At 41.3% G+C, this 50,347-nt stretch carries 47 protein-coding genes, 7 tRNA genes and 1 riboswitch; of the genes, 16 read left to right on the top strand and 38 right to left on the bottom strand.

What is annotated here, in order from left to right; translation table 11 throughout:
- Nucleotides 1-148 precede the first annotated feature (148 nt).
- The 4 genes from cmk to AB5Z52_RS03970 form a co-directional block, all read right to left on the bottom strand.
- Entirely contained in the window at nucleotides 149-820 is a 672-nt protein-coding gene (cmk, locus tag AB5Z52_RS03985; RefSeq protein WP_003126814.1) for a (d)CMP kinase, read from the bottom strand.
- Between the two features lie 74 nt (nucleotides 821-894).
- Nucleotides 895-1,530 carry an SAG1386/EF1546 family surface-associated protein gene (locus tag AB5Z52_RS03980; protein ID WP_003126813.1) on the bottom strand — a complete coding sequence of 212 codons (636 nt, stop codon included), beginning with the start codon at nucleotides 1,528-1,530 and terminating at the stop codon, nucleotides 895-897.
- Between the two features lie 72 nt (nucleotides 1,531-1,602).
- Nucleotides 1,603-2,979: an ATP-dependent DNA helicase RecQ gene (locus AB5Z52_RS03975; protein ID WP_288551466.1), complete on the bottom strand. Its 1,377-nt coding sequence runs from the start codon at nucleotides 2,977-2,979 to the stop codon at nucleotides 1,603-1,605.
- Nucleotides 2,973-3,956, bottom strand: coding sequence for a helix-turn-helix domain-containing protein (locus AB5Z52_RS03970; RefSeq protein WP_003126811.1), 984 nt, complete (start codon nucleotides 3,954-3,956; stop codon nucleotides 2,973-2,975). The genes AB5Z52_RS03975 and AB5Z52_RS03970 overlap by 7 nt, the downstream gene beginning before the upstream one ends.
- Before the next feature lie 35 nt (nucleotides 3,957-3,991).
- Between AB5Z52_RS03970 and AB5Z52_RS03965 the strand changes: the two genes are divergently transcribed.
- Nucleotides 3,992-4,207 carry a ferredoxin gene (locus tag AB5Z52_RS03965; RefSeq protein WP_003126810.1) on the top strand — a complete coding sequence of 72 codons (216 nt, stop codon included), beginning with the start codon at nucleotides 3,992-3,994 and terminating at the stop codon, nucleotides 4,205-4,207.
- A 41-nt stretch (nucleotides 4,208-4,248) separates the two neighbouring features.
- Here the strand turns inward: AB5Z52_RS03965 and AB5Z52_RS03960 are convergent, their stop codons facing one another.
- From AB5Z52_RS03960 to tuf, 14 genes are all read right to left on the bottom strand, one after another.
- Nucleotides 4,249-4,842 (bottom strand): ECF transporter S component, encoded by a 594-nt coding sequence (locus AB5Z52_RS03960; protein WP_003126809.1) that lies wholly within the window; start codon nucleotides 4,840-4,842, stop codon nucleotides 4,249-4,251.
- A 154-nt stretch (nucleotides 4,843-4,996) separates the two neighbouring features.
- A riboswitch (FMN riboswitch) is annotated at nucleotides 4,997-5,121 on the bottom strand.
- 81 nt (nucleotides 5,122-5,202) lie between these two features.
- A complete protein-coding gene (locus AB5Z52_RS03955) occupies nucleotides 5,203-5,919 on the bottom strand; it encodes a pseudouridine synthase (protein ID WP_003126808.1) in 717 nt (238 codons plus the stop codon).
- Entirely contained in the window at nucleotides 5,919-6,497 is a 579-nt protein-coding gene (scpB, locus tag AB5Z52_RS03950; RefSeq protein WP_288551464.1) for an SMC-Scp complex subunit ScpB, read from the bottom strand. The genes AB5Z52_RS03955 and scpB overlap by 1 nt, the downstream gene beginning before the upstream one ends.
- Nucleotides 6,490-7,242, bottom strand: coding sequence for a segregation/condensation protein A (locus AB5Z52_RS03945; RefSeq protein WP_003126805.1), 753 nt, complete (start codon nucleotides 7,240-7,242; stop codon nucleotides 6,490-6,492). Before AB5Z52_RS03945 ends, scpB begins: the two co-directional genes overlap by 8 nt.
- 14 nt (nucleotides 7,243-7,256) lie before the next feature.
- Nucleotides 7,257-8,147 (bottom strand): site-specific tyrosine recombinase XerD, encoded by an 891-nt coding sequence (gene xerD, locus AB5Z52_RS03940; RefSeq protein WP_003126804.1) that lies wholly within the window; start codon nucleotides 8,145-8,147, stop codon nucleotides 7,257-7,259.
- An 89-nt stretch (nucleotides 8,148-8,236) separates the two neighbouring features.
- Nucleotides 8,237-8,707: a Fur family transcriptional regulator gene (locus tag AB5Z52_RS03935; protein ID WP_003126803.1), complete on the bottom strand. Its 471-nt coding sequence runs from the start codon at nucleotides 8,705-8,707 to the stop codon at nucleotides 8,237-8,239.
- Nucleotides 8,708-8,816: 109 nt separating this feature from the next.
- Nucleotides 8,817-9,680 (bottom strand): S1 RNA-binding domain-containing protein, encoded by an 864-nt coding sequence (locus AB5Z52_RS03930; protein ID WP_081131788.1) that lies wholly within the window; start codon nucleotides 9,678-9,680, stop codon nucleotides 8,817-8,819.
- A gap of 25 nt (nucleotides 9,681-9,705) precedes the next feature.
- On the bottom strand, nucleotides 9,706-10,023 hold the full coding sequence (locus AB5Z52_RS03925) for an AzlD domain-containing protein (RefSeq protein ID WP_147735539.1): 318 nt from the start codon (nucleotides 10,021-10,023) through the stop codon (nucleotides 9,706-9,708).
- Nucleotides 10,016-10,723 carry an AzlC family ABC transporter permease gene (locus tag AB5Z52_RS03920; protein WP_288551463.1) on the bottom strand — a complete coding sequence of 236 codons (708 nt, stop codon included), beginning with the start codon at nucleotides 10,721-10,723 and terminating at the stop codon, nucleotides 10,016-10,018. The genes AB5Z52_RS03925 and AB5Z52_RS03920 overlap by 8 nt, the downstream gene beginning before the upstream one ends.
- A 118-nt stretch (nucleotides 10,724-10,841) precedes the next feature.
- Complete coding sequence (locus AB5Z52_RS03915; RefSeq protein ID WP_288551462.1) at nucleotides 10,842-12,797, bottom strand: cell division site-positioning protein MapZ family protein; 1,956 nt, start codon at nucleotides 12,795-12,797, stop codon at nucleotides 10,842-10,844.
- A gap of 324 nt (nucleotides 12,798-13,121) precedes the next feature.
- The gene (gene rpoD / locus AB5Z52_RS03910; protein WP_003126797.1) at nucleotides 13,122-14,228 is read right to left on the bottom strand and encodes an RNA polymerase sigma factor RpoD; all 1,107 of its coding nucleotides are present in this window, start codon (nucleotides 14,226-14,228) and stop codon (nucleotides 13,122-13,124) included.
- A 23-nt stretch (nucleotides 14,229-14,251) separates the two neighbouring features.
- On the bottom strand, nucleotides 14,252-16,081 hold the full coding sequence (dnaG, locus tag AB5Z52_RS03905; RefSeq protein ID WP_003126796.1) for a DNA primase: 1,830 nt from the start codon (nucleotides 16,079-16,081) through the stop codon (nucleotides 14,252-14,254).
- Between the two features lie 158 nt (nucleotides 16,082-16,239).
- Entirely contained in the window at nucleotides 16,240-16,869 is a 630-nt protein-coding gene (locus AB5Z52_RS03900; RefSeq protein ID WP_021151258.1) for a lysozyme family protein, read from the bottom strand.
- A 178-nt stretch (nucleotides 16,870-17,047) separates the two neighbouring features.
- On the bottom strand, nucleotides 17,048-18,235 hold the full coding sequence (gene tuf / locus AB5Z52_RS03895; RefSeq protein ID WP_003126794.1) for an elongation factor Tu: 1,188 nt from the start codon (nucleotides 18,233-18,235) through the stop codon (nucleotides 17,048-17,050).
- Between the two features lie 274 nt (nucleotides 18,236-18,509).
- Here tuf and AB5Z52_RS03890 point away from each other — a divergent pair, with 274 nt between their 5' ends.
- Complete coding sequence (locus AB5Z52_RS03890) at nucleotides 18,510-18,869, top strand: YxeA family protein (protein ID WP_003126793.1); 360 nt, start codon at nucleotides 18,510-18,512, stop codon at nucleotides 18,867-18,869.
- A 44-nt stretch (nucleotides 18,870-18,913) separates the two neighbouring features.
- Here the strand turns inward: AB5Z52_RS03890 and AB5Z52_RS03885 are convergent, their stop codons facing one another.
- Nucleotides 18,914-19,918, bottom strand: coding sequence for a nucleoid-associated protein (locus AB5Z52_RS03885; RefSeq protein WP_288551461.1), 1,005 nt, complete (start codon nucleotides 19,916-19,918; stop codon nucleotides 18,914-18,916).
- A 159-nt stretch (nucleotides 19,919-20,077) separates the two neighbouring features.
- Between AB5Z52_RS03885 and AB5Z52_RS03880 the strand changes: the two genes are divergently transcribed.
- The 4 genes from AB5Z52_RS03880 (at nucleotide 20,078) to AB5Z52_RS03865 (ending at nucleotide 22,672) form a co-directional block, all read left to right on the top strand.
- A complete protein-coding gene (locus AB5Z52_RS03880; protein WP_021151263.1) occupies nucleotides 20,078-20,917 on the top strand; it encodes an aldo/keto reductase in 840 nt (279 codons plus the stop codon).
- Nucleotides 20,918-20,931: 14 nt separating this feature from the next.
- Nucleotides 20,932-21,201: a hypothetical protein gene (locus AB5Z52_RS03875; RefSeq protein WP_005472161.1), complete on the top strand. Its 270-nt coding sequence runs from the start codon at nucleotides 20,932-20,934 to the stop codon at nucleotides 21,199-21,201.
- 213 nt (nucleotides 21,202-21,414) lie between these two features.
- On the top strand, nucleotides 21,415-22,056 hold the full coding sequence (locus AB5Z52_RS03870) for a hypothetical protein (RefSeq protein WP_003126789.1): 642 nt from the start codon (nucleotides 21,415-21,417) through the stop codon (nucleotides 22,054-22,056).
- 196 nt (nucleotides 22,057-22,252) lie between these two features.
- The gene (locus tag AB5Z52_RS03865) at nucleotides 22,253-22,672 is read left to right on the top strand and encodes a GNAT family N-acetyltransferase (protein WP_005472159.1); all 420 of its coding nucleotides are present in this window, start codon (nucleotides 22,253-22,255) and stop codon (nucleotides 22,670-22,672) included.
- Between the two features lie 91 nt (nucleotides 22,673-22,763).
- Here the strand turns inward: AB5Z52_RS03865 and AB5Z52_RS03860 are convergent, their stop codons facing one another.
- Nucleotides 22,764-25,211, bottom strand: a complete 2,448-nt coding sequence (locus AB5Z52_RS03860; protein ID WP_368243380.1) for a hydroxymethylglutaryl-CoA reductase, degradative — start codon at nucleotides 25,209-25,211, stop codon at nucleotides 22,764-22,766.
- Between the two features lie 191 nt (nucleotides 25,212-25,402).
- On the opposite strand from AB5Z52_RS03860, the gene AB5Z52_RS03855 reads away from it, so the two are divergent.
- The 9 genes from AB5Z52_RS03855 to vanS all read left to right on the top strand — a co-directional run bounded on the left by AB5Z52_RS03855 (nucleotide 25,403) and on the right by vanS (nucleotide 35,711).
- Entirely contained in the window at nucleotides 25,403-26,557 is a 1,155-nt protein-coding gene (locus AB5Z52_RS03855; protein ID WP_288551460.1) for a hydroxymethylglutaryl-CoA synthase, read from the top strand.
- Nucleotides 26,558-27,007: 450 nt separating this feature from the next.
- On the top strand, nucleotides 27,008-27,982 hold the full coding sequence (locus AB5Z52_RS03850) for an ABC transporter substrate-binding protein (protein WP_368243382.1): 975 nt from the start codon (nucleotides 27,008-27,010) through the stop codon (nucleotides 27,980-27,982).
- A gap of 101 nt (nucleotides 27,983-28,083) precedes the next feature.
- Complete coding sequence (locus AB5Z52_RS03845; protein WP_005472153.1) at nucleotides 28,084-29,004, top strand: ABC transporter permease; 921 nt, start codon at nucleotides 28,084-28,086, stop codon at nucleotides 29,002-29,004.
- Nucleotides 29,001-29,810 carry an ABC transporter ATP-binding protein gene (locus tag AB5Z52_RS03840; protein ID WP_021151270.1) on the top strand — a complete coding sequence of 270 codons (810 nt, stop codon included), beginning with the start codon at nucleotides 29,001-29,003 and terminating at the stop codon, nucleotides 29,808-29,810. The genes AB5Z52_RS03845 and AB5Z52_RS03840 overlap by 4 nt, the downstream gene beginning before the upstream one ends.
- 348 nt (nucleotides 29,811-30,158) lie before the next feature.
- Nucleotides 30,159-31,190, top strand: coding sequence for a D-alanine--D-serine ligase VanC1 (gene vanC1 / locus AB5Z52_RS03835; protein ID WP_288551459.1), 1,032 nt, complete (start codon nucleotides 30,159-30,161; stop codon nucleotides 31,188-31,190).
- Nucleotides 31,187-31,759: a D,D-carboxypeptidase/D,D-dipeptidase VanXY gene (vanXY, locus tag AB5Z52_RS03830; protein WP_124018785.1), complete on the top strand. Its 573-nt coding sequence runs from the start codon at nucleotides 31,187-31,189 to the stop codon at nucleotides 31,757-31,759. Before vanC1 ends, vanXY begins: the two co-directional genes overlap by 4 nt.
- Complete coding sequence (gene vanT / locus AB5Z52_RS03825) at nucleotides 31,756-33,852, top strand: membrane-bound serine racemase VanT (protein ID WP_161667366.1); 2,097 nt, start codon at nucleotides 31,756-31,758, stop codon at nucleotides 33,850-33,852. The genes vanXY and vanT overlap by 4 nt, the downstream gene beginning before the upstream one ends.
- 88 nt (nucleotides 33,853-33,940) lie before the next feature.
- Entirely contained in the window at nucleotides 33,941-34,636 is a 696-nt protein-coding gene (vanR-C, locus tag AB5Z52_RS03820) for a vancomycin resistance response regulator transcription factor VanR-C (RefSeq protein ID WP_161667365.1), read from the top strand.
- Nucleotides 34,626-35,711: a vancomycin resistance histidine kinase VanS gene (gene vanS / locus AB5Z52_RS03815; protein WP_288551458.1), complete on the top strand. Its 1,086-nt coding sequence runs from the start codon at nucleotides 34,626-34,628 to the stop codon at nucleotides 35,709-35,711. Before vanR-C ends, vanS begins: the two co-directional genes overlap by 11 nt.
- 239 nt (nucleotides 35,712-35,950) lie before the next feature.
- Here the strand turns inward: vanS and AB5Z52_RS03810 are convergent, their stop codons facing one another.
- The 10 genes from AB5Z52_RS03810 to arcA all read right to left on the bottom strand — a co-directional run bounded on the left by AB5Z52_RS03810 (nucleotide 35,951) and on the right by arcA (nucleotide 46,071).
- Nucleotides 35,951-36,595: a V-type ATP synthase subunit D gene (locus AB5Z52_RS03810; RefSeq protein WP_060814824.1), complete on the bottom strand. Its 645-nt coding sequence runs from the start codon at nucleotides 36,593-36,595 to the stop codon at nucleotides 35,951-35,953.
- Nucleotides 36,586-37,983 carry a V-type ATP synthase subunit B gene (locus tag AB5Z52_RS03805; RefSeq protein WP_021151278.1) on the bottom strand — a complete coding sequence of 466 codons (1,398 nt, stop codon included), beginning with the start codon at nucleotides 37,981-37,983 and terminating at the stop codon, nucleotides 36,586-36,588. The genes AB5Z52_RS03810 and AB5Z52_RS03805 overlap by 10 nt, the downstream gene beginning before the upstream one ends.
- Entirely contained in the window at nucleotides 37,983-39,758 is a 1,776-nt protein-coding gene (locus tag AB5Z52_RS03800; protein ID WP_029487034.1) for a V-type ATP synthase subunit A, read from the bottom strand. The genes AB5Z52_RS03805 and AB5Z52_RS03800 overlap by 1 nt, the downstream gene beginning before the upstream one ends.
- Nucleotides 39,759-39,789: 31 nt before the next feature.
- The gene (locus AB5Z52_RS03795; RefSeq protein ID WP_005472140.1) at nucleotides 39,790-40,104 is read right to left on the bottom strand and encodes a V-type ATP synthase subunit F; all 315 of its coding nucleotides are present in this window, start codon (nucleotides 40,102-40,104) and stop codon (nucleotides 39,790-39,792) included.
- Entirely contained in the window at nucleotides 40,097-41,098 is a 1,002-nt protein-coding gene (locus AB5Z52_RS03790; protein ID WP_288551457.1) for a V-type ATP synthase subunit C, read from the bottom strand. The genes AB5Z52_RS03795 and AB5Z52_RS03790 overlap by 8 nt, the downstream gene beginning before the upstream one ends.
- A 12-nt stretch (nucleotides 41,099-41,110) precedes the next feature.
- Entirely contained in the window at nucleotides 41,111-41,701 is a 591-nt protein-coding gene (locus AB5Z52_RS03785; RefSeq protein WP_005472136.1) for a V-type ATP synthase subunit E, read from the bottom strand.
- A gap of 13 nt (nucleotides 41,702-41,714) precedes the next feature.
- Complete coding sequence (locus tag AB5Z52_RS03780; RefSeq protein WP_003126765.1) at nucleotides 41,715-42,188, bottom strand: V-type ATP synthase subunit K; 474 nt, start codon at nucleotides 42,186-42,188, stop codon at nucleotides 41,715-41,717.
- On the bottom strand, nucleotides 42,172-44,166 hold the full coding sequence (locus AB5Z52_RS03775) for a V-type ATP synthase subunit I (protein WP_288551456.1): 1,995 nt from the start codon (nucleotides 44,164-44,166) through the stop codon (nucleotides 42,172-42,174). The genes AB5Z52_RS03780 and AB5Z52_RS03775 overlap by 17 nt, the downstream gene beginning before the upstream one ends.
- Nucleotides 44,167-44,316 carry a hypothetical protein gene (locus AB5Z52_RS03770; protein WP_368243387.1) on the bottom strand — a complete coding sequence of 50 codons (150 nt, stop codon included), beginning with the start codon at nucleotides 44,314-44,316 and terminating at the stop codon, nucleotides 44,167-44,169.
- A gap of 531 nt (nucleotides 44,317-44,847) precedes the next feature.
- Nucleotides 44,848-46,071: an arginine deiminase gene (arcA, locus tag AB5Z52_RS03765; protein WP_288551454.1), complete on the bottom strand. Its 1,224-nt coding sequence runs from the start codon at nucleotides 46,069-46,071 to the stop codon at nucleotides 44,848-44,850.
- Between the two features lie 291 nt (nucleotides 46,072-46,362).
- Here arcA and AB5Z52_RS03760 point away from each other — a divergent pair, with 291 nt between their 5' ends.
- The gene (locus tag AB5Z52_RS03760; RefSeq protein WP_368243389.1) at nucleotides 46,363-48,366 is read left to right on the top strand and encodes a beta-galactosidase; all 2,004 of its coding nucleotides are present in this window, start codon (nucleotides 46,363-46,365) and stop codon (nucleotides 48,364-48,366) included.
- Between the two features lie 278 nt (nucleotides 48,367-48,644).
- Here AB5Z52_RS03760 and AB5Z52_RS03755 read toward each other — a convergent pair whose 3' ends face one another.
- The 8 genes from AB5Z52_RS03755 to AB5Z52_RS03720 all read right to left on the bottom strand — a co-directional run bounded on the left by AB5Z52_RS03755 (nucleotide 48,645) and on the right by AB5Z52_RS03720 (nucleotide 50,347).
- The gene (locus AB5Z52_RS03755; RefSeq protein ID WP_005472124.1) at nucleotides 48,645-49,406 is read right to left on the bottom strand and encodes a (S)-acetoin forming diacetyl reductase; all 762 of its coding nucleotides are present in this window, start codon (nucleotides 49,404-49,406) and stop codon (nucleotides 48,645-48,647) included.
- Nucleotides 49,407-49,576: 170 nt separating this feature from the next.
- Nucleotides 49,577-49,660: transfer RNA gene (locus AB5Z52_RS03750), tRNA-Leu, on the bottom strand.
- A 126-nt stretch (nucleotides 49,661-49,786) separates the two neighbouring features.
- Nucleotides 49,787-49,870 (bottom strand) — tRNA-Leu (locus tag AB5Z52_RS03745).
- 26 nt (nucleotides 49,871-49,896) lie between these two features.
- A tRNA-Cys gene (locus tag AB5Z52_RS03740) sits at nucleotides 49,897-49,967 on the bottom strand.
- A 39-nt stretch (nucleotides 49,968-50,006) separates the two neighbouring features.
- A tRNA-Gln gene (locus AB5Z52_RS03735) sits at nucleotides 50,007-50,078 on the bottom strand.
- Between the two features lie 10 nt (nucleotides 50,079-50,088).
- Nucleotides 50,089-50,161, bottom strand: a tRNA-His gene (locus AB5Z52_RS03730).
- Between the two features lie 29 nt (nucleotides 50,162-50,190).
- A tRNA-Trp gene (locus tag AB5Z52_RS03725) sits at nucleotides 50,191-50,264 on the bottom strand.
- A gap of 6 nt (nucleotides 50,265-50,270) precedes the next feature.
- A tRNA-Tyr gene (locus tag AB5Z52_RS03720) sits at nucleotides 50,271-50,347 on the bottom strand.

Here is a 50,347-nt window from a genome sequence, read left to right as displayed (position 1 = left end):
CTGTTTCATACAAAAAAAATAGCCCCTCCGACCTAAAAAACCCCAGAGTTCGAACAATATTTCTACGCGAAAATTCCGATATTTAATGAAATTTCTCATGAGAATCGTTCGGTTCTGTTTTTTTAGGTCGACTAGCGCCAGTGGTTGATTATTCCATTTTTTGATCAACGATTTGCTGAATCGCTGCAACGACTTCTGTAATGGACATTCCTGTTGTATCAATGCGAACTGCATCATCGGCTTGTTTCAAGGGAGAGATTTCTCGATGAGAATCTAAATAATCCCTTTGCTCGATTTCTTTTTTTAATGTGTCAAAGGAGGTGGTGATTCCTTTTTGCTGGTTCTCTTTGTATCTTCTTTCTGCTCGTTCTTCTACACTCGCCACGAGAAAAACCTTTACTTCCGCTTGAGGTAAGACTGCGGTGCCAATGTCGCGGCCGTCCATTACAACACCGCCATTTTCAGCAATTTTTTGTTGCTGTTGGACCAGTTTTTCCCGGACTTTTTGATAAGCAGAAACTTTGGAAACAGCGTTGGTTACCTCGGGCTGGCGAATCTCTTCTGTCACTTTTGTTCCATCTACAAAAACATCTTGTCCTGTCTCAGTTGGCGCAAAAGTGATTGGATAAGTATCGATCAATGCCACAAGCCCGCTTTCATCTTCTAATGAGCACCCTGTTTTAAGAGCTAAATAAGTGATACTACGGTACATTGCCCCTGTATCCGTATAAACATATCCATAATGCTGAGCTAAAATTTTTGCCACTGTACTTTTGCCCGATGAAGCTGGACCATCGATGGCAATATTGATTTTTTTCATTTGTTACTCCTTCTCAACAACTACCGATCAACGGCCTTTTAACTTTCAAGAAAAAAAACCGCCAAAGCGGTTTTTTATTTAATTCGTAATGTATCGCCTGGGTAAAGCATGAAATTACTTGGATCGATCCCGTTTAATTGATACAAAGTCTCGACAGAAATACCTGTACGTGCTGCTACTTGTTCTGGACCTTCACCAGCTTGAACAGTCGTATATTGCTCTGTTCCTTGGTTGGTTTCTCCCTGATTCGCTGCACCTTGATTCGTCGTTCCTTGGTCTGCATTTCCCTGATTGTTCTGGGTGTTGTTTCCTTCTGCTTCACTGTTCGCTGGCTCTTCAGACTCACTGCTTTCAGATGAGGAAGAAGATGATGATGACGATGACGAACTACTGCTGGAAGTAGATGATTCACTGACTTTTGTCGATGACTCAACAGTCGATGATTCTGTGCTGGCAACTGTACTGCTACTTGTTGATGAGGCAACAGTTGCTGTATCATTTGAGCGGTTTAAGACCCAAATCCCCGCGCCAACAGGAATTGCAACGATCAAGAAAAGTAAAACTAAGACGATCGTCAAAAAGAGTGAATTCCCGCGTTTTTGTTTCCGCTGTTGTGATCGTGAGGCAGAATCTTCATATTCTGTATCATAAATTGGTTGTTCCCACGGCTCTTGATTTTCTGAATTATAGTTTTTGTCTTTCTTGCTCACTCGTATTACCTCCTAATATCCTTCCGATGTATTATAACATAGCTTGAATCGAACTGTCTTTTAAAAAACGATTCAATTTGTTTCTTTAAAAATTTTTAGTAAACGTTCCTGCCACGAGTTCTTTCTTTGCGGCTTGAATTCCTTTTGGTCAAGCCGAATTACAATACCATCGATATCACAACACTGGTCAAGCGGTTGTTTTTCTTCGTCAAAATGAGCCAATAAAAAACACCGTCGACAACTAGTACAGTGAATGTATTCGAGCATCGTTTTTAGCTGCTGCTTTTTTTCCCACTCATTTTGCTTTAAAATAGCAAACCATTTGTTGGCACCATGCTCATTGATTTTTGCTTGCCATTTTTCCTGCAATGGGGAAAGCATCAAAGATTGCGGCGTCATTTCCAGCTGTTCTCTTTCTGCACTTAGTTCCTTTTGAAAGAAATAATGGATGGTTTCGTCTCCAGGACGATAGAGTAAGATCGCATAGCTTTGCTTGCCATCTCGACCTGCTCGGCCAATTTCTTGACTATAGTTTTCTAACGAATCCGGCAGATCATAATGGATCACAAAGCGAATATCTTGTTTATTGATCCCCATTCCAAAAGCATTTGTGGCGATCAATAACTGCAGCTCGTTCCGACTAAACTGCTGCTGAAGGACTTTACGCTGATCACTGGCTAATCCACCGTGATAATACCCCACAGAATACTTGCCGCGTAATTTTTGATAAAGTTCTTCCACCTTGTTTCTAGTGGCACAATAAATAATTCCCGCACCTGACAATTGCTGCAAGTAATGCATTAAAAGCGTGTCTTTTTCTTCGCCGCTTTTATCAACGATCAGTCCAATATTTTTGCGATCCATTCCATAGCGAAAAACTTGATGCGTTTTTCCTAAAAGGTTTTGTTGAATATCTCGTGCCACCTGTTCGGTTGCCGTGGCAGTCAAAGCCAGAGTCGTTGGTGCTTTTAATTGTTGTTTGACCGCAGCTAGCTGAAGGTATTCTGGTCGAAAATCGATCCCCCACTGAGAAACACAGTGTGCCTCATCTACGACCAGCAATGCGATTCTACTATTTGCCAATGCTTGGAGAATCGTCTTTTGAACAAGCATCTCGGGACTAATAAATAAAAATTTATACTGCTGTAGATGGCTAAGAACAAATTTTCGTTCAGCGAATGATAAGAGACTGTTAAAAGCGATCGCTCGTCTCTCACCATTTTTTTGCAAACTATACACTTGATCTTCCATCAAAGAAAGCAATGGTGATACGATTACTACCAACCCTTCCAGCAAATAACCCGGCAGTTGATAGCATAAGCTTTTGCCGTTACCAGTGGGCATGATTGCTAATGTATCCTGATGATTCAGAACCGATTGGATCACTTCTTTTTGACCTGTCCGAAAATGGGAATGACCAAAATAGTGTTTGAGCGCCTGTTCTAACATAGGATCCCTCGCTTTTGTGCAATTTGATTGATTCGGATGCTTAAAAAATCCAGCGGCACTTCTTTTTGAAGAATGTGATAAGGTAATTTCCATGACAATGGAGGGAACTGCTGCTTTGTGGCAAAATAGTGATAAGGAAACTGATCATCGATGATCGCCCATTCAATCAAGTGATCGTTGACTGTTCCTCGCTTGATCTGTCTAAGTGCCATGATTTCCTCAATCGACTTCCCGCTGAGAAATAAGCGACGGGTCTTCAGCATGCTTTGGTTGAGGTTTTCTTGATAAAACGGGTTTAACCCTGCTGCTAAAAGAGGAGATTGCTTCTTTGCCACTGATAAAAAGCAGTGGATCGCTGCCGCTGGAAAAAACTGATTCCAAGGCATTTTTTGGTAGTTATCTGGTAACAGCTGAAAAAAAGTCTGACCAATTTGCTCAGGTCCTGTCAACGTCCCTGCCAAAAAGTCGGCAAATTCTCCCGGAATCTGCTCGAAGACTGTCCAAAGCTCAGTAAACAACGCCTGCTTCAATTTTGGGTGCTGCCGAATCAGCTGCCGAACCGGTTCTGTGAACATAGGAGTGTTCTCCACAGGAATATATCGATTACTGATTTCTTGAAAAGCAGCCGCTTGAACAAGCAGCTGTACCAAGCGCCACATCTGTTCCCCCCGGCGACCGAATTGAAAATAATTTAAATGACGGCAGAGTGTCTCTACTTCAGTAAGCGTTGCAGGTGCAACTGTCTGGAGAAACCCTTTTTCATCTGCTACAAGTTGTTTGGCAGCAATCAGCGCCGTGATTCTTTTATTAAATTCATCCTCTTCAAGATTCGGCATTGCTTGAAAGTAACCTAAGCGATCATAAAAAAAAGCATAACTCAATACTGAACTCGTTCGTTTGCCGTAAAGTATTTGATAAATGGTTGACGGACGCAACTTGTCAGAATGATGAAACAACGCTAAAATAAAAGCATCCATATGTCTATACTTACCTCCAGAAAGGAAACAATTCCATGTCTCAACGCTGCAAAATCATTCCTGAGCGCTGTATCGCTTGTGGATTATGTGCGGTCTGTGCCCCTGATATTTTTGATTATGATGAAGATGGTATCGTCTTATTTGCTCAAGAACCAGCCGCTCGGCAACAGTTTATCATAGAAGATCAGCAAGAAAAAGTCTTAGCTGCATATAAAAAGTGTCCTACTCGGGCGATACTGTTAGAAAAATAAAAAGATCGCGTTTGCTCAAAAGCAACATACGATCTTTTTTATTATTTTCCAACTGGTGAATGTTGCGGTTGTTTACGAGCCAACCAAGGCAACAACTTCGCATGAAGGATCAAGAAGACCCCACTGACGATAACTCCTTTGATCAAGTTAAAAGGAATAATACCGATGCTGACATAACGCGCTAATGACATGCCAAGGAATTGATCTGCTGTAACACCAAAGAAGCGCAGGTACAATGGTGTGATGACATATAGATTGGCAATACTCATAAAAGCAGTTAATGCGAGGATTCCTGTGACCACTCCCACGAATTTATTTTTCGCATGGATCCCTTTACGGAAAAAGTAGTACATTGGCAAAGTGAAGACACAGGATGCCAAGAAACTTGCCGTGTCTCCCACGAGATCTGCTGGTGAAAAACCAGATAGAAACAAGTGTAAGAGAGAACGTAGAAACGCGGTTGCCACGCCAGCAAAAGGACCGAATAAAAACATGACGATCATTACTGGAATATCGCTAAAATCGATTTTCAAAAAGCTAAACGCCGGGATGATGGGAAACGCAATAAACTGTAAGACTGTTCCCATTGCTGCACACATTGCTATTGTTACCATTTTTCTTGTTTTGTTGTTCATTAATACAAATCCTCCTAAGTTCAGGATTCCTCTTCAAACGAACCTATTAAATTTCCTTGATTCCTTACTTGTCGGCGCCAGACAAAGTAAAAAATGCCCTCTTTTCCACAGGGAAAAAGAGGGCATTTGAAAAACCATAGGCAAATCAAATACGCTCTATCTTCTTTATCCAGACTTTACTGTCGGTATCGGAATTTCACCGATTCAGCTACTTCAAAAGAAGTAGGTCGTGGACTATCACCACCGGTCGGGAATTGCACCCTGCCCCTGAAGACGAACCTTTTATTTATAATACATGTTTCATTATACACAAAAATTCTCGATTGACAAATTTTTTAAGCATCTTTTGCTGTGTGCTGGTTATTTCACTTGTTTTTTTAATTCATTGACTTCTTTTTTCGTCAACTCCCGATACTCTCCAGGGCGCAACCCAGCTAATGTCAACGAACCATACATTTCCCGTTTCAATTTTTGGACCGGTAAACCAACTGCTTTAAGCATATTTTTCACTTGATGATTACGGCCTTCATGAATCGTCAATTGGACGATACTTGTTTGAGTAGCAGCGTCTGTCGACAAAATCTCAAAGCGAGCAGGTGCGGTTTTCTTGCCTTCGATCCGAATTCCTCTAGACAAGGGCAATAGTTGTTTTTTATCAGCGATTCCTTTCACTTTTGCCACATAGACTTTATCCACTTCATGTTTTGGATGCATCAGTTTTTGTGAAAGATCGCCGTCATTGGTCAGCAATAATAAACCTGAAGTATCATAATCCAATCGTCCGATTGGGTAGAGACGTTCTGGAACTTCAGTAAAAAAGTCTAAAACAACTTTCCTTTTTTTATCGTCAGTTACTGCTGAGATTACGCCACGTGGTTTATAGAGCATATAGTAGACGGGCGATTCTTGTTCAATTGGGACACCGTCAACTTCCACGCGATCTTTGGCACTCACCTGTACTCCTAGTTCCTTAACAATTTGACCATTGACACTGACACGACCTGCCACAATCAACTCTTCTGCTTTTCTGCGAGAAGTGATTCCAGCATGTGCGATTACTTTTTGCAAACGTTCCATTATGAGTCTCCTTCTTGTTTGTAACGATCATAAAAAAGATCCACTGGTCCATCTTCTTCGAGTTCGTCTTCCATTGCTTGAATATCAGGTAATTCGGCTAATGATTTTAGGCCAAAGTAATCCATGAAGTATTCAGTGGTTCCATATAAAATTGCTCGACCTGGTCCATCAACACGGCCTTTTTCCTCGATCAATCGTTTTGCGACTAATTTCTGTACGGAGCCGCTGGACTGGACCCCACGAATCTCTTCTACTTCGATTCGTGTGATCGGTTGCTTGTAGGCAATGATCGACAATGTCTCTAACGCAGCTTGCGAAAGAGAGTTGCCCATTGGCGATTCTGCGTATTTCTTTAATAACGGTGCGACTTCTTTCTTTGTGGACAAAACAAAATGATTCCCAACTTCTAAAATATGCAAAGCTGAATCTTCATTTTCTTCATAACGCTGATTCAATTCTTGCAAGTACTGATAGACAGCCACAGTTTTGCTATTGACTAAGTAGCTTAATTCTTCTAATCCGATCCCTTCATCTCCTACGACAAAGAGAATCGCTTCTATTTCACTATATTTACTCATCTGTTTTACCTGCTGGGTAAAGCAAGATCGATTCATAGTTTCCTTCTTGCTCTACTCGAATATATCCTTTTTTCATTAATTCTAATAATGCCATGAAAGTGGTAACGACTTCTGTTTTGCTGTAATTGGTGAAAAAAGAATCAAAACGTCGTCCCTTTTTGGCATTTCGTTGCTGCATTTCCAATTGGATCGTCGCCATTTTTTCATCAATGGTACTTTCATCTGGTGTGATCTTTGTCTCCAGTACTTTCCGACTCTTTTTCTTTTCAAGCATTTTATGAAAAGCCAAAAATAAATCGATCGTGTTGAACCGGTTGGCTGCCAATTCATCACTTTTTTCTTTATAGGCATCGACATCCATCGGATCTTTCGTAAAGTATAAACTTCGTTCTTCCGCTTTTTCGGATAATTGTTCGGCTGCGTATTTGTATTTACGGTATTCCAATAGCTGAGCAACCAGCATATCCCTTGGATCTTCTTCATAAGGATCGTTTTCTTCAATCAAGATCTCTTGTTTTGGCAGCAGCATCTGGCTTTTGATTGCCATCAGTGTAGCAGCCATCACCAAGTATTCTCCGGCAACTTCTAACTCTAAACTTTTCATTGCATGAATATATTGCATATATTGTTCGGTGATCGCTGCAATTGGAATATCATAGACATCGATCTCCAATTTTTGGATCAGATGCAGCAACAGATCCAACGGTCCCTCAAAGACATCTAGTTTGATATTGATTTCTTCCATGTCTTCCTCTATTTCTAGGCACGAGGAAAGTGCTGCTTATACACTTCCGTCATCCTTTTTTTCGTAATATGAGTATAGATCTGTGTCGTGGATATATCTGCATGCCCTAATAATTCTTGAACGGTACGCAAATCGGCACCATTTTCCAATAAATGGGTGGCAAAACTATGCCTTAGCGTATGTGGCGTCACATTTTTTGTAATGCCTGCCTTGCGCACGAGGGCCTTTAAGTTTTTCCAGATTCCTTGACGAGAAAGTTGTTTTCCATGATTATTGACAAAAAGATGACTCTCTTCTGGATGTTTCCGAGTCAAAAAAGGGCGTGCTTCTTCCAAGTAAGTTTCGATCCACTGAATCGCCAGATCTCCTAAAGGAACGATTCGTTCCTTGTCACCTTTCCCTGTCGTCTGCAACAGACCCATGCTTAAATGAAGGTCTTTCAGTTGCAACCCGATCAGTTCACTGACCCGAAGGCCGGTAGCATACATCACTTCTAAAATCGCACGATCGCGGATTCCCAACACTTCTTTGGTATCCGGTGTCTCGATCAAGCGCTCAACCTCAGAAAGGCTCAATGTATCAGGCAGTTTCTGTTGTTTTTTTGGGGAATCGATGTGCTGCATAGGATCATGATCCGTAAAGCGTTCTTGACGGAGAAATTGATGAAACCTTCTCAAGCTTGATACCATTCGAATAATGGTCGCCGAGGATTTCCCTGATTGCTGCAATTGCTGCAAAAAAGAGAGGATCAAGACACGATCCACCGCCTGCCAATCTTTGATGTGCTGTTCCGTCAAAAATGTAAGGTACTGCTCTAGGTCGCGCTCATAACTTTTACGGGTATTTTGGGATAGCCCCCGCTCAATCGTCAGATAATGCAAATAATCGATGATCTGTTCTTTCATACACGTCCCCCCTACTTTCAACCTCTTTATCATAACAAATTAAAGCTTGATATGATAGTAGTTCAACCACAAAAAAAGCTGAGGAGCAATTACGCTTCACTCAACTTCGCTGCATTTTTTGTCTGACACTTCTGACACACTCCATGAAAAGTCAATCGGTGGTCTTTTACTAGAAAATGGTATTTTTTCTCTACGATGTCTTCGACACCTGTCAGCAGATCTTCTTCTACTTCTTCGATACTGCCACACTCTAAACAAAGCAGATGGTGATGGAAATGCTTTGCTCCTTCTTTGCGCAGATCGTAACGAGAAACGCCGTCATTGAAACTCACCTTGTCCACGATTTTTAGATCAGTTAAGATTTCTAATGTACGATACACTGTGGCTAGTCCGATTTCTGGACTTTTTTTGCGCACAAAAAAGAAAATTTCTTCTGCAGATAAATGATCTTTCTCATTCTCCAAAAGAACCAACAAGGTAGCTTCTCGTTGTGGAGTCAATTTAAATCCTGATTCATGAAGTTGTTTTTTTGTCTTCTTTAAAGCAGCAGTTGTATTCATACAGGCCTCCATACATCGCTAATTTATAACGATTCTAATCTAAGAGACGTCAACTCTTAGATAATATTGTAATCATTATAAATTAGAATGAGAAAAGATACAAGCATTCTCAATTGGATTTTTCGACTTTGATGGTGAAGCCGTCTTTTTGTTCCACTAAACGCTGTTTCATCAAGGTACCGATCGCCCGCTTGAATTGGCCTTTACTGATACCGAATGTCTGCAGAATCTCTTCTGGTGTCGATTTATCAGTAAAAGGAATACGATGATCTGCAGCTCGATCCAAGAATGTCATGATCATAGCGGCATCATTTGAAATTGCTTCATAAGCACGAGGCTTCAATGATAAATTCAGAACACCATCCGGGCGAACACCAATTACTCGTCCTGAGACAACTTCTCCTAAACGTGGTTCTTGGTATCTTTCGGAAGGATGGATAAAGCCAATGTAGAAATCATCTGTGAGTAAGTAAGTTCCCGCAAGTTTCAAGCGATAGACTGTCCCTGTAATGTCAGCATTCTTCAACGTCTCTGAACCACGTTTACTCAATGCTTTAAAAATCTTTTCATCCGCTAAAGAAGCCCAGATTCGATCCTTTTCATCCACTGTCAAGCTGACCATCAAGCGATCGCCTTTCTTTGGCCAAAGTTCCCGCATTGTTGGTAATTCATCTAATGATACCACCATATCTTTATCTTTGAGACCAATATCGACAAAGACGCCTAGATCTCGACGACTGTCCGTGACAGTTCCGAAAGCATAATGTCCTTGGCGGCTTTTAGGAATCTCCGTAGTGATTACGAGTTCTTGTTTTTGATTCTGATAACCAAAACCCTCCACAGCTTCTCCAAGATGGTGCTCTCCTTCTGCTTTTGATAAGCGAAAAGTCAGACCATTTTTTTGTACAAAGTAATTTTGATCATTCTCATCAATGATCAATCCGCTAAAAACGGATGCCAATAAGTCTTTCATTTTTTCTCTCCTTAGAAATGATTTACTAGAAAAAGAATCGAATCGCCGCCATCGTGATGACGCCTGTAACAACGATCTTCATCAAATCTTTTGTATAATAACCGACCACTAGCGCTGGTAAACAAGCAACGGTTTCTTTGACTTTAAGTAATGGAAATTGTCCTTCACGAAAAACCAACAGATTTTGAACAAGCAGCGCTCCAAGAATACAAAGGGGCAAGTAGCTTAGAAAGATCGTGAATCTTTCAGGAAAAACTAATTTCTTCGAAAATAAAAAGGGCAGCACCCGAGGTATCCAAGTAACGACACCACAAGCTATCATCAGTATAACAAAATCAATCATGATGTGTCACCGTCCCTATCAAACATCCAATCAAAGTGGCAGCAATCACGGCTACTTCAGCTGTTGAAATTCGCATAAAAAGGACCAATGAAATTACCACAGCGGCTAGCACCAGCACCGTCTGCTTGGTCTTCTTTTTTAAAGGCACCTCTACTTGAAAAAGGAATAAGCCAACAAACATAGCCACTAGTGCAAAGTCCAGTCCTAATGCTTCAGAATCAGGAATATATGACCCTAACAACGCTCCTAAGAAAGTGGCAAAGATCCAACTTAAATAGGCCATGACATTCAATCCGTGAGTCCATCGGGTAGTGATTGGTTTGTTTTGTTGCAAAGCTGTCGTTAAAACTCCATAGGATTCGTCTGTCAGCAATGTGCCGATGCCAATTCCTGACACTAATGAAGCAGAACGGAAATAAGGTGCTACCGATAAACTCATCAAAAAGTGGCGTAAGTTTACTAAGAAAACTGTCGCAACGATCGAAGTAAACGGTGCTTGAATAGCCAAAAGGGCACAGATGATAAACTGGGCACTTCCAGCATAGACAATGATCGACATCAAGAGGACTTCAATGACCGTCAAGCCGATTCCTTTCCCCACGACTCCCATTGCAAAACCAATGCCTAGATAACCCAGAATCGTTGGAATACAGGCAATAACTCCATCACTGAACTGTTCATATCTTTCAATTTTCTGCAACAAAAAAACCTCCGTTTCCGATTGATTATCATCCATCATATCGAAAAGCCGGAGGAGAAACAAGCTGTTTTTTGATTCAATAATGTAATTATGCTGAAAATTTTCTAAGTGTCACCCATCACCGAATCGTATGATCATTTCCATTTCCACGGAAATACCCGGTTTTGGCATTCACTGTAAAGAGATACATTGGAAAAGCGGAATCACCGGTTCCTTTCAACAAGGAGCCTTGGTTGTTGGTCGCATAAAAATTATAGTAACCTTCTCCATTCACGATTCGTACGCGCTCAAAGGTATAACCCCCTTCAACGACATAGCCGCGAGCAATTGCGGTTGCAATGATCTTTTCTTGGACACCAGGCGCCCAATTCCAAGCCGGATTGCTAGAGTCTGCCAAATCACTTTCACGTGCTGGAATGATTGGTTGATTATTGGTATTCGTTGGTGTATTCGGCGATAATACATAATCAGCTTCAGAAGACTGGCTATTGTTAGCCGTAGTTGTTTCTTGAGCTGCGGCGGCTTTTTCCGCTTGTGCCTGAGCTGCTTCTTGGGCCGCCTTCTCTTTAGCAGCCTTCTCAGCAGCTTCTTTTTTCTTCAGTGCAGAATCAATCGGTGCTATCTCAGCAGTCAATTGCTCTTTTAAAGAAGCAATCGACAATGCATCGATCTTCTTCACTAAATCATTGTAGCTTTTTCGCGTGACTTTGTCAGAAAGTTCACCCTCTTTATTCAAAGCAACCATGCTTTTGACTGCATTTCGTACTTCTTCGATCTGGGCATACTCTTTTTGCCCTTGATCAATCGCCCGATTTACTAATTGATCGAATGGTGTTTCAGCTGTTCTTTTTGACATAGTCACTGCCGAAGGCTCTTTTAAGGAAACCTTCTGCAATTGATCTTCAATGATCACTGGACTAGTGAAATACCCATTGATTTCCGAAAGAGTCGCCATCTTTTCTTTGATTGTTTCAGACTGAGCCAACAAGTCCGGGTAACGGCTTTCCGTTTTATACTTGGCTAGTCGATCAGTCAATGCCGTCAATTGCGTAGTTGTTTTGTCTGCTTTGATAAATTCTTGGTTATCGTCGGTATAAAAATCGGCTAGATCCGCTTCGATCTGGTCCAGCTCACTTGCTGTCGCAATTTGTTCTTGATGAGCGGTCTCTTCGTAATAATACCAGCCACCTGCAGAAACAAGTACCAACGCCGCAGCCGCTACATAGAATTTTTTGCGTGACTTTTTATTTTTGGGCAGTGGATCGGTTTTACTCTTCGTATTTTCAGATACCGCTGTTTTTTCTGGAATTTCGGCAAGCTTTGTTTCTTCTGCTTCAATTTTCGGTTGCGGACTCTCTGTTGATTGAGGGCTTTCTGAAGATTCAGTAATCGCTGCAGTATCAGTTTGTTCATCTTCTAATCCAGATTGAGATTGTTCCTCCGTTAGAGGAAGAGCCTCTTTATCGTCCGTGACTTCCGGTATCACTGGAACATCTGTCGCATCTTCATCCATCTCTGAATTTTTATGTTGACGAATATAAGCAGATAAAATAGCCGAATCGTGATCTTCAGGGACCTCGGCTGAATCTACTAAATCATTGGGCTCTGCGGAACTTTCTGCGATCGATTGGATTCCTTTGTCTGATCCAGACACTTCATTGCTTTCATTTCCACTGTGCATCGATTGTTCTGCTGACTGATATTCAAGTGACTGTGATTCGATCGTTTCGGACGCATCTGATAGCGTTTCTTTTGAAACGGGTGTCTGTTCTATATTTGGGTTCGTCATCAGCTCTTGCACGTTTACGTCGTCTTCTGACTGATTGTTCTTTGACTCATCAGTTTCATTCTTGTCTTCGAAATGTTCAATTAATTCACCTAAGGGAACATCCTTAAAATCAGACCAGCGGATATCATCATTTTGCTGCGGATTCTTTTCGGATACCGTCTCATTCGTATGAGGGGCTTCTTTTTCATTTGCCTCATCCGACTTAACAAACTCAAAGCCGCAGTTTGGACATTTCTTTTGTGCATCAATTGATTCAAATCCACATTGAGGACATGTTTTCATCATTTGTTCGAATTTGCTCCTTTTATTTTGAACCTGCTTCGGCAGGTATCTGTTCATCGTTGAAAGGTTTCATTTTACTACAGAATATCACACTTATAGACTTGCCCTTTATTCACTGGCTTTGGTGAAAAAACTCTCTGTACCAAAATGATTCACCTTCGTGTAAATGATTCACAAAATTAAATTTATCATATTCAAAGCAATTAGCCAACACTTGCTTCGTTACGTTTTTATTAAGTTCATTACTTTTCCTACGAAAGTTGGCTAAACCACAAGAAAAAGACTTCTCCAAGCATACTTCTTGGAAAAGTCTTTGTGGTCTCAGTTTTATTCTAGAAAATCTTTTAATTGTTTTGAGCGGGATGGATGGCGTAATTTACGTAACGCTTTTGCTTCGATCTGACGAATCCGTTCTCTCGTTACACCAAAAACTTTTCCGACTTCTTCTAAAGTACGTGTCCGACCATCATCGATACCAAAACGCAATCGCAAAACATTTTCTTCACGATCGGTCAACGTATCTAGTACGTCTTCCAGTTGTTCTTTCAACAATTCGTAGGCTGCATGTTCGGCGGGACTTGTCGCATCTTGATCTTCGATAAAATCGCCTAGATGAGAATCATCCTCTTCACCGATCGGTGTTTCCAATGAAACTGGCTCTTGTGCGATTTTCAAGATTTCACGTACTTTTTCAGTTGGCAGATCCATTTCTGCTCCGATTTCTTCCGGTGTCGGTTCGCGACCTAGATCTTGCAGTAATTGCCGTTGGATTCGAATCAATTTATTGATTGTTTCCACCATATGGACTGGAATCCGAATCGTCCGTGCTTGGTCGGCAATAGCACGAGTGATTGCTTGACGAATCCACCAAGTGGCATAAGTCGAGAACTTGAATCCTTTGCGGTAATCGAATTTTTCAACAGCTTTCATCAAGCCCATGTTTCCTTCTTGGATCAAGTCCAAAAACTGCATCCCCCGACCAACGTAACGTTTCGCAATACTTACAACGAGACGTAAGTTGGCTTCAGCTAACCGTTGTTTCGCTTCTTGGTCGCCTTCTTCGATTTTTAAAGCAAGGGCTACTTCTTCTTCGGCAGTCAATAAGGGTACGCGTCCGATTTCTTTCAGATACATCCGTACCGGATCATTGATCTTGACACCCGTAGGAGCGGAAAGATCTTCTTGTGGTTGCGTTGCTTGCTGCTTTTCATTGCTCTTCAAACTATGAACGGAAGGCTCCCCATTCTCATCTACTACACTGATCCCTGAGTCTTCCAGTTTTTGGATCAGCTTGTCCATTGCGTCTGCATCTAAAGAATAAGGGGTCGCTAAATGATTGGTTAGTTCGTCATAAACGACTTGTCCTTTTGGTTTGTTTTCTTTGATAAATTCGGCAACAGCTTTGTCATATGTTTTCTTTGTTTCTTCTGCCATGAAAGAAAGCCCCTTTCAGTTCGCTATTTAGCTTGTTTCAACCGTTTGGTCAAATCAATGATCGCAATTGCTAATTCCAACTCTAATTGCTGGTTTCCTTTTTGTCGTGCTTCTTGCTGCTGGATTCGTTTTTGATTGATTTCTTCAGCAATGCCCGACTTACGAAATACCTGCAGAAGGTCTTGGAATTCTTGTTCCGTCCCCTCTTCAGAAGCCTTGATATCAGCGATCTCGATCACTTGTTGTTTCATTTGTTCATCTTTCAAAAAATCCAAGAATTTTGCTAGGATAAATTGCTCTTCGGTTTCCATATACGCATCGTATAAAAAATAGATTTGTTGGTATTTATCATGAATAAACGCAACACCGGTACTTTTAAAACGAGGATTCAGCGTATTGTCATGGAACAGACGATATAACAGTAATTCCTCCGCCTTTTCTACCTGAGTTTTCCGTTGCTGTCGTGGTGGCGGTGGTGCTACACTCACTGCTTCACGAACTGGCGGTGAAGGCGTTGGGGTCGGCTGCGTCTGTTTTAACTGACGCAATTGCGTCTGTAGTGTTTCTCGACTAATATGAAATTCAGTTGAAAGTTGTGTCAAGTATCGGTCTTGTTCTAGCAAAGAATCTACATGCTGTAATTCTTGCAAGACCTCTTGGACATAATCGATCTGTTCTTTTTCATTGGCCAAATTGCGATTGGCACGATGAAAGTCCATTTTGAATGCAAACACCGTTTCTCTGCCATGCATGGCCAGTTTGAAAAAGGCCTCTGTACCATACTTTCGCACATAATCATCCGGGTCCAGACGTTCAGGGACTCGAACGACGGAGAGATTCACGCGGCTATGTTCTTGTAAAAGATCAATCCCGCGATTCGTTGCATTGATTCCTGCCTGGTCACCATCATAGCAAAGGATGACTTCTGTAGCGACACGTTCAATATTGGCAATCTGCTGGTTCGTCAAACTAGTTCCCATTGAAGCGATCCCGTTCTCAATTCCTGATTGCCACGCTGCAATTACATCCATAAAGCCTTCAAATAGAAAGACTTGGCCTTCTTTTCGGATTGATCGCCGGGCTTTATCAAAGTTGAAAAGTACTTCACGCTTATTGAAAAGCATTGTTTCCGGACTGTTCAAATACTTGGGCTGGTCTTTGCTATCATCCTGTTCCGTTTGAAACCAGCGTCCAGAAAAACCGATGGTCTTTCCTTGAGGGTTCCGAATCGGAAACATGATTCTTTGATAAAAACGGTCAGCAAGTTGCCCATCGTTCCTTTGTACAAAGAGACCTGTATCCGCAAAAAATGCCGCATTTGCTTTTTCATTCAAAAAAACTTTTTCCAAAAAGGCACGCTCGTTAGGCGCAAAACCAATCTGAAATTCGTCAATCAGTGCCATCGTCAATCCGCGTTCCAGCAAATAATCCAATGCGCCTTGCCCGGCAGCCGTATTGACTAACATGTGATGATAGACTTCAGCAGCTTTTTCATGCAACGCGATCAATTGATTTTGCTGAGAAGAGGTTGCATCAATTGCTTCGGTTTGCTTGTATTGCTCATCTAAAGGGATATCACTGATTTCTGCAACTTTCAAAACAGATTCTGGAAAACTTAATCCTTCTAACTCTTGCAAAAAACCAAAGACATTGCCTCCGCGGCCACAGCCAAAACAATGGTAGATCTGCTTATCTTCTGCCACAGAAAAAGAAGGTGACTTTTCGTTGTGGAAGGGACATAATCCAAAATAGTTTTTCCCAGATTTCTTCAACTGGACGTACTGACCAACGATATCAACGATATTGCTTCGTTCTCGAATATCATCAATGACCGTTTGAGGTATTCGTGCCATCCACTCACCTCCATTCGGTAAGTATTCCCGTATTCATTAGGTAAAAAATCGCACCAATCAGAATCAGTGCGACGAATAATTAGACAGAATCACTCATATTGATTCTATCATATTTTATTGTTTTTTCAAGTCTTTTACCTGCTTGATTTCAGAGACTTTCAAGAAAACAAAATACTACCCATTTTTATCTTCCATTGATTGAATTTTACCACATCTGCATAAAATAAATTGCCACCATTGTGATACAAATAACCGCCATTATAAGTGATCGACTGCCACCCCCAGTAACGATAGGTTTGCTCATTATCATTTCCTAACAAAGGAGAAAGCACTTCTTTTGAATAGGACTCTGCCAGTTCTAGCGTATTTTCGCCACCATTCTTGGCTACATAATCAATATAGTCTGTCCCAAAATTATAGGCTTGAACGGCGGTCCACAGATCACAGTCCATGTCAACAGATTTTTTGATCAGTTTAGCCAGATAAGCCACTCCCTGCTCGATACTGTCTTGAGCATTTTCAAATTGATTTTGTTTTCCGTAAGCACTCTCTGAGCTTTGCATCGGGTCGTTTCCTTCCCCTTTTGATTCAGTCAACATAATACTCATCGCTAATTCCTGATAGTCGCTGATGCCATATTTTTCTGTTTGCTCAGCGATTGTTTCTTCATAAGAATACACTTTCTTTAGAGCTGTATAATTTTTATAGCCTAAAAACAGTCCGCCGATAAGCAACAGGACTCCAGCTATTTTTGCTATAAAAATAAAAAATCGTCGCAGTTTTCTCATGGAAAAACATCCTATCTTTTTAGTGTCAGCTTCTATCCTACTATGAAACTTATTTGCTGACTAGGTTTGTTTTCCATCATCTAAAATCCTTAATAAAATCACAAAGAAATTTAGAAAAAGAAACAGTGACTGTCCTAAAAGGCTCTAGTCACTGCTTCATTTTTGTTGAAACACTGATTTATTTTTCGATTTCAGTAACGATACCGGAACCAACTGTGCGGCCACCTTCACGAATAGAGAACGTCGTTCCATTTTCAACGGCAATTGGATGAATCAATTCCACATCGATGGTCACGTTGTCACCTGGCATCACCATTTCTGTTCCTTCAGGCAATGTAATGTTCCCTGTCACATCCGTTGTACGGAAATAAAATTGTGGACGATAGTTGTTGAAGAATGGTGTATGACGACCACCTTCTTCTTTCGTCAATACATAAACTTCTGCTTGGAATTTTGTATGTGGTGTGATCGAACCTGGTTTAGCCAACACTTGTCCTCGTTCGATTTCGTCACGAGTGATCCCTCTTAGCAAGACACCTACATTGTCGCCGGCTTCCCCAAAGTCCATCGTCTTGCGGAACATTTCGACGCCTGTCACTACAGCTTTTTGGGTTTCAGGTTTGATACCGACGATTTCTACTTCATCGCCTACCCGAACTGTTCCCCGATCGATCCGTCCGGAAGCAACTGTTCCTCGTCCAGTAATCGAAAAGACATCTTCAACTGGTAAGAGTAATGGTTTGTCTGTATCCCGCTCTGGTGTTGGGATATAGCTATCTACTGTATCCATTAATTCCATGATGGCAGCTTCTGCATCAGGGTCTCCTTCCAACGCTTTTAATGCCGAACCTTTGATAACAGGAATGTCATCACCTGGAAAATTATATTCAGATAGTAGTTCTCTTACTTCCATTTCCACTAAATCGATCAATTCTTCGTCATCGACTAAATCGATTTTGTTCAAGAAAACAATCAGATGTTTCACACCAACTTGTCTCGAAAGCAAGATATGTTCCCGAGTTTGAGGCATTGGACCATCTGTTGCGGATACAACTAAAATCGCACCATCCATTTGGGCAGCACCGGTAATCATATTTTTAACATAATCCGCGTGTCCTGGAGCATCAATGTGAGCATAGTGACGTTTTTCTGTTTCATATTCAACGTGAGCGGTGTTGATCGTGATACCACGTTCCCGTTCTTCAGGAGCCGCATCAATACTTGCGTAATCTTGCGGATTAGCGAGTCCTTTTTTACCAAGAACTGTCGTAATGGCAGCAGTCAGTGTCGTTTTCCCATGATCCACGTGTCCAATTGTACCAATGTTTACATGTGGTTTACTACGATCATAATGTTGTTTTGCCATAATAATTTCCCTCCTAAATGAGATGTAGCGCCGTTGGATCGGCTCTACTATCAATTATAGACTTTTCCTTACAAAAGTAAAAAATTCTTTCTTACTTATTTTTTGTAAGTTTAAATCTATCTCTATTATAGGTCAAATTTAGTCAAAGTCAAGAATATTGTTTCCTTCATTGTTCGCCGTTTTTATTCAAAATTTCTAAGATTTGCTTTGATTTTGATAAAATAGTTGGACGGGTCTGCTTTTTTATAGCATAATAGATATGAGGTGAACAGGAATGAAAAAAATCATTGCGAGTTTGATCGTCTTTGGCGTTTTCTTAGGCGGCTGTTTCTTTGCCTACCGTTATTACTATGGCGGCACTGCTTACTACACCGAAATCACTACCAGCGGTACCCACTCAACATCAATTGCCAGTGATGGTGTGGCTCAAGATATTTATAAATATGAACAAGCGGCTTATAATGAATCAGGTGAAGAGAAGATCGTTAAAATGAATGAACACCGCTCCAAGCCCCTACGAGAAGGAGCTTATCTGAAACTATTAGTCAATCCCCGCAAAGGTGTCCTCAGTTGGGAAGAAGTCTCACAAGAAGATGTACCCAAACCCGCTTTGGATCAACTCAACAATAAATAAAAATAGCTGCCAGAGACTCCTTGAGAAGAGCCTGGCAGCTATTTTTATATGCGATTGATGACTTCTTCCACATTTTTGATGGTTACAGAAATCGTGCCATCGGGATTGTTGATGAATTCGATCAAATTAGGATCTCGATAGACATCCAATGGAACGATCAACTCGATACCATTGGAAAGTTTTAGCTTTTGTTTGCCATATTTTTTTTCTGAAATTTCTCTGACCTCTCGCAGCATAGGGGCTTGATCGATATACCCTTTTTCTGCTACTTCTTCTTGAAAGGCCATCTGAGCCGTAATATTATCTTTGAATACTTTTTGGGCAATCGAATCTACATGCAGCTGACCATTTTCTTCTATTGTATCGTAAACAGCCTCTTTGACATCGGCGATGACATCATAAGAAGGGGTCTCAAACTTTTGACCAATTTTTTCAGCTACCTTTTTGATGACTTTGACATTTTCTTCTAGAGAAGGCAGCGGTTCAGAATCAATCACTTTCGTGGAGAAATAGAAATATTTTTCTCCGGAGAAGGTATATTTTTTCTCTACTAATTCGTAAGTCAGCTGCTCGACATCGATCGTTATTCCTTCATCTGCTTTTTGGGTTTTGCCAGCTAAAAGTGCTCGATGCAAAATCAGATTATTGGCGATACCTGTTTCAGTACTGTCGATAAAGTGCGTGTAGCCATCTGTATAGCTAACCTTCAAAAATGCTAATTGCAGTTTGGTATCTAATTCATACAAAACAATGAAAGCATCCGCACTTGGTGCATCTTCACTTTGTTGGTAAACTTCATACCAGCGTCGCAGGATTGCTTCACTGCTTTCTACAAATGCTTCCGGCGCTTGTTTGACGAATCTAGCCATCTCAGAGTCCTCCAGCAAGCGGCCGGTCTTTGTCTGAGGTGTCGCTAATTTTTGAATTTTTTTCGTTAAATAATCTCGGATGTATTCCGTTGTCAGATCCAATTCCACTTGCGAGTATACGGGATCACCCGTTTGTCGATCCACAATGTGCATAATCGCACGCTTTAAATAGATATCCATATTCTCTCTCCTTATCCATTTCTCAAGTGTACAAAAAAACTGGTTCAAAACACAAGTTTTTTTACATCTTTTTTGTGCATTATTTTGATCAGAAGTATCTTCCATTGGAAAAAAATCCCTTCTCTGCTAAACTAAAAACAAAGAAATGGAGGAATGAAAATGAACAGTTATACTTTATCGAACAATGTATCGATTCCTGAACTTGGCTTTGGCACTTGGCAAACACCAAATGGTGACGTTGCTGTTTCTGCTGTCAAAAAAGCATTGGAAGTTGGTTACCGTCATATCGATACCGCGCAAGGTTACAAAAATGAAGACAGTGTTGGACAAGCAATTAAAGAAAGTGGCATTCCTAGAGAAGAAATCTTTTTGACAACAAAATTATGGAATGAAAATCACTCTTACGACTTGGTCCTTTCCTCCTTTGAAGAATCGTTGAAGAAATTACAAACCGACTATATCGATCTTTTCTTGATTCATTGGCCAAATCCAGTGAAATTCCGTGACAATTGGCAGTCAGCAAATGCAGAAACATGGCGCGCGATGGAAGAGCTTTATCAAGCTGGGAAGATCAAAGCCATCGGCGTCAGCAATTTCTTGCCTCATCATTTCGAAGAACTGAAAAAAACAGCCACTATTTTCCCAATGGTCAACCAGATTTTCTTAGCGCCTGGTGAATTACAAAAAGAAGTAGTGTCTTATTGCCAAGAGCACAATGTCTTATTGGAAGCTTACAGTCCTTTAGGCACAGGAAAGATCTTTGACGTTCCTGAAATGCAGGAACTCTCTGACAAGTACGGCAAAACGATTGCTCAAATCGCGATTCGCTGGTCTTTACAACATGATTTCTTGCCGCTGCCTAAATCTGTTACACCAAGTCGTATCGAGGAAAACTTAGCAGTCTTTGATTTTGAGCTTTCTGATGAAGATATGCAGCGAATCGACCAACTAGATGGAGTCGTTGGGAAAGCAACTAATCCGGATACAACAGGATTCTAATGAGGGAAAACCCGATGGATTCTACACGTTTGGATCAACTGCCCACTGCCGTCAAGCGAGCCTTGCATCCTGATTTTGTATTTCTGATTTTTCCCGACTACGTTCAACATTTTCCCGCACGTCAATGGGATCAGTCAGACTATCAGCAAATGCTTGCTGAAAAAGCGAAGATGCCGCTAAGCTTTTTTCTATGGGAAAATTGCTTGGTCGCCTATGGTAAAAATGATTCGTTTATTTTGATGCCTAAATATCAGCAAATCGACGCTTTGAGCACTATGCGATGAACCTGGTATATCTTTAGAAGTAAGTTGTTGCCCTCAGAAACAGTCAAAGTCATCCCCTACTCATTGGGTATGATCTTGGCTGTTTCTTTTATTTCATTTAAAGAAAAGCCATTTTTTATGATAATCAAAAGAAATTCCTCATTTTTTCATGAAAACCCCTGTTCATTTTCGTCATTATTCCTTATAATCGAGATTGATTGAGAGGAGAAGAATATGAAAAAGAAACAATTAGCCAAGTTAAAACAACAATTTCGGCCATCTTATGAAATGGCACGTCAACAATTATTTTCAGCGATCCAACACAAGACAGCTGCAAATTTTGGACTAGAGACCACCGTTTATATCAACCCTAAAAACCGTGAGGAAATGTTGATTGAACTGCAAACGGCAACGACCAAAGAACAAAAAATCGCAGTTCCTTTAGACGAGAATTTCAAAATCGTTGTGAAACGAATCCAAAAACAAGAAAAAGGTCTATTAGATCGTTTTAGTGATAATCTAGTGGAAGAAATCGCCGCTTATTGGTTACCAGCAACATCAGCTGTCAATCAACCAGAAGCCTCTGCTACCGAACCAGTCTCAGAATCTCAGACGGAAGCAGCGGAAACAACGGATGGTTTTGCCGCTTTTGAAGAAAAAATGACTGCATTTCCTAAATTCTCTGTTGAAAGAAATGCCGAGAATGTGCAGATTTTTGAAGATACAGCGAAAGAAAAACGCCTATTGGCAACCATATCAGCGACTGAAGTTGGCGAATTCACTGTTGAACCTGCCTTAGCTCGTAAGTACAAACTGAAGCTGGATGTGATTCCATTGATCGAAGAGTATGCGAATACCCCACTAACTGAACGTTAAGCTAAAGAGACGATGATAGAAAAAAACGAACAGCTCAACTGTTGGGGTTTGGCTGTTTCATTTGTTGGAATCCTTCTATCATCGTCTCTTTCTTTTTAAAGACGTCTTTGCCCATTACCAAAAAGCCATCTGCTAAAGGGTATTGATCAAATTCCCTAGGACTAAACAACTCTACTCTGTATCAAGGAGGACCATGATGAACGATTCTAAATATCTCCTAAAACATACAGTTCCTGAAGTAGCTGAATACCTAACTCTACGAAAAGCCTGCGGTCTTTCTCTTCGTGGAACAGCTGCGAGTAAGATTGGTTTAAGCAATAGTCTTTTTGCAGTGACTGTTCGAAGAACCAGCGATCAAACCTTAGTCGGCATGGGCCGATTGATTGGTGACAGAGGTACTGCCTATCAAATCCTAGACATCGCTGTCCTTCCTGAAGATCAAGGCAATGGATTGGCAAAATCAATCATGAGCGCCATAATGAACCATATACATAATGAAGTAGATCCCCAAGCTTACGTGAACCTGATTGCTGATTGTCCAGCTGAAAATCTTTATCAGCAGTTTGGCTTTGTGGAGACAGCCCCCAAAAGTATTGGGATGTACTTAAAAAGATGAGCTTTAGCAGCTTCTAGAAACGCTCATCAATTTGTCTATGACAAAAAAACTTGTTTCAACAGTAGCATTTGCTACCGTTGAAACAAGTTTTTTATTGTTCCCGAATTTCTCCTAAAAACCGTAACGCTTGTTGTTGATTCATTGGAGGATTTTGCCGTAGTTTTTCAGCTACTTGCTCGATTTCCGCTTTCTCCGCTCCAACAGCGATCGCTAGTGAACGAGCTTGCATACTCATATGTCCCTTCTGAATCCCTTCTGAGACAAGCGCCCGCAAAGCTGCCAAGTTTTGGACAAGTCCCACACTTGCAGCTAGCGCAGCTAACTCTTGAGAAAAGTGAACATCACTGATTTCCAATGCTGCTTGTGCTTTTGGTAGGACCTTTGTGGCACCACCAACAGTAGCGATAGCTAACGGCAACGTGATTTCCCCTACTAATCGATCTGATTCGATGGTCCAATTAGTCAGTCCTTGATAGCTGCCAGTACGTGCTGCATAGCCGTGGCAGGCAGCAGAAACTGCCCGGGTATCATTTCCAGTGGCCAGCATCACTGCCTCCACCCCATTCATGATGCCTTTATTATGAGTGACTGCTCGATAAGGATCCGTTTTGGCAAACAAAGAAGCTTGAACAATTTTTTGTGCAACCGTGGCGCCACCTCTTTTGCTCAAAGCGGAAAACGGTACTTCACAAACAGCCGTGACTAATGACTCAGTAGCAAGATTGCTTAAAATACTAAATAAGATTTCTTCATTAGGAAACCATTCTCTGAAAAGTGCGGCAACGCCTTCTAAGATCGCATTGATGATATTGGCTCCCATCGCATCCTTGACATCCACGAAAAGATCCACCGATAAAAACGTCGACTGATCAGCAGATTCCTGCTGAGAATCTGCTGGAAAGTGCCGCAGAGCGATGCGCCGCAATCCTCCTTCTCGTTTGACGATCGAAGGATAGCTTTGTTCTGCCCGTTCAAAAATCAAAGCTTGGTTTTCCGCAATCCGTTGCTCGATCTCATTTGGATTCTTTGCAGAAAAAACAATCTGTCCCCGCAACAATCGTTCTTTGCTTTGCGTATGGATCTCACCAGCCATTTTGGCTCCATTACTCATTGCTGCAATCACAGAAGGTTCTTCTGTAGCCATTGGTACGACATATGCTTTGCCGTCCACCTTCAGATTCATGCCTACACCCATTGGCAGCTCGATCTCACTGATTTGGTTCTCAATCAAATGGTTCGCCGTGTCTTCCGCTAACATCATTTGTGACAGTTGTTGTTTTGTTTCACTAGAAATTTTTTGTTGATTCTCAAGCTCTTGTAACCGCTCAGCGGGGGACAACTCATAAAATTTCTTGTCCGTCGGCTTTGCTTTTTCAATTGTTGGCCGCTCCAACAACATAGCCAGCCCTAACCCGCCACCAACACATAAAGAAGCAATCCCATAACGGGCTTGGATCTCTTGCATTTGGTAGACCAAAGAAGTTGCTAAGCGGGCTCCTGTGGCACCAATCGCATGTCCAAGAGAAATTCCGCCACCATAGCGATTGACTTTTGCTGGATCCAATCCCAATTCAGACTCCACCACGATCGAAGATGCAGCAAATGCTTCGTTGATCTCAAACACACCGATGTCTTCTAATGAAACTTTTTGATTTTGAAGAAGTGTTTGAATTGCCTTGATAGGCGAGATCCCCATGATTTCAGGATCAATCCCTACTTCAACGATCTCTTTGATCGTCGCTAAATACGGAATATCATTTGTTTCACAGTAGGTTTTTGATGCTAACAACACCAATGCTGCACCATCATTGATCGTAGAAGCATTTCCAGCAGTTACGGTACCGTCAGTTTTAAAAACTGGTTTTAAAGAAGCCAGTTTTTCCATTGTGGTCTGACTGCGGATCCCTTCATCTGCGGTGATCGTTTTTGTTTCGCCAGCCAGCGGAACGATCTCTTTCGCAAATTTATTCTCTGCTTGCGCTTTAGCAGCTTTCATTTGTGACTGATAGGCAAACTGGTCCTGAGCCTCTCGTGAGATGTCATAGCGTTGCGCCACATTTTCAGCTGTCAAGCCCATTGGCTTACTACTAAAAGCATCTGTTAAGCCATCTAATGTCATACTTGAGACTGGGACACTGTAAGTATCTTCTGCTTTATTGTAATGACTGAGGGACGGAGCATTCGTCATGCTTTCGATCCCCCCGGCTAAAACAACTTGCGCTTTGCCCAACTGGATTTGCTCCATTCCCATTAAAATGGCTTTCAATCCAGAACCACAAACTTCATTGATCGTTGATGCCGGGATGTCCACTGAGAGACCACTTTGTAGGGCCACTTGTCGGGCAGGGTTTTGGCCATTACCTGCTTGTAGGACATTGCCGATGATCACTTGCGCGATTTCTTCCTTGATCTTTTGATTTCGTTCAAACATATCTTTCGCTACAGCAGTACCTAATGCAACTGCTGAAAATTTCTTTAATGACCCATGGTATTTACCGATGGGAGTTCTTCGTGCATCGATAATAACAACTTCTTCCACCATGCCACCTCCAACAGAAATATATCATTATTTCCACAAAAAAAGAATACCCCACGAGTTTGCATTCTGTTCCAATCAGCCATTCTTAAATAAAGTTTAAATTCTAATAGAATTTTTTTCATTTTTAAACAAAAATATGATACCGTATAAACGATAGTTATAACATAAGTTAAACCCAAAGGAGCGTCATAATGAACGTTGGTATTGATAAAATAAATTTTTTTGTTCCGCCTTACTATTTAGACATGGTTGATCTCGCTCACGCTCGTGAGGTAGATCCTAATAAATTTACCATTGGTATCGGTCAAGACCAAATGGCAGTCAGCAAAAAAACACACGATATCGTTACATTTGCGGCTAGTGCAGCAAAAGAAATCTTAGAACCTGAAGATTTGCAGGCAATCGACATGGTGATTGTCGGTACAGAATCTGGAATCGATGAGTCGAAAGCCTCTGCTGTAGTCTTACACAGATTGCTTGGCGTCCAACCTTTCGCCCGCTCTTTCGAAATCAAAGAGGCTTGTTACGGAGCAACCGCAGGGATTCAATTTGCGAAAACCCATATTCAAGCCAATCCAGAAAGCAAGGTTCTAGTCATTGCGTCCGATATTGCTCGTTATGGTTTACGTTCCGGTGGTGAACCAACACAAGGAGCAGGTGCTGTTGCCATGTTGCTTACAGCTAACCCACGAATTCTAACTTTTGAAAATGACAATTTGATGTTGACTCAAGATATTTATGATTTTTGGCGTCCTCTCGGCCACGCTTATCCAATGGTCGATGGGCATCTATCTAACCAAGTTTACATCGATTCTTTCAAAAAAGTGTGGCAAGCTCATTGTGAACGCAATCAAGCCAGCATCAGCGATTATGCTGCAATCAGCTTCCATATTCCTTATACAAAAATGGGGAAAAAAGCATTGTTAGCAGTCTTTGCCGATGAAGTAGAAACGGAGCAGGAACGAGTGATGGCTCGCTATGAAGAATCCATCGTCTATAGTCGCAGAATCGGCAATCTCTATACCGGCTCTCTGTATTTGGGACTGATTTCGTTATTAGAAAATTCGTCTCATTTAAGCGCAGGAGATCGCATTGGTCTTTTTAGTTATGGTTCTGGGGCTGTTTCTGAATTTTTCAGTGGTCGTTTGGTAGCTGGTTATGAAAATCAATTAAACAAAGAAGCCCACACTCAGCTATTGGATCAGCGACAAAAATTAAGTATTGAGGAATATGAAGCCATCTTTACTGATTCATTGGAAATCGATCAAGATGCCGCTTTTTCTGATGATCTTCCTTATAGTATTCGAGAAATTAAAAATACGATCCGTTATTATAAAGAAAGATAAACTTATTTAATCAAAGCAGCTTAGTTAATCTGGCTGCTTTTTTATTTTATTTTACTATTTGCATACATCTCTTTATCTGTTATAAAAAAAATTTTCAGAATATTGCGTTTTTCAATTGACAGATGGCAGAACTTTCGTCTATACTGAAAATAATTCAAGTTTGGAGGAAGAATCATGAAATTATTGCTATCCCCACAACTGAATATTGCTTACTTTAGCTATTTTAGATAGTTTGTATTCATAACATTGTGGATACAAACCTCACAACACTTTGTTTGTATCTATAATGGCTAGAGCAGTTTAACGTGAACAGCAGCCATGTAGAGAATCTTCTAAATGGCCGCACTGAATTTCTGAATTTTGGTAAGTTCAAATCCATTTAGACGATTGTCTGAATGGATTTTTTTGTTCCGTTGGGTTTAAATCAAGACTTTTTAGGAGGAATATTTGATGAAAATGAAAAAATGGATCACAACTGGCCTATTGGCAACTACCTTAGGACTTGGACTTGCGGCATGCGGGAATAGCAACAATGCCACTGAAGATGGCAAAAAAACGGTTGGTATCTTGCAGCTGGTGGAACATGGTTCGTTAGATGCTGCCTATGAAGGATTCAAAGAAGGTTTGGCGGAAGGCGGCTATAAAGAAGGCGAAAACCTTACTTTAGAATACCAAAATGCCCAAAACAGCCAAGACAATCTGAAGAGTATGAGCGAAAAACTTGTAAAAAATTCTCCTGATCTTCTCTTAGGGATCGCGACACCAGCTGCTGTCTCATTGGCGAATGAAACAACAGATATTCCGATCGTTGTAACTGCAGTCACTGATTTAGTTGAAGCAAAATTAGCGGAGTCCAATGAAGCTCCTGGACGCAATATCACTGGTACATCTGACATGGTCCCTATCGATAAACAGATTCAATTGTTATTGAGTATCGTCCCTGACGCTAAAACAATCGGTATTATGTATAATGCTGGAGAAGCAAATTCAAAAATCCAAGCAGATTTGGCAGAAAAAGCATTGAAAGATGCAGGTGTAGACGTCAAAGTCTTGACAGCAAACACGACAAATGATGTCCAACAAGTAACTACTAGTTTAGCTAAAGATGTGGATGGTATCTACGTGCCAACAGATAATACCTTTGCTTCTGCTGCGGCAGTCGTTGGTGAAGTAGCCAAAGAAACCAAAACACCGATCGTTGCTGGTTCTGTCGAGCAAGTGGAAGATGGCGCTTTAGCTACATTCGGGATCGATTACAAGTCACTAGGCAAACAAACGGGTGAATTGGCTGCAAAAATTCTTGATGGAGATGAAAAGCCCGCTACAACACCTGTAGAAACAGCGAATAAACTAGAGCTAGTTGTGAACCAGGAAATGGCAACTGCATTAGGAATTGATCCAGAAAGCATCGTGGCTCCTGAGTAATTTTGCTACTATCTACTATCTACTATAATTTTGCTGCTATATGATGAAATGATGAAAACTAACTTGAAACTAAAAACCTAAAAATGATTTGAGGAAAACTTATGAATTTAATCAATACATTTTTCATACTTATTCAATCAGCTGCCTCTCAAGGTATGTTGTGGGCATTATTAGCGATCGGGGTTTATTTGACCTTCCGAATCTTAGATATTGCCGATTTGACAGCTGAGGGAAGCTTTCCATTAGGAGCCGGCATTGCTGCTGTCAGCATCACCAATGGCCTTTCCCCTTTTACGGCAAGTCTGTTGGGCTTTTGCGGCGGTTTAGCTGCCGGATTTGTCTCAGGGATCTTGCATACCAAATTTAAAATTCCCGCATTATTAGCGGGAATCATTACCATGACTGGATTGTATTCTATTACAAATCGGATCATGGGGGCACCCAATATTGCCTTGTTAGGGGAAGATACTGTTTTTACTTGGTTTCAAACACTAGGCTTAACGAAAAATACCGCAGTCATTTGTACAGGCCTCCTGTTTGCTGCTGTCGTGATTTTGTTGCTGTTTCTCTTCTTCCGCACAGAGATTGGACTAGCAGTGCGAGCAACGGGAGACAATCTCGCGATGAGTGAAGCCAACGGAATTAATACGGATAATATGAAACTAATTGGCTATATGATTTCCAATGGCTGTATTGCTCTTTCTGGTTCCCTCTTAGCTCAAAACAATGGTTTTGCTGATCTTAACTCAGGTGTAGGAACGATCGTGATCGGATTAGCATCGATCATTATCGCGGAAGTCCTTTTCAGCAATAAATCTTTGTGGGTTCGTTTGATCACGATTGTGATTGGTGCGATTTTGTATCGTCTAATCCTGGCCATCGTCTTTGAATTCAACGTGGAAGCTTCAGATTCAAAACTTGCCTCTGCCATCGTTTTGGTTATCTGTCTTTCATTGCCGCAAATTCGAACGAAACTTGGATTGCAAAAATTTCTTCCGAAAACCAAAGGAGGTCAATCATGACGACACCTGTTTTAACGATCAGTGATTTACACCAAACATTTGAAAAAGGAACCATCAATGAAAATCATGTCCTTCGCGGGATCGATCTCACTATGAACAGCGGTGATTTCATTACGATTATCGGTGGAAACGGTGCAGGAAAATCAACATTACTCAATAGTATTGCTGGAACGATCCCAACAGAACAAGGTAAGATCGTCTTAGGTGACAAAGAAATCACACGTCATTCAGTCACACGACGCTCCAAAGAAATCAGTCGTGTCTTCCAAGACCCGCGGATGGGGACAGCCGTTCGTTTGACAGTCGAAGAAAACTTAGCCCTTGCTTATAAAAGAGGCCAGGTTCGCGGGTTTTCCTCCGGTGTCAAAGGAAAGCATCGGGCCTTCTTCAAAGAAAAGTTAGCTCGCTTGAATCTTGGTCTTGAAAATCGACTGACGACTGAGATTGGGCTGCTTTCCGGAGGACAGCGGCAAGCGATCACACTATTGATGGCGACCTTGCAACAGCCTAAACTGATCCTGCTAGACGAACATACTGCAGCTTTAGATCCGAAAACCTCCATGACTGTGATGGCACTGACTGATCAGTTGATTCAAGAACAGCAGTTGACGGCCTTTATGGTCACTCATGATATGGAAGATGCCATCCGTTACGGCAATCGCTTGATCATGCTCCATCAAGGCAAAATCGTTGTCGATATCGCAGGTGAGGAAAAACAATCCTTAACGGTACCGGATTTGATGGCACTCTTCCATCAAAATAGTGGGACTGAGCTAAAAGATGATCAGCTACTGTTGCACACTTAACTGTATCTTCTTTAGCTATAGCTGCCTCAATTGGGCACATCACACTACGCCAAAGAACTAACGTATGAATACAGAGGAACCAAGTTGAAAATAGTTCAGCTCGGTTCCTTTTTTGTACGCTTTCCTGCATGCGTGAGCTCTTCCTTCAACGCACTTCTGTACCAAGAGTTGTTGACCATTTGATCACTAACAATAGCTTCCCCTGCTTTCTTCAAGCCCTTTGTCATAAAATCGTTAGATTTTCATCATAAAAATACGAGAAAGACAACAGGAAGACCGCAAATTTTCTTTTCTTTTCCTAGGTACACTGAATGTAACCTTAAAAGAAAAAAGGAAAGGAAGAAAATGATGAAAAAAATTGCCGTTTTATTTGGAGGGAATTCTCCAGAATACTCAGTGTCACTAGCCTCAGCAGCAAGTGTGATCCAAGCTATTGACCCGCTGAAATATGAAGTAATGACCATTGGCATCGCACCAACAATGGATTGGTATTGGTATCAAGGAAACCTCGCGAATGTTCGCAATGATACTTGGCTAGAAGATCACAAAAACTGTCACCAGCTGACTTTTTCTAGCCAAGGATTTATATTAGGAGAAAAACGAATCGTCCCTGATGTCCTCTTTCCAGTCTTGCATGGGAAGTATGGCGAGGATGGCTGTATCCAAGGACTGCTTGAACTAATGAACCTGCCTTATGTTGGTTGCCATGTCGCTGCCTCCGCATTATGTATGAACAAATGGCTCTTGCATCAACTTGCTGATACCATGGGAATCGCTAGTGCTCCCACTTTGCTTTTATCCCGCTATGAAAACGATCCTGCCACAATCGATCGTTTTATTCAAGACCATGGATTCCCGATCTTTATCAAGCCGAATGAAGCCGGTTCTTCAAAAGGGATCACAAAAGTAACTGACAAAACAGCGCTCCACTCTGCATTAACGACTGCTTTTGCTTACGGTTCTACTGTGTTGATCCAAAAGGCGATAGCGGGTATTGAAATTGGCTGCGGCATCTTAGGAAATGAGCAATTGACGATTGGTGCTTGTGATGCGATTTCTCTTGTCGACGGTTTTTTTGATTTTGAAGAGAAATACCAATTAATCAGCGCCACGATCACTGTCCCAGCACCATTGCCTCTCGCGCTTGAATCACAGATCAAGGAGCAGGCACAGCTGCTTTATCGAAACTTGGGGTTGACGGGTCTGGCTCGAATCGATTTTTTCGTCACCAATCAAGGAGCGATTTATTTAAACGAAATCAACACCATGCCGGGATTTACTGGGCACTCCCGCTACCCAGCTATGATGGCGGAAGTCGGGTTATCCTACGAAATATTAGTAGAGCAATTGATTGCACTGGCAGAGGAGGACAAACGATGAACACATTACAATTGATCAATAAAAACCATCCATTGAAAAAAAATCAAGAGCCCCCGCACTTAGTGCTAGCTCCTTTTAGCGATCACGATGTTTACCTGCAGCCAGAAGTCGCAAAACAATGGGAACGACTCGTACGAGCAACCGGACTAGAAAAGGACATTCGTCTGGTAGATGGGTATCGTACGGAAAAAGAACAGCGACGCTTGTGGGAGTATTCTCTAAAAGAAAACGGGTTAGCTTATACCAAACAATTCGTTGCTTTGCCAGGTTGCAGTGAACATCAAATCGGTCTGGCCATTGATGTAGGACTAAAGAAACAAGAAGATGATGATCTTATCTGCCCTCATTTTCGAGATAGTGCTGCTGCTGATTTATTTATGCAGCAGATGATGAATTATGGCTTTATTCTACGCTATCCGGAAGATAAACAAGAGATCACCGGTATCAGTTATGAACCTTGGCATTTTCGTTATGTCGGGCTTCCCCATAGCCAAGTCATCACTGCCCAAAAATGGACTCTGGAAGAATACCATGATTACTTTGCTCAGACAGTGAGGCAGTTCGCATGAAAAATAAAGGAATCGATCAATTTCGTGTGATTGCAGCCATGATGGTGGTTGCGATCCATTGTCTTCCCCTTCACTATTTATGGCCAGAAGGCGATATCCTAATCACATTGACGATTTTTCGAGTAGCTGTTCCTTTCTTTTTTATGATCAGTGGTTACTATGTGTTTGCAGAACTTGCTGTGGCCAATAGTTATCCTTCGCGACAACGAGTATTCAACTTTATCAAAAAACAGCTAAAAGTCTATCTATTAGCCACACTAATGTTTTTACCATTAGCACTCTATAGTCAAACGATCGGCTTCGATCTACCAGTTGGAACATTAGTACAAGCACTTTTGGTCAATGGCATTCTTTATCATCTTTGGTACTTTCCGGCTTTGATTACTGGGAGCCTGCTCCTAACAAGTTTGCTGATACATGTCTCCTTCAAAAAAGTGTTCTGGCTTGCGGCTGGATTGTACCTGATTGGATTAGGTGGTGATAGTTGGTTTGGACTGATCCAACAGACACCAATCGAACCATTCTATACTGCTGTGTTCCACCTATTAGATGGTACCCGCAACGGTATTTTCTTTACACCATTGTTTTTGTGCTTAGGTGTGCTGGTCAGAAAACAATCAGAGAAAAGAAGTTTATCCAAAACAGCTCTCTTCTTTTTGATCAGTCTTATCGGATTGCTTATTGAGAGTGCGTACTTGCATGGGTTTTCTATACCTAAACATGACAGTATGTATCTCTTCTTGCCTGTTGTACTCTTTTTCTTATTTCCGCTGATCTTGCGCTGGCATCCCCACAGGACTTGGAAGCATCCAGGACAGCTATCTTTGTGGCTTTACCTTTTACATCCTTATACAATTGCCGGCACACACTTTTTGAGCCAAAAAATCAGCATTCTGCAAAACAATCTAATCAACTATTTGGTTGTTTTGATCTTGACGATTGGATTCATTTGCCTCTTTTTAAGACAAAAACACTCATGGTTTAGACACAAACAAACAACGCCCGTTAAAAGGGCCGTAAAAGAATTCTCAAAGACAGCCCTTTTGCATAATCTACAGGAGATCCAGCGGATCATCTCACCGAAAACAAAAGTGATGGCAGTCGTTAAAGCCGATGCCTACGGCTGTGGTGCCAAGGAAGTTGCTCCTGTTTTAGAACAAGCCGGAATTGATTTTTTTGCGGTGGCTACGATTGATGAAGGTATTCGATTGCGGAAAAATGCTGTCAAAAGCCCCATCTTGGTCTTGGGATATACCTCTCCAAAACGCATAAAAGAACTTCGTCGCTACTCATTGACCCAATCGATCATCAGCGAAGGTCATGCTGTAGCATTGTCACAAAGAAAAGTAGCGATTGACTGTCATTTAGCCATCGATACTGGGATGCATCGGTTAGGTGTAACACCGACTATCGATTCGATTCTTTCGATTTTCGATTTGCCCTTCTTGACGATCAGTGGTGTTTATTCTCATCTTGGTTCGGCAGATCGCTTAAATCCTGATAGTATGATTCGCACTCAGAAGCAGATTGCCTGCTTCGATCAGATTCTCCTAGAGTTGGATCAGAGACAGATTTCTTATGGTATCACACACTTACAAAGCAGTTATGGTATTTTGAATTATCCAGACTTAAACTATGATTATGTGCGTCCGGGGATTTTATTGACAGGATCCCTCAGTGATACGAACGAGCCTACAAAACAACGAGTAAGCTTACAGCCTATTCTGACCCTCAAAGCACAGTTGATCACTAAGCGAGTCGTTGCCAAAGGGGAAGCGATCGGTTATGGGCAAACCGCCGTCGCGAATCAAGAAACAACTGTTGGTGTTGTAAGCATCGGCTATTGTGATGGACTGCCCCGTTCTCTATCAAATCAAGAGTTTTGTCTTTCCTATCGCGGTCAGTCCTTGCCGCAGATCGGCTTGATCTGCATGGACATGCTTTTGATAGACTTGAGCCATTGTCCTACGATCCCAGTTGAAAGTGAAATTGAAATTCTGACAGATTGGAGCGATACTGCCGAGCAAACACAAACTATAACCAATGAGTTGATTTGTCGGATCGGCCCACGAGTCAGTGTTAGGATCAAATAGAAAACGATGCATAAGTTTACCAGGTAAGGTATGATGGGGATATGGAAACGTGAGAATCCGAAACTATGTTTAGGTGGAGTGAAAGAGTATGTCAGAAAAAATAGTCGTTGTTGATGATGAAAAAGAAATTGCGGACTTAGTCACGACCTTTTTGCAAAACGAAGGATTTAGTGTGCAGCCGTTTTATGATGGTACTAGTGCCATCGCCTATATTGAAAAAGAAGCCATTGATTTGGCCGTTTTAGATGTCATGTTGCCGGACATTGATGGCTTTCAACTGTTACAGCAGATCCGCAAGACCCATTTTTTTCCAGTGTTGATGCTGACTGCCAAGGGAGAGGATCTAGACAAAATTACTGGATTGAGTTTGGGAGCGGATGACTATGTCACCAAACCTTTTAATCCTTTAGAAGTTGTGGCTCGGGTAAAAACCCAATTGCGGCGCTATCAGCGATACAATCATTCCGCTGCTTCTCCAACAGTAGAAGAATATGAAAAAGACGGCTTGATACTCAAAATCAACAGTCATCAATGCATTCTCTACGGCGAAGAAGTTTTCCTGACTCCTATTGAGTTCAAAATATTGCTATATTTATTTGAGCATCAAGGATCCGTCGTCTCTTCCGAGACACTTTTCGAAGCGGTTTGGAAAGAAAAATATTTAGATAACAATAATACTGTCATGGCACACATTGCTCGTTTAAGAGAAAAATTGCATGAAGAACCTCGTAAACCTAAATTGATCAAAACCGTATGGGGGGTCGGCTATATCATTGAAAAATAGAAATCCTTTGATCCGAAAGCTCTTGACCCAATACTTTATCACCACTGGAATCTTGCTGGCATTCCTTGTAATGATTCCATTAGTCATTCGCTTTATTGCCGGAACCGGGACTTGGTATGGAACGGAACCTATCTACTATATCTTGCGTTTTTTTGCGGATCGCTGGTTGTTTTGTGTTGCGATAGGCGCTTTACTGATATGGTTTGGTACCACCATTTACTATATGACCAAAGCCATCGGTTATTTGAATGAAACGATCCAAGCCACGACTCAACTAATTGAAGAACCAACCAAACGCATCACTTTGTCGAGCCATCTGATTGATGTTCAAGAGGAAATGAATCAACTGCGGGAGAAAAGTCTGCAAGATCAACGTGCCGCTAAAGAAGCGGAACAGCGGAAAAATGATTTGATCGTTTATCTCGCCCACGATTTGCGGACGCCTCTGACAAGTGTCATAGGTTATCTGACTCTTCTAAAAGAAGAACCACAACTATCCAATGCGATGCGGGATCGTTACACTGAGATTGCTTTACAAAAAGCCCAACGGCTGGAACTATTGATCAGTGAATTCTTCGAGATCACACGCTTCAATTTGACCACGATCGTTTTGCAGACAGAAACGACTGATTTAAGTTTAATGCTTGAACAGCTGACCTTTGAGTTTTTACCTCTCTTGGAAGAAAAGAATCTAAATTGGCAACTCAACTTACAAAAAAATGTTCTTGCAACAGTAGACACCGAAAAAATAGCTCGTGTCTTTGATAATCTCATTCGCAATGCCATCAACTACAGCTATCCAGATTCGCCTTTACTTCTTGAGTTGGTCGAATCAGACAGTATTCTCATTCGTCTGACGAATCGTGGAAAAACAATTCCAGAAGAGATGATCGGACGTATCTTTGAACCTTTCTATCGCATGGATTCTTCCCGAGCTACAGCAACAGGCGGAACTGGTCTTGGTCTTCCGATTGCAAAAGAGATTCTGTTGGCATCTGGCGGGGATATCTCGGCAGAAAGCAAAGACGAAACTATCATTTTCAACGTTCGCTTGCCAAAACCTGCCAACAGCTGACGTCTATTGATTTAAAAAATCTCTAGTATCAACTTTCCTATAAAAAACTGTGACATCAGTCTTTCAATAAACGAAATAACACAAACACGGCAGCTATTTTCAGATTTATACTGAAAACAGCTGCCGTAAGCTTATGTTATTCCCAAAGAAAAAATGAACCAGTTTTATTGACTTCTCAACTTAAAAATCTTTCTGTTTATGGCAGAAAATAGTTGAAAAAAGGCAAATTCTCATTGCGTCTAGCGCGTGTCATTTTCGGCAATGATATCCGTCACTTTCATCAAACGTGTCAATGTTGCTCGTTCATCCTCTGCTAAGTTGCTCTCAATGTATTGGATGGTTTCTGTCAACTTCGGAATTGTCATGTATTCTAGTGCGTTGACCCGCCTACGAGTCCGTTCGATTTCATTTGCCATCAGCTGACAAGTTTTTTCAATTTCAGCTAATTGTAGCATGACTGGCAAAATCTGATCCAGATGGGACAGAGAAAGATCCAACTCACTTGTCGTACTAACAAAACCATATGAAAAATCATCATCCGAACTTTCTTCTTCATAAACAGGATTGAGTACCGGTACCTCCATGTTCATCACCGTGCGGCTTTGAACATCTAACGTCACTTTGTTCAAAGGAATCATAAAAGCTTCTTGCAAGATCACATCAGGAATACTACTAGATGCCAAAACATACTCTTCCATTCCAGCTTGTAACGCTGATTCCATTTGTTGGCGCAATTTTTGATTTTTTTTGACTAACTGAATGAATTGGCGAACCAACTCATCTTGTTTATCTTTCAATAACTTATGCCCCCGAGTTGCCGTCGTCAAGCGTTTGCGAAGCCGACTCAATTCCATCCGAGTCGGATTGACATTCATTATTGCCATGAAGGATTCACATCCTCCCCAGTAGGAAGATAGGCTTCAATAAATTCTTCTTTGATTCGGCTCAATTCTTGCTTCGGTAATGTAGCGAGCAATTTCCAGCCAATGTCCAATGTTTCTTCAATCGTTCGGTTGGTATCAAATCCCTGATTTACGTATTCTTTTTCAAAAAGATCCGCAAAACGAGCAAATTTCTTATCAATATCTGAAAGTGCGGATTCCCCTAATACGATCGACAGTTCTTTGGCAGCCTTCCCATCAGAATATGCCGCGTAGATTTGGTTCATCGTCGCCGCATGATCCCGCCGAGTCTTGCCTTCTCCGGTTCCTTTATCTTTCAGTCGGGACAAACTAGGTAGAATATCCACTGGCGGATTGATGTTTCTCTTGTAAAGATCACGGGAAAGGATAATCTGTCCCTCCGTGATATAGCCGGTTAGATCGGGTATTGGGTGGGTCTTATCTCCATCCGGCATCGTCAAGATCGGAATTTGAGTGACGGATCCTTCTTTATCCATCAAACGTCCTGCCCGTTCATAAAGAGTCGCTAAGTTGGTGTACAAATAACCAGGGTAACCGCGTCTGCCAGGAACTTCTCGGCGAGCAGCTGAAATTTCCCGCAGCGCTTCACAATAGTTTGTCATGTCGGTCATGATAACTAATACATGCATTCCTTTTTCAAAAGCTAAGTACTCGGCTGCTGTTAATGCCATTTTCGGTGTAGCAATCCGCTCAATGGCTGGATCATTGGCTAAGTTCATGAACAATACCGAGCGATCCAATGCACCGGTTTTGCGAAACTCTTCTACAAAGAATTCAGCTTCTTCGAAAGGAATGCCGATCGCCGCAAAAACGATGGCAAAGTTACCTTCTTGACTTGGCACAGTCGCTTGACGGGCGATCTGTGCTGCAATTTCCTTATGAGGCAATCCTGACGCAGAAAAGATCGGCAGTTTTTGACCACGGACCAACGTATTCAAGTGATCGATCGTTGAGATCCCCGTTTGAATGAACTCATCTGGAAAATCTCTGGCCATTGGATTGATGGCTTCACCATTGACGTCAATTCGTTTTTCTGGAATGATCTGCGGTCCATCATCTTTAGGCTTACCTAGTCCATCAAAGACACGCCCCATCATATCTGGCGATACACCAAGCGTTAAACCCGTTCCTAAAAAGCGGGCTTTACTCTCTTCTGCACTCAGGTTACTAGTGCCTTCAAAAATCTGTACAACGGCATAATCATCGCTGACTTCTAAAACCTGCCCTTGACGAACCTCGCCACTGTCCATTCGCACTTGGACAAGTTCGTCAAATTTGACGCTTTTGACATTTTCTACCACCATCAAAGGACCAGCGATTTCCGAGACTGTTCGATATTCTTTTAGCATTAATGAATTCCTCCAGTCTCTACGATTTTTTGTAATAATGCTTTCGTGTCCTGTTTGATTGCATCTAAACGTGTTAGTTCTTCTTCAGGAATATATTTACTGCGGGCAATCCGTTCTCGCAGATCGATGGTACCTTTGGTTATGTCATCCAGATACGCCCCTAGCTGCAAGGCCCGTTTTGCTTGTTCATCAAAATATAAAATATTTTCTAGCATTTTAAATTGCTTATTTCTTGACGTATAGGTGTCCACGTCATCAAAAGCATTCTGCTGCAGATAATCTTGACGTAAAGAACGAGCCGTCATCATCGTCAAACGATCTTTCTGTGAGAGAGAATCCATTCCCACTAGCTGAACGATCTCTTCTAAGCGGCTTTCTTCTTGCAAGATCGCCATTGCTTCATTGACCATCTCCGACCAGCGAGGTCCCATCAACTGATCTAAATAAGAATTGATTTGATCTTCATACAAAGAATAGGAGTTCAGCCAATTAATAGAAGGAAAATGCCGCTTTTGTGCCAACATACTGTCTAATGCCCAGAAAACTTTCACGATCCGCAACGTGTTTTGAGTAACTGGTTCTGAGATATCCCCTCCAGCTGGCGAAACAGCACCAATAGCTGTAATACTGCCCTCTCGAGGCTCCGATCCCAACGAACGGAACCGACCAGCACGCTCATAGTATTCCGCGATCCGGCTGCCTAAATAGGCTGGATATCCTTCATCTCCAGGAATTTCTTGTAAACGACCGCTCATTTCTCGTAATGCTTCGGCCCATCGTGAAGTCGAATCTGCCATGATCGCTACACTGTATCCCATATCCCGATAATATTCAGCAATAGTGATTCCTGTATAGATCGAAGCTTCACGAGCTGCAACTGGCATATTTGAAGTATTGGCAATCAAAACGGTTCGTTCCATGATCGATTCACCCGTGTGAGGATCGATCAATTCTGGAAATTCATTGATAACATCTTTCATTTCATTGCCGCGTTCGCCACAACCAACATACACAACGATGTCGACATCCGACCATTTCGCGATTTGATGCTGAACAACGGTTTTTCCTGCACCAAAAGGTCCCGGCACAGCTGCCGATCCACCTTTAGCTACCGGAAAGAAGGTATCGATCACCCGTTGACCAGTGACTAATGGTTCACCCGGATTTAACTTTGCTGCAGTCGGTCTAGGCTTACGGACAGGCCATTTTTGCATCATAGTCAAGCGTTGTTCGCCTTCTGCCGTTTCTAAAAGACAAATCGGTTCAGTAATAGCATAATTACCTACCATGATTTCCTTTACAGTGCCTTTCACACCTGGCGGAACCATCACTTTGTGTTCAATGGCTGTTGTTTCTTGAACAAGTCCTAGAATGTCTCCAGCTTGTACGTTGTCCCTTACTTTTACTTGCGGCATGAACGTCCATTTTTTTTGACGATTTAGCGGGTCAATGGTCACACCCCGTTCCAAAAAATCACTCTCTGTTTGATTCATAAAGGTATCTAATGGACGTTGAATACCATCAAACATTTCTGTCAACAAGCCAGGGGCTAATTCAACCGATAACGGAGCCCCTGTTGATTCAACGGGTTCGCCCGGTCCAATTCCTGCTGTTTCTTCATATACTTGGATCGACACGAGACCTTTCTTGATCTCGATGATTTCTCCAATCAAGCCTTTTTCACTGACTTTACAGATTTCATGGATCTTAGCTCCTGATAAACCTGAGGCCGTGACCAAGGGACCAGATACTTTTTCTATTGTGCCAAATGCCACATGCATTCCTCCTAGTTGCCGTACTTCTCTTTTAAGAATCTAATATATTCATTCCAACAGCTTTCTCGACATTCTGCTGGATCCGTGCCATTCCGATCCCTAGACTCCCTGTACTGCTGGGGATGGGGATGATGGCTGGCGTGGGTAGTTCTTCGTATTGTCGAATGATTGACTCCAACTGTTCAATCAATCGCTCGGTCAAGAAGATCACCCCATAGTCTTCTGCCATTTCCTGCAGCTGTTGTGCGGCTTCTTCAAGATCATCTACAGGATAGATATCGATTCCTAGACCTTTGAAGGGCAAAATTGAGTTTTTGCCACCCATCATTGCTATTTTTTTATTCATACGTATCACGCACCCGACTTCTTAATATCTCTTCCGGCACTTTATTGATTTTTCCAATCAAAATAATCCGTAAATTTTTACTTTCGATTTCTTTTGCATACAAGTAACCGATCATCGCAGCTGGACCGAATGGCACGATTTTTTGTTCTTTCAATTTTCCCATCAAAAAGTTATCTTTTCGCAGATCAAACGTATTAAGGGTCTTCTTCTCAAGCAGTTTTTCATAGCTGTGATTGATCAAATGTTTGTAAGGTGTATTTTGCAGATACTGGACAAAAGCTTCCAAAGACGTCGTGATTGCTTCCAACAGCTCTTTTGCAGGGAGAGTCCCATTATCTGCTAGAACAGCGCTGATAAAGCCTCGATGACGCTTCATGGCGTAACTACGTAGTGCTGTCGAAATATTAAAAATATCTACTTGCCGTTGAATGATTCCTTGTAAAAACGGATCATCATATCGCTTACCAATTGACCAAAGATGTTCCCAAAAATGATTGTCAAAAATGATATCTACGGATTGAATCTCATGATAATTTTCGATATAGGAAAATACTTCATCGATACAAGCAATCATTGGCTGCTCTGCGTGCGCACTTTTTCTTGTGTTGACCAAATCTTTCAATTCATTTAAAGGCATGGTTCCGATCGGTACCAAAAATTCAGAAAAGTCTTGTTTCATGAATTTAGCTTTTACTAACACCTTCAGATTTTGATAATCATAGCGAAGGGCAAAATAATCCACCACAGAACGATCAGGTGTTAGCTGATACAAGTTTTCATATACTCGTTTTAATTCTGCGGTCAATACTTGTTCAAAATCATGGACTCGATCTTCTTCATTGATAAAATCACCATAAACGGTTTCTCGCAAAAGAGCATAAACTTCTTCGGCACTGTTGGCAGAAAGCATACGTTCGTAACGGCTGCGACTGATCAATTCCGCTTCATAGGTTCGTATTCGTGTATTCAGCGTGTTGTATTTGATATCTTCCATTTTTACACCCGCTTACTGTTCAAAAATCAATTGCAGTAATGTATGACTCAACTCTTCTTTGCTGGCATCCAACAACGCATCAAACGTAAAGTTCAGCTCAATATCGCCTCGGCGCAGTAAAAATCCGCCTTTTCGCGGCAAAACTTGTTTTGCAACTGTTAGTCGACATTCAGGAATCGTTTGTTGAATCTCTTTCAATGAACCTTCTGTCAGCAGATGCGCACTTTTTTCTCCCAATACCAATTCAACTTCACCAAAAACCTGTGCTTCTTGTACTCCTTTTGTGACGAATGCTTGAAAATCAGCGGCTTCCATTTGGTTCAAGCGCTCAAGTGCCTCACTAAACAATTCTTCCAAAACGGATTGCTTCGCGGCAAGCACTTTATTGCGAGACTGAATGTGAATATCGGAAATCTGCAAATACATTTCTGCCCGTTTTTCTTTTTCAAATTGGGCCAAACGATCAGAAAGTTGTTCTTCTAGTTGAGAACGTTTGAGACGCTCCTGTTTTTCAATTTCTACTTGTGCATCATTAAGGACCAACTGATACTTCTTTTCAGCATCTGCTGTGATTTTTTCGGTTAATCGCGTAATATCAGACATCTTTCTCCCCCTCTTAATTTAAAACTAGCAAGAAGGAAATAACGAAACCTAAGATACAATACGTTTCCATCATCGCTACATAAATGATCCCTTTTGTTACGTGCTCCGGTTTCTTGGCTAAAATCTGCATAGCGGCACTTGCAGCACGTCCTTGCCATCTTCCGGCAACGATTGCTGTCAACGCAATAGGTAAAGAAGCGATAAATAGGTACATTCCTCTATCAAGGGAGATCGTTCCGCTCATTTGACCAAAAATCATGAATGATATAACGAAACCGTATAGTCCTTGGGTACTTGACAACAGTTCCAAGATCAAGGCCTGTCCAAATTTTTCTGGTTGCTCTGCAGTCAATCCTGCAGCGGCTTCACTGGTCATACCGACCCCGATCGTTGAACCGATCCCACCACAAATTGTCGCTGTAGCTACACCTAATGCGGCAAAAACCAACCCACCATTTTCATAAAAGAAACTAATCCAATTTTCCATTCTTTTCCTCCTGCATTTTCTCTTCTGAGATAACTTCTACGTATTTTTCATCGGTTTTGAAAGGTACAAATGCTCGTCCCCCACCGGTGAAAAATTTTCCGAAATATTCTAAATACTGTAAACGAATACCATGAACATACGCACTTAAATAGCTTAAAAAGATATTTAATGCATGCAGCGCCACAAAAAGCAAAATACCGACTGTGAAACGCGCAGCTATTGGTAAATAACTGATGATCAAATTGAATGCGGATGCGATACTGCCTCCTGCGACTCCTAATGCCATGAGTCGTGTGAAGCTGATCATATCCCCTACGTAATTCGTAACATCCATTAATCCATATAGTCCTGAGCCGATTTTACCAGCTAGTGTTTTGCCTTCTAAACTACCGCCAAATACAACTGCCCCTAAGCTAGCGATAATCATGATAAAACCAATGGTTTGTAAAGGCGAATCAGGCAACAGCAACATTCCTGCTGCCAATAGAACAACACTGATCAAAAAGACCATCCAAGATCCAGCCTGAAAAACAGCCTGTAGCTTCTGATCTTTTCGTTTCCAAAGGACATAAAACTTCAAAGCTAATCCAAACATGATTTGGATATATCCGAAAATGATCGACAAGACCAAAATCTGATTGACATCTTCTTGGGCTGATAACAATTGGAATGACAATTCAAAGCCAAAGAAATTACCATAAATCAAGCCCCAAATAATCGTGGGAATCGAACAAAGCTGAAACAGCGTCAAATTTTGTTCCAATCCTTTACTTAAATGAAAGAATTTTTTGCCCAAGAATGTTGCCAAAAACAGTAATAATCCATAGCCAAAATCTGCAACCATCATTCCAAATGCAACCATATAAAATGGCGCCATAAACGGTGTAGGATCTAATTCATCATACTGGGGCAAACTATACATCCGCACTAACCCTTCAAAGGGTTGTATCCACCGCGAATTATTCAACAAAATCGGAACATCCTCGATTTCTTGTTCTTTCACTTGTTGGTATTCAAGATAAAAAGCATCTTTGCTGGCCTGTTGGATCCTTTTCTCCAGTTCTGCTGCTTGCTCAACAGGGATCCAGCCTGAAATAGCTACGGCATGAGCCGAACGAAGCAACTTTTCATTACTCTGAGCTCGTTTGATCGCGCCATCTAAATACTCTGCTACGAGACGCAATTGTCCCTGCTCTTCGCTCATTGCACGTAAGGAGTGTTTGATTGATTTTTCTTCCTCAATCAATGCGTGGGATTTTTCTTTTACATGTTGCAGGTCATCTTTTGACAGACCTGAATAGGGATAGGTATACTGCTCGAATGCAGTCTTTTTTAAAAGGGAACTTACTTTATCTTTAACATCTTTATGGAAAAGAACGAATAAGTATGTAGTCGTTTGTGATTGATAAACTGTTTCAAAATAAACGAGTGGCAGTTTTTCGCAACCCTTTGTGAAAGCCGCAAATTCTGAATTTGGGAGCGAACCTAATAGGCCACCTGATTTTTTTAATTCATTCAAAATCTGAGGACGGTCTTCAAAGTATTTCCATCTATTCAGTTCTGCTTCTTGAGCCAAAAGCTCTCGTTTTTCTTGTTCGATCAATCGTAAACGTTTGTCTTGTTTTCGAAGTGTTTGACAAACTTCTTGCCAAGGATAAGTATGAGCGGCTTGCGCTAATTCGTGAAGTGTGTAGCGCTTGATTGGTTGCCGAAGTTTTTCCAGCATTCCTTTTTTTGGAACATATTCCTCTAATAATTGCAGGCCCCAATTTACTTGATCAAATTGGTTTTCTACTTCTTCAGTCTGTTTCTGTTCATCACGAACGGGTGTTAACACGCCTGTGGTTTCCTCTGACTCGTAATACATTTCAGAAGAAAGCAATTCGACACCTTGAAAGTCTTGTAACTGCTGTAAAACGGCATCTTTTTGTTCGTAAAAGGTTAACAGGCTGAATTTTTGCATTTTTGCAATCGCCATCTATGTCACAACCTTATTTATTATTATTGCCAATGCTTGTTCTCTCAACTCAGCTGAAATCGTGCGCAATGTCTCAACTTCCTCTTTTGTTTTTGTCACAAGGGGTTGTTTTGATTGCTCAAATTCCGTTGCAACTTTTTCTTCAATCATTCGTTGTGCTTCACGTTCTTTTTGTACCAATTCTTTCTGGAATGCTGAAATTCTTGTTTGACTTTCATGGATCAGTTGTTTTTTTTAGCTTCCGCTTTCGTGTTTTTTTGTTCTGCAAAGTCTTCTGCTTCTTGCAGCAAACGAATGGCATCTACAGACATTCTCTCACCTACTTTCTACTTTTTTTCGCGAAAAAAAACCATTACGAATCAAGCGATCGCTGTTCGTATGGTGTTAAAATTTAATAAGTGTCATCTACTCACACTTACCCGCGTCACTAATATAACCGTAACATATATTTTGTAGTATAACAAGGTTTCATCTGTTTTTTTACAATCATTACATATAAAATTTAAATTTTTTGCACAATTTCACGAAAAGTAATCCCTTTCATTATAATGGAGGTTTTTTAATCAAATAAAAAAAAGATGAAAGAAAAATGACTTCCTCTCATCTTTTTTAAACGTCCTAATTTGTGATGCCACCTGTTTTTTGCTGATAAAAAAACACTTAAATCAGCTAGTCATTCTATCAATCAGCTGTACGAATAAACGGCATGCTCATGCAGCGGGGACCGCCACGGCCCCTTACTAATTCACTACCTAGAATTTGATGTAATTTAATACCGGCCTCTGCTAAAAGTTGGTTCGTAATAGTATTCCGGTCATAGACGATCACTTCGCCAGGCGCGATGGCTAATGTGTTTGATCCATCGTTCCATTGCTCTCTGGCAGCTGCCGTGATATCGTCGCCGCCACAACGAATCAACTCGACTGCCGGCAAGTCCAAATAACGGCATAAAATGTGATCTAACGTATCTTTTTCTTCAACTACTTTGATTTCTTGTCCTTGCTTTGTAATAGAGAACAAGGTTAGTTCACCTTCTATTTCAGGGTGAATCGTAAACTTGTCTTTATCAATCATGGTAAAGACTGTGTCCAGATGCATAAATTTCCGTTCAGAACCAATATCAAATGCTAAAATATGTTCAAATGACGGTTCCATTGAAAAAATGTTTTCAGCAATTTTTTCGATAGAGTGCACTTCTGTACGCTGAGAAATACCGATCGCTAATACATGCTGGGACAAAACAAGCTGATCCCCACCTTCGATACGTGCAGGTTCTTCTCGATCATACAAGAAATTGACCGATGGCTTGGCGAACTGCGGATGGTGCTTGAAAATGTACTGTCCATAAAGCGTTTCTCTTCGACGAGTTTCGGAAAACATCCGGTTAAGAGAAATGCTATGTCCTATAATAGCAAACGGATCTCTTGTAAAATAAAGGTTTGGCATCGGATCAATAATAAATGGATAATCATTTTCCCGCATTGCTGAGAAACTTGCAGTCTTCGATATGGAAAGATCCTGTTTTTTTAACCCCGCCATCGTTTGATCAATAAACGCTCGTTCGTCTTTAATCGAAAGAAAATAGTCTCTGACTTCATTTAATACATCTTGATCTTGAATTTTCGTCTCTTGCAAATAATCATCCAAGAAAGCTTCCTTACATCCTGAAAGCTGTAATGTTTCAGCAGCCAGGTCTTCTAAATAAACCACTTCACAGCCATTCTCCACTAAAACTTTTGCAAAAAAATCATGTTCTTGTTGGGCTTGTGCCAAAAATGGAATATCGTCAAACAACAAGTCTTCTAAATAATCCGGCATCAAGTTTTCAAGTTCTGCACCAGGACGATGGAGCATCACCCGTTTTAACGGTTCAATTTCTGAAAATATTTGTATAGGTTTTGACATATCCAACCATTCCTTTCGCTCATTTCAAAATGCTGAAGATGTGCATAAATATAAAAGAACATCTAATAATAATACAGCTTCATTAAGAATTGAGTGTTATCAATTATATTTAATTGTAGGTTGAAAATAAAAAAACAGCAAGTAATATGGTTCTCGTGTATTGAGATCGGTTTGAACATTTTACAGATATTTGTATTATTTCATGCACCTTTTTGCCAACGCTTTCAGCTTTTACTTTTTTTGTTATGATTGAAACAAATATGTCTTACTACGAGAAAGGAAGTTTAACAGATGGTTGATCAAAAACAAATTTATTACGGCGCAGATTACAATCCTGAACAGTGGTCACAAGAAACGATAAAGGAAGACATGCGCTTAATGAGAGAAGTTGGAGTCAATTATGTCAGCATCAATATTTTTGGTTGGGTAAACATTCAACCAAATGAATCAACATTTGATTTCACTTTTTTGGATTGGCTGATGGATCTCCTTTATGAAAACAATATTGCTATCGATTTAGCCAATGGAACAGTTTCGCCCCCTGCATGGTTAGTCAAAAAATATCCTGAAATGATGCCGATGACCATTCATGGCAATCGGTTGGTACATGGTTCTCGCCAGCACTATTGCCCGACTTCACCGATTTATCGGGAATATGCCCGTCGGCTCAGTGAAGCTGTTGCCAAACGATACAGCCAACATCCGGGAGTTGTGATGTGGCATATCAATAATGAATATACTTGTCACATCCATGAATGTTATTGCCCAAACTGTCGTGCCAGTTTCCAAAATTGGCTAGAAAAAAAATACCAAACAATTGAAGCATTGAATACGGCTTGGTCAACAAAATTTTGGAGCCAAACCTATCAAGAATGGGATGAGATTTTCCTACCAGAAGAAATGCCGACTTTTAAGAATCCTTGTCAACAGCTTGATTATCGTCGCTTCATTTCTGATATGAATCTGGAAATTTATCAGATCGAGAAAAAGGCAATTCAAACATTCTCGTCAAACATCCCATTCATGACGAATTTGATGGGTCTTCATAAATATGTCGATGGCTTCAAATGGGCTTCTGAAATGGATGTCGTTAGCTGGAATGCCTATCCTAATCCGTTTGAATCTCTGCCCTATCCCCAATTCTTAGCCAATGATCTCATGCGAAGTTTAAAAAAGAAACCTTTTTTGATCATGGAACAAGCCCCAAGTGCGGTCAACTGGCGCCAAGTAAACGGCGTCAAAAAACCCGGTCAAATGCGCTTATGGAGTTATGAGGCACTTGCTCATGGCTCCGATGGCATGATGTTCTTTCAATGGCGCCAATCACAAGGAGGGGCAGAGAAATTCCATAGTGCAATAGTCCCTCATGGTGATCCACACACAAGTCGCACCTTTCGAGAATGTGCTGCTCTGGGAAATGAATTAAAACAGTTGAATGACATCGTTGGCAGCCGGTTTGTTGCCGATATTGCTATCGTATTTGATTGGGAAAATTGGTGGGCCCTTGAGCTAGATGCGAAGCCGAATACCAATATTCGCTATATTCACCAAATGAGGGCGTTATATGCCGCTCTAAGAGCGTTGAACATTGCTGTTGATTTCATTCATCCATCTGAATCACTAGACGGCTATCCCCTTGTGATTGCGTATAATTTGTACTCTGCATCAGAAGAATTCGGCAATAAAGTCAAAGAATTTGTAGCAAATGGTGGAACATTCTTGACAAATTTCTTCAGCGGAATCGTCAACGAAAACGATCAAGTCTATCTTGGCGGCTATCCAGGACTTTTTAAAGAGGTATTAGGGATCATAGTTGAAGAATTTCAGCCTTTAAAACCGGAAATCCAGCAACAAGTGCATTTTAAAAATAAATTTTATGAAAATCGTCAGTGGGAAGAAGTGATCCACTTACAAGGTGCTACCCCACTGGCTACCTTCACGAGTGATTTCCTTAAAGATTCACCAGCTATCACTAAACATCGGTTTGGCAAAGGACTGGCTTATTATTTAGGAACCGAGTTAGACCAAGAAGGGTTGACCGACTTATTGAACGACATTTTTAGTGATGCAAAACTAAAAAAAGTTGCTGAGAGGTATTTGCAAGAAAACAGCGAGTTGTCTGTCACTGTTCGACAAGGACCAACCCATATCTTCTTATTCCTACTTAATCATACAAACGATTCACAACAAGTACAATTTCTATCGGAAGGTACAGCATTATTATCAAAAAGAAAAGTTTGTGAACTCACCCTCGCCCCCATGGAAGTTGAAATCATCAAATTTGCCAAGGGCTAAAGAATTGCTTTATCTTTTGTTCTATTCTTTGTGATAACTCCATTCTCAGACTTTTTCGATCGTTCCTTCGTATACAGATGAATGACCCGATTAGAATCTATCTAATCGGGTCATTCATTCGATGATTTGCATGAAACAGCAAATTACATAACTACTATCATTTAGTTTTTCTTACAGTAACAATTGAACAAGAAAATGCCACTATTTTGGTGAGTTTCAATCAACTGAAAACCTGCGGGACTATCCGAACGCCCAATCCTAGATCAACAACTTATTGATTACTGGAACTGCATTCCGCCATCCACAATGATTGTTTGTCCAGTTATATAGTTGGCATCATCACTGGCTAAAAATGAAACAACTGCCGAAACATCTTCGGGTTCAGATAAACGTTTCAATGCGATATCTTTACTAAAAGTTTGCATCCCCCATTCATCATCTTTACCAGCATTAGCACCTACTTGATGCGCAATATCCATCATCATCGGTGTTTTAACAATACCTGGTGCATAAGCATTTACAGTAATACCATAGTCAGCTAAATCTCGCGCAGCGATTTGGGTCATACCACGAACAGCGAACTTTGAGCTACTGTACAACATGAGATTAGGATTACCCACAACACCTGCCTGTGAACAAGCATTGATGATTTTTCCACCATGATTCAACTTTTGAAATGCTTCAGAAGCCGCTTGTGTTCCCCATAATACGCCCCCGGCATTCACGGAATAAACTTTTTCAAACTGTTCTGGAGTAATAGACTCTATCGGTGTAGTCGGTGCTACCCCAGCATTATTTACAATCACTGATAAGTCACCATAGACATCTATTACTTTATCAACTGCTGAAAAAATCTCATCCCGTTTCGAAACATCTGCTTTGATAGCAATCGCATGTTCACCAAGCTCTTTCGCTGCCGCTCTTACAGAGTTTTCATTGTAATCCACCATTGCCACGTCAAAGCCATCTTTGTACAAACGCTTAGCTATGGCAAAGCCAATACCTTGACCAGCACCGGTAACTAATGCAACTTTTTTCATTCATTCTCAGCTAGTGAAAATAAATACGCATTCTAGTAAATTTTCTAAAACAGTAATTCGCAACACTTTTTCTTTTTGCTGATAAAGATCAATCCTTTCAAAATTTAAGAAAGCACACATTTAAATAAAAAAAGCATCAACGTATTCCTTACGTTGATGCTTCATTGTTATACCGACGGCCGGGGTCGAACCGGCACGTCCTTGCGGACACCAGATTTTGAGTCTGGCGCGTCTGCCAATTCCGCCACGTCGGCATGATTGCAGATCACTCAAGTACTTACTAAATTTTAACAGCTTTTTTTATCCAACCAGTTGATCTTCAACCAATATTAGGATAAAAATCGATACATCAATCGTACGAACGAATGATGTACCGATAATACCGACGGCCGGGGTCGAACCGGCACGCCCTCGCGGGCACTGGATTTTGAGTCCAGCGCGTCTGCCAATTCCGCCACGTCGGCATAACGCAAATATTAGTATCGTACTAAGGCGGTAACCGGATTTGAACCGGTGATGAAGGTTTTGCAGACCTCTGCCTTACCACTTGGCTATACCGCCATTATACTATTTCTGCAATTTACAAAAATGTAAATCGAACTGGGGTAGCTGGATTCGAACCAACGCATGACGGAGTCAAAGTCCGTTGCCTTACCGCTTGGCTATACCCCAAAAATGAAAGGGCGAGTGATGGGAATCGAACCCACGAATGCCGGAGCCACAATCCGGTGCGTTAACCACTTCGCCACACCCGCCGTGATAAGAAAACTTTTTAAAATAATAATGGCAGGGGCAGCAGGAATTGAACCCACACTAACGGTTTTGGAGACCGCTGTTCTACCTTTAAACTATGCCCCTATAAAATGGAGGAGAGTGGATTCGAACCACTGAACCCGAAGGAACGGATTTACAGTCCGTCGCGTTTAGCCACTTCGCTACTC

It is taken from the genome of Enterococcus sp. RTP21361st1_A6_RTP21361_211029, assembly GCF_040910045.1.
GTDB classification, from domain to species: Bacteria; Bacillota; Bacilli; order Lactobacillales; family Enterococcaceae; genus Enterococcus_D; species Enterococcus_D gallinarum.
This window is presented reverse-complemented; position numbering and strand designations above follow the sequence as displayed.

Bases quoted from the DNA above. Each gene is read 5' to 3' on its own strand.
- cmk (WP_003126814.1), bottom strand. From the start codon at position 820: ATGAAAAAAATCAATATTGCCATCGATGGTCCAGCTTCATCGGGCAAA.
- AB5Z52_RS03975 (WP_288551466.1), bottom strand. From the start codon at position 2,979: ATGTTAGAACAGGCGCTCAAACACTATTTTGGTCATTCCCATTTTCGG.
- AB5Z52_RS03970 (WP_003126811.1), bottom strand. From the start codon at position 3,956: ATGGATGCTTTTATTTTAGCGTTGTTTCATCATTCTGACAAGTTGCGT.
- AB5Z52_RS03965 (WP_003126810.1), top strand. From the start codon at position 3,992: ATGTCTCAACGCTGCAAAATCATTCCTGAGCGCTGTATCGCTTGTGGA.
- AB5Z52_RS03960 (WP_003126809.1), bottom strand. From the start codon at position 4,842: ATGAACAACAAAACAAGAAAAATGGTAACAATAGCAATGTGTGCAGCA.
- AB5Z52_RS03955 (WP_003126808.1), bottom strand. From the start codon at position 5,919: ATGGAACGTTTGCAAAAAGTAATCGCACATGCTGGAATCACTTCTCGC.
- scpB (WP_288551464.1), bottom strand. From the start codon at position 6,497: ATGAGTAAATATAGTGAAATAGAAGCGATTCTCTTTGTCGTAGGAGAT.
- AB5Z52_RS03945 (WP_003126805.1), bottom strand. From the start codon at position 7,242: ATGGAAGAAATCAATATCAAACTAGATGTCTTTGAGGGACCGTTGGAT.
- xerD (WP_003126804.1), bottom strand. From the start codon at position 8,147: ATGAAAGAACAGATCATCGATTATTTGCATTATCTGACGATTGAGCGG.
- AB5Z52_RS03935 (WP_003126803.1), bottom strand. From the start codon at position 8,707: ATGAATACAACTGCTGCTTTAAAGAAGACAAAAAAACAACTTCATGAA.
- AB5Z52_RS03930 (WP_081131788.1), bottom strand. From the start codon at position 9,680: ATGAAAGACTTATTGGCATCCGTTTTTAGCGGATTGATCATTGATGAG.
- AB5Z52_RS03925 (WP_147735539.1), bottom strand. From the start codon at position 10,023: ATGATTGATTTTGTTATACTGATGATAGCTTGTGGTGTCGTTACTTGG.
- AB5Z52_RS03915 (WP_288551462.1), bottom strand. From the start codon at position 12,797: ATGATGAAAACATGTCCTCAATGTGGATTTGAATCAATTGATGCACAA.
- rpoD (WP_003126797.1), bottom strand. From the start codon at position 14,228: ATGGCAGAAGAAACAAAGAAAACATATGACAAAGCTGTTGCCGAATTT.
- dnaG (WP_003126796.1), bottom strand. From the start codon at position 16,081: ATGGCACGAATACCTCAAACGGTCATTGATGATATTCGAGAACGAAGC.
- AB5Z52_RS03900 (WP_021151258.1), bottom strand. From the start codon at position 16,869: ATGAGAAAACTGCGACGATTTTTTATTTTTATAGCAAAAATAGCTGGA.
- tuf (WP_003126794.1), bottom strand. From the start codon at position 18,235: ATGGCAAAACAACATTATGATCGTAGTAAACCACATGTAAACATTGGT.
- AB5Z52_RS03890 (WP_003126793.1), top strand. From the start codon at position 18,510: ATGAAAAAAATCATTGCGAGTTTGATCGTCTTTGGCGTTTTCTTAGGC.
- AB5Z52_RS03885 (WP_288551461.1), bottom strand. From the start codon at position 19,918: ATGGATATCTATTTAAAGCGTGCGATTATGCACATTGTGGATCGACAA.
- AB5Z52_RS03880 (WP_021151263.1), top strand. From the start codon at position 20,078: ATGAACAGTTATACTTTATCGAACAATGTATCGATTCCTGAACTTGGC.
- AB5Z52_RS03875 (WP_005472161.1), top strand. From the start codon at position 20,932: ATGGATTCTACACGTTTGGATCAACTGCCCACTGCCGTCAAGCGAGCC.
- AB5Z52_RS03870 (WP_003126789.1), top strand. From the start codon at position 21,415: ATGAAAAAGAAACAATTAGCCAAGTTAAAACAACAATTTCGGCCATCT.
- AB5Z52_RS03865 (WP_005472159.1), top strand. From the start codon at position 22,253: ATGAACGATTCTAAATATCTCCTAAAACATACAGTTCCTGAAGTAGCT.
- AB5Z52_RS03855 (WP_288551460.1), top strand. From the start codon at position 25,403: ATGAACGTTGGTATTGATAAAATAAATTTTTTTGTTCCGCCTTACTAT.
- AB5Z52_RS03850 (WP_368243382.1), top strand. From the start codon at position 27,008: ATGAAAATGAAAAAATGGATCACAACTGGCCTATTGGCAACTACCTTA.
- AB5Z52_RS03845 (WP_005472153.1), top strand. From the start codon at position 28,084: ATGAATTTAATCAATACATTTTTCATACTTATTCAATCAGCTGCCTCT.
- AB5Z52_RS03840 (WP_021151270.1), top strand. From the start codon at position 29,001: ATGACGACACCTGTTTTAACGATCAGTGATTTACACCAAACATTTGAA.
- vanC1 (WP_288551459.1), top strand. From the start codon at position 30,159: ATGAAAAAAATTGCCGTTTTATTTGGAGGGAATTCTCCAGAATACTCA.
- vanXY (WP_124018785.1), top strand. From the start codon at position 31,187: ATGAACACATTACAATTGATCAATAAAAACCATCCATTGAAAAAAAAT.
- vanT (WP_161667366.1), top strand. From the start codon at position 31,756: ATGAAAAATAAAGGAATCGATCAATTTCGTGTGATTGCAGCCATGATG.
- vanR-C (WP_161667365.1), top strand. From the start codon at position 33,941: ATGTCAGAAAAAATAGTCGTTGTTGATGATGAAAAAGAAATTGCGGAC.
- AB5Z52_RS03810 (WP_060814824.1), bottom strand. From the start codon at position 36,595: ATGGCAATAATGAATGTCAATCCGACTCGGATGGAATTGAGTCGGCTT.
- AB5Z52_RS03805 (WP_021151278.1), bottom strand. From the start codon at position 37,983: ATGCTAAAAGAATATCGAACAGTCTCGGAAATCGCTGGTCCTTTGATG.
- AB5Z52_RS03795 (WP_005472140.1), bottom strand. From the start codon at position 40,104: ATGAATAAAAAAATAGCAATGATGGGTGGCAAAAACTCAATTTTGCCC.
- AB5Z52_RS03790 (WP_288551457.1), bottom strand. From the start codon at position 41,098: ATGGAAGATATCAAATACAACACGCTGAATACACGAATACGAACCTAT.
- AB5Z52_RS03785 (WP_005472136.1), bottom strand. From the start codon at position 41,701: ATGTCTGATATTACGCGATTAACCGAAAAAATCACAGCAGATGCTGAA.
- AB5Z52_RS03780 (WP_003126765.1), bottom strand. From the start codon at position 42,188: ATGGAAAATTGGATTAGTTTCTTTTATGAAAATGGTGGGTTGGTTTTT.
- AB5Z52_RS03775 (WP_288551456.1), bottom strand. From the start codon at position 44,166: ATGGCGATTGCAAAAATGCAAAAATTCAGCCTGTTAACCTTTTACGAA.
- AB5Z52_RS03770 (WP_368243387.1), bottom strand. From the start codon at position 44,316: ATGATTGAAGAAAAAGTTGCAACGGAATTTGAGCAATCAAAACAACCC.
- arcA (WP_288551454.1), bottom strand. From the start codon at position 46,071: ATGTCAAAACCTATACAAATATTTTCAGAAATTGAACCGTTAAAACGG.
- AB5Z52_RS03760 (WP_368243389.1), top strand. From the start codon at position 46,363: ATGGTTGATCAAAAACAAATTTATTACGGCGCAGATTACAATCCTGAA.
- AB5Z52_RS03755 (WP_005472124.1), bottom strand. From the start codon at position 49,406: ATGAAAAAAGTTGCATTAGTTACCGGTGCTGGTCAAGGTATTGGCTTT.